The organism is Gluconobacter sp. P5E10, from assembly GCF_018812145.1.
Taxonomy (GTDB): domain Bacteria; phylum Pseudomonadota; class Alphaproteobacteria; order Acetobacterales; family Acetobacteraceae; genus Gluconobacter; species Gluconobacter cerinus.
On record NZ_JACRVZ010000001.1, the window covers coordinates 804,757 to 862,427 of the forward strand.

A 57,671-nucleotide genomic window follows, 5' to 3' on the forward strand; every position below is an offset into this window, starting at 1 on the left:
TTTGATGGGTTTTCCGTTCAGAAAGGCGCCTTTGCCTTTCTGAGCAGTGAAAACTTCATTGAGGGCCGGGGCCTCAATAACGCCAGCAACGGGCACATTGCCCTCAAGCAGACCCAGCGATACGCACCACCGGTCTCGCCCGCGTGCAAAATTGGAGGTTCCATCAATCGGGTCCACGACCCAACGGAACTGCCCCTCACGTGTCAGGCCGCCTTCTTCGCCCTGAAAACCATCTTCTGGGAAGAGTTCCTGAATCCGACGGCTGACGAGCGCTTCAACCGCTCCGTCTGCTTCCGTCAGATAGTCTTGGCGGCCTTTAAGGGTGCCAGTCGGGCCACCAGGCTGAGGGCGCATGGAAAGGGCGAGGGCCGCTGCGTCCCGGACCACACTGCGGGCGGCTTCAAGACGGACGGCAACAGGGTCAAAACTCATGGACATATCCTATTCTGTGCGGCGTGCTGCGCGCAGGGATGCAGTGATGGCCGGATCCTCAAGAGACATGAGGCGACTGGCGGCCGTGGTGGCAAACAGGTGCAGAATTGTCCGTCGACGTGCCGGTGCGATCCGATGTTCTGCGGGATCACGGATGATGGCGCACTCTGCCACCACACTGTGGAAGAGGCTATTGGGCACCATGCTGAGACTGACAGTGATAATACCAACGTCCGGAGGCAGAACCTCCAGTGGGAAGCCATCATCCACCGCAAAGTACAGCCTGTCCGACCAGTTCCTGTAATCCGGCCATTTCTGATCTGTCTGGAAATCGCGGAGTCCGGATTTGATCTCAATGCAGGACAGGCTGTGATCCGGCAGGAGGGCCATCACGTCTGCGCGACGCCCGGCCGAGGGAAGAGCAAATTCGTTGATTGCTGCCCAGCCCATGGCGCGACATAGCCCCAAAACAGCACGCCGGATGGCAAACTGTCGTTCAGGGAAACCAGGCTGGATCTCGGAAAGGACCGAACTCATGGTTCCATATTGCCCGGATCTGCGCTTTACGTCTGCCCCTGTTCGCGTTTTTCAAGGAGAGTCGGCATGCCGTTTCTACGCACGGACCACTGGCGTTGCGCCATTATCCACGCTCCTCTGGCGGACCTGATCCGAGCGGGTAGTCTCAACGGGTTTGAGGTGACAACCCTGCCGGATATCGGAGATCACCGTTTTCTGGCCGATCCTTTTGGTCTCTGGCGAGAGGGAAAGCTGCATGTTTTTGCGGAAGCCTTTGACTATCGGTCCCCCAAAGGCACCATTGATGTTCTGGTCTATGACCGGACAGGAAAGCTGATTCAGCAAAAGCCTGTCCTGTGTGAGGACTGGCATCTGTCCTACCCGTACGTTTTTGAGCATGGCGGGGAGACATATATGCTGCCCGAGGCCAGTGCTTCAGGCCGCCTGACCCTGTATCGGGCCAAAGCTTTTCCGTTGGAATGGGAAAAGGTCGAAACATTTGATTTCCGAGAGGCTGCAATTGACGCCACGCCGTTCCATTATGCCGAGCGCTGGTGGATGTTCTGGACGCCCGCAGGCACGCGAGACGAGCGACAAAGCGCTCTGCACATCTCCGTAGCAGATAGTCTTACGGGGCCCTGGAAACATCTTGGACTGTTTTTGAGTGACCGTGCGGGAGCGCGTCCGGGTGGTACTCCGGTTGTTGTCGATGGAGAGCTCTTTCTGCCTACGCAAGACTGCCGTGACACTTATGGCCGTGGCATGCGTCTGCTGAAGATTGAAGGGCTTGAGCGCGGGTTGCCGAAAGTGACACCAAGTGATGTGCTGGATGCGCCTGCCGTGCTGCGCCGCCGTTTTCCGGATGGTTTCCACACGCTTTCAGCCGCTGGGCAGGTGACGCTTGTTGACGTCAAGCGTGTTGGAATTGGTCCACGTCGGGATCTTATGAATGTGAAGCGTCGTCTGGGGCTGGGTTAAAGCCAGGAATTCGGTCCAGAACGGCATTTCCCTGACGTAGAAACGCCGTCGGGCCGAACCGCTCCAGAACGCGCTCTCGGGCGAGGCGCCCCATGGGTTTGAGCTTTCCCGGTGTCATGATGAGTTCAGCAATCGCACTGGCCAGAACCGGGGCATTGTTGAACGGGACCACAAGACCGGAATGTCCGTCTTCCATGGTGTGAGGGATTTCGCCGGCCGGCGTGGCAATTACGGGCAGCGCGCAGGCCATGGCCTCATGGGCGGCAACACACATGCCCTCCCACTGTGACGGCTGAACATATAGATGCAGCGTCGACAGAAATTCGAACGGCTTGTCGCAATGTCCGAGAAAATCGACCGGGAGTTTTTTCTCCCTGGCGATCTGCTCCAGTGCTTCTTTTTCTGGGCCGTCTCCGGCTAAAGACAGTCGATAGGGGGGAAGGTCCGGGTGGTCACGGAGCAGATCCAGTGCTTCGAAAAGCAGGTCATACCCTTTGACGGCATGCAGTCGGCCAAGACTCCCGATACGGACGGTTTGTCCTTTGCGCCAGGCCTTTGCTGTAGGGCTGTGAGGATTGGCCCGGAAAATTGGCCAGGAAAGAACGCGGTTCCGTAGTCCCAGACTTTTGCGGGCGAAATCTTCAACCGTAGGGGAGTCTGCAATCCATAGCTTCGCTTTCCGGCACAAAAGCCGGAGCAGGAGGCTGTTGGCAGATTTCAGGCGGGCAGAATGCTGCCAGTGGACTGCCGGGACACCAAGCCTGTTGGCTGCGCGCTGGCCGAGGAGCGTAGCTCTGGTCAGGGACGTCCAGATCAGATCCGGCTGGAATGCGTCCATTTCATCACGCAGCCAGCGCCAGGCCGCTAAATGGTCTTTGTTGCCGCCTGACCGCACACGAACCTCAATCCCATGGCTTTCCAGAACGGGAATGGCCAGTCCATCACGTTTTTCGAGGCTGAAAACTGTGACTTCGCCACCTCGCTGCTGGAGAACGGAGACAATGTCCGGAATGGGGAGCTGTGCGCCACCGCATTCGAGCGAGTTGATGACGTAGGCAATTTTCATGAAGACCGTTGTGCCAGAAGCTGTTCAGCGAGTGTCAGGTCAGAAGGCTTATCGACATCTACGGCGGCCTGACCGTCAGAAAGCGGCACGAGACGTATTTTCGCCCCCGTCAGAACTTCGATCCGACGACACAGAGCGGAGGAATCCAGGCGGCCTGTCAGGGCCCGAAAAAGTGTTCCGAACCCAAGTGTTCGCGCCATTTTCAGAGGCCGCTTGCGGTCTTTCTGGAGCCGCTTCCACAGTTCGACTACTTCCGCAGCCTGAGGCGTGCCCATCCAGAAAAGATTACATCCGGAAAAGCTCATATCTGCGAGGCGAATATAGGTACGCTTCGTGGTCGGGACGTCTCGCTCTACAGTCTCCCGAAGAGCGACGCCCACGGCAAGATCACATCCAGCCGTTTTACCAAGAAATTCTGAAATCCATTCTGGACGCAGCAGCGCGTGATCGGCCGTTGTCACCAGACAGGGCGTCCCGACCTTGCTGAGAGCTTCAGCAACGCTTTCGCTGGGAGACGGTGCCGATTGGAGAACATGGGCTTGGCCGGAAATGTCCCGGATACGGTCTGGTGTTTCAATGCTGATCGTGATGGGCCCAAGATCAGGCATGCTCTCCAGTGTTCGTAGCACGCGACCCAGCATGGGTTGGCCACCAACTGGAAGGAGCGCTTTGTGCGAGACCTTCCCGAGTTGTGCCAGAACATCACGCTCACCGTCACGAGAACCAGCGAGTACGAGAACAGGAAGGCTCACGCTGTGCGGCTGTTGTCGGAGGAAGAGCGTGCCCCATCAGGACGATCTTTGGGCGGAGCCCCTGTAAGGTTCATGACCCAGGGATAGCGTCTGGCTTCATCCAGATCGTAGCCGAGATTGAAGACGTGCTGGCTGCGTGCGCGGTCACGGGCTTCACGGTAGAAACTACCAAAAAAGCGGTCTGGCACGTAGTTTGTAATCCCGTAATTGCCATTTTCATCATGGAAATGATGGAGAACATGAAGTTGCTTGATCCGGGCAACCCACTTCCAGCGCGGCTTGTAGGCCAGATGCTGAATGCAGTGAAAAAACTCATAAATGCAGGTCATCACGAGGGCTGTGGACAGGGCGCAGAATGCCCCACTCCAGCCACAGATCAGATATCCGATCGGCATGGTGATGATGCCCATGGTCGGGACGGTGTTCAGGGGTGATCCAAACAACACATCCAGCAGATGGGGGTCCTGGTGATGATCGAAGTGGATGCGCTTCCAGAGCGAAGCGGTCCAGTGGTTCCGGTATAGCCAGCGTCCATGCAGGATGAAGCGATGGATCATGTACCAGGCCAGTGGATACACGACGATCACGACAGGAACGGGTATCAGCGTTGTCAGCAGGTTATGGGAGAAGTGGAGTGCTCCGAAAGCTGCTGCAACGATCAGTACGAAATACAGAAGGATGGTGGGGTAGGTGAGATAGGCAATCCACAACTGAGGCAGCGACATCTTTCCGAGATCGAAGCTGCGCCCCGTCCGGAGGGACGACATGTTCTGCCATGGTTTGGACTTGCTCATCTTTCCTCCATCCTCAGGACCCAGGTCAGCCCAAGAAGGGCGCCCAGAAGTGGGCCCGCACAGGCAGCCAGTGGCGCGGCAAGCGTTCCAGCATTGCCCAGTGCGGAAATCATTCCCTGCAGGATCACGAAGCCCATTCCCGCGGCCAGCACATAGACCGGAAGCGGGTTTCGAAGTCCTGCCCGAGGGGGGATATAGATCACTGGTAGCGCTAATAAAAGCATTACTGCGACCTGAAACGGAAGAATAATGCCACTGAAGAGTGCCATGCGGTATGTTGCACGGGGAAGACTGGCAGGTGCCCCTTTGTGGAGGATGGCTCCGATCTGACTTGGGGTCACGGCAGCGTTATCTTCCGATAACGTCATGATCATTGATGGCGTCGCCGGAATGGCAAAATTATTGTCACCACCAGTGATTTTTACAAAAGCGCCATTATCCGTCAGCGTGAGATCCTGCGCTCCGGTCGGGTGCCAGTCCTTGCCGTCATACGTCAGGGTCGCGGCGTGCTCGGTCCCTGTCAGAAGGCCACCCGGGTCCCGGTGATAAATAGTAACATCCCGCAGGAATGCTCCGCCGTGCGCAAACTGGCCGATACGGACAAGAGTCGGCCCAGCACGAAACCAGAGAATACGCTTTGAGGGCGTGTCGGGCTTCGCTGCATCAGGGTCCGTTTTGTTCCACCATGTTGCAAGCGCATTTTCGCACGGGGGGATGAGCCAGTATTGCATGGCTGTTCCGGTAAAACCCACAATCAGAATGGCCGGCAGAAATCGCTTGTAGAGATTGATCGTGGAAAGTCCGGCTGCACGAAGGGCTGACATTTCGGACGACAGCGTCATCTGCATCAGGAGGAACAGTGCCCCGACCATGAATGCCAGAGGCATGATCTCGACGCTGAGCGCAGGAAGATGCAGCAGTGCAAATGTCAGGATGCCCTTGAAGCCCAGATTTCGGTTGAGAATGGGCGTCGTTTTTTCAAGGAGCGCAAGGATCTCAAGCAGCGAGACCAGCACGCCACCACAGAGCATGAAGCGCCCCAGAAGTGCACGGTTCAGATAACGATACAGAACATAGTGTGGTGCGTGGGCGGTCATGACGGGCGAACCAGTTTGCGGCGTTTCCAGGAACCGCGCGACCGGCGCAGCAGAGTGGCGGGACAGCCAATGCAGAAGAGCGCTTCCGGCACCCAGATGGCAAGCCAGATGGGAAGGCGGCCCGTCGCAGCCAGGCTATGTCCAAACATGAGCATCTGGTCAAACCCGACAAGAATGCCCGAAACCGCAATCAACCCCCACACGGACTTTCTGCGCCGTGAGCCAATGGCCAGCGCCACGGCCAAGGGGGGGATAAACGGGATGGCAAGGGCATGCGCGATGCGGAAATCAATTTCCGCACGAAGCGTCCGATATTCGATACCGGGTACGCCATAACGAAGGTCATGTGCGAGCTCGAAAAGCGTCAGTTCCCGTTCGTCAATTCCACGAGAGCGAAAGGTCGTCTCTTTTGCAGGGTGATCAATGACGCGAACGACATGCGAGAAATGCGTGACCGTCGGTTTGTGATTAGCAGCTCCGGGGAAGGGATCGTCGACGATTTCACCGTCCCAGAGATCCATCTGGGTGCTGCGGGTTTTATCTGAAATTGTGAGCATACCGCGGCGGGCGGTGATGATGTGAGCAAGACCATTCTTGTTCACTTCCCGGATGAAGACACGCCTCATGTGGGTGCCACCATGACTGACGCTGTCTGCCGTCATCACTGCTGTATCAGACGTGGACGCGAACATTCCCGCCTGAAGATGCGGTGCCCAGCCGGTATGAGCCGCGAAATAGAAGCCCGCCCGGTAATCGTATCGCGCAACCGGCTGGATATAGCCGTAGAGCAGCACACTCACGGCCCCCAGCAGCAGGCCAACAATCATGAAGGGCCGACTGATCCGCAGCAGAGATACACGGCCAGCCTGAAGTGCATCAATCTCGTTATTGTCGCTCATTCCATGGATGGTGAGAAAGACCGAGATGCAGAGGGCGGCTGGAAGAGCGATCCCGAAATAATGCGGCAGAAGGTCTGTCAGGAGTGCGATGCAGGTCGCCAGAGAGCTTCCGGCTGAGGCCAGATAATCGAACAGGACGAGCAGGCGTTCCAGAAGGAGCGCCACGAGCATCGCAAAGAGGGCGATAACGAACGGTGGCATCATCTGCCACAGCAGATATCTGTCCAGAATGGAGGCGCGCTGCTTCATGCCTGCGTACCTTGCGGGCGGAACCAGGAGGCCTGCTCCGTAATGCTCCCATCCGGCCGATGTCGGGCAAGATCAATCGTCCAACCGCTTTTTCGGGGGCGAATAGTCAGATGATTCCAGCAGGCCTGTCGATGAGCACGTTTGTCTGTCAGGGATGCCGATGCGACCCCAAGAAGCGGTATTTCAGTCCCGGCGATGTGGGTCAGGGTCGCGTCATGGGAGTGCCCATGGAGAACGATTTCAGCGCCGGTTCTTTGAAGAAGCTTTGCCAGAGCGGGATGATCAAGCAGCGACTTCCGCCATGGCACCAGTCCTTTTCGGGGTGGATGATGGATCATGATAACACGACAGAGTCCTGCATCGCCCAGTTGCGTCAGCAGATCTTCAAGTCGGGCAAGCTGTTTGTGACCAACCCGGCCATAAGCCATGAACGGTGGGGTGGGGATGCCAGAGTTCACACCGATAATGGCAACGCCGTTGTGGATGCGGGCGTACGGGTAAGTCGCCGCAGACCATTTCTCCCATTGCAGGATCCCTTTTTCAGGGGACTGACGGATCATGCAGTCATGATTGCCCGGGATGACCAGTGCCTGCGCCGGGAGCTTTTCCAGCCATTCGGCAGCCAGAGTGAACTCTGCTGGCGTGCCAAAGTTCGTCAGGTCTCCGCTGACAAGAATGGCATCAACGTTGGCTCTGGCAATATCCTGTACAATTTCCGCGCATGTAGCCGCCAGGTGAACGTGCCGACGATGCTTTTTCCACGAAATGAGACTGAGAGCCCGCTTGTTTAGAGCTTCCCACCAGCGAACCGGAGGAGGTGGGAGGTGAGGGTCCGAGAGATGGGCCAGAACGACGGCGCACGTCTCCCGCTGAGAAGACGTTTCTGCGGGGAGATCATGGGGCATGGAGGAAATGAAGCCTTGTCAGTCTTTCTGCCGGAAGGGGAAGCTCGCATTCTGGCCGAAACATCATAGCCGTGCTAGACCCGCCCGCATAGCTCCGAACAAAAACGAAGAATTCCCCCTATAGTGCGATTTGCCCTTATTCATAATGCTCGCAGCCGTAAGAACCGGCGCGGCGGTTCCGTATTCGCTACGGAGGCCAAGGCGCTTCTCGGAGAGAATTTCGTTCCATCAGACAGTCGTGAAGGGATGACCGAACATGTTCATTACCTTTGCAGGCAGGGAGTCCGAACCATTGCCATTGATGGTGGGGACGGAACAATCAGCGCTGCGCTGACAGCCATTGCGCGTGCATATCCAGCAGATCGCCTTCCTGATATCGCCGTAATAGCATCAGGGAACACCAATCTCATTGCTGGGGATATCGGGTTCGGGCTGAGGGAGATGGAGGCTATCAATCGCTTGCAACAAGGGGCTGCAATGCGATCGAGTACGCGCACACCCATTTGTCTTTCTTGGCCAGACACAGACCGCAAGCCAGTGCTCGGATTGTTTGGAGGGTGTACGGGCTATGCGCGCGCTGTTCGTACGGCGCATTCCCCAGCAGTTGTCAGGTTTGCCCCCCATGATCTGGCTGTAGGCTTTACGCTCTTCAGCACCGTTGTCAGTCTCCTGTTTCGTAAAAGCCGCAAGAGCTGGTTGGAGGGGGAGCCTTTACGGGTTGAGACGTCCGGCCACGCTTATGACGGGAACAGCTTCATGTTCCTTTCAACGGGCCTGTCACGGCTTTCTCATGGAATCTGGCCGTTCTGGGATGCGGAACCGAATGTGGAAGGTCTGCGATATCTTGATGTCAGCGCCTACCCGGAAAACCTTGCCCGTGCGACGGCTGCGCTTCTGTGTGGACGTGCGCCCCGGTGGCTGCGGCGGCATCCTGACTATGTGAGTGGTCGAACGGACGACATGATGCTTGAAACAAGAAGTGACTTTGTCCTCGACGGAGAGGTTTTCTCACCATCCGAGAGCGGGCGTATTCGACTTGAACGTGGGCCAGCCTTCCGTTTCCTCCATGCCTGATGCACTTGAAAAACTCCTGATTGAAGAGCTTACAACGCCGGTTGATGAGGGCGCTGTAGCTTTCGCCGATGCTTTGGCTCGTGCTTTCCCACGTCCGCCTCTGGGTGTTCTGTTTTATGGTTCGGTGCTCCGCGCAGCGGACCCGGACGGTATTCTCGATTTTTATATTGTGACGGAAAGCTCAAAGGATTTTACGGGCAGTATGGTCGCTCGTACCGGCAACCTGCTTCTTCCTCCAAATGTCCGTTACGCCGAATTCAAAGACGGTCATCGCACGTTGCGCGCAAAGATTGCGGTGTTGTCGCGGGAGCAGTTCGAAGACCGTACGTCACTTGGCGCGCTCGATACAACACTATGGGCACGGTTCTGTCAGCCTGTACGTTTGGTGTGGGTTCGGGACGAGCATGCAGCGGATATGTTGCTGGGCTTGCTAGCGCGGTGTGTAACGACTGCGTCCTGCTGGGCTGCCCTCTTGGGTGCGCCGCATATGACGGCGCTTGAGTACTGGCGGACCCTTTTTGCTCACACGTACGCTTCAGAATTGCGTGTTGAGAAAAAGGGGCGAGGCAATAGTTTGCTTGCCGGCCAAGAGGCACGGTTCAGTAGCATGCTGACCCTGGGATGGGCGCGAGCGCATCTTGGTTATTCTGCAGTGGGCGAAATGCTTGAGCCGGCCGTGTCGCCCCCTTTGCGCGAACGCGCAGCACGGCGCTGGGCGCTTGTTGGGACGTCAGGCAAGCCCCGAAACGTTGCCCGGCTTGTGAAAGCGGCGTTTACTTTTGAAAACGGTGCGTCTTATCTGGCGTGGAAAATCCAGCGTCATACAGGGCTTGATCTGGACCTCTCTGAGTTTGAGCGGCGCCATCCCTTGCTCACTTTGCCTGCGTTGCTTTTACGTATGAAACGTTTGCGCAAAGCCGCCTGACGTTATTTCTCAGGATAAAGCCCATAAAAAAGGGGACTGTCTGGAACAGTCCCCTTTTTGCGTTTTAAGCGACGCCGTACTCAGCCTCGGAAATGCTTGGCAACCTGCTTGAAGACGGCGGTTGCCTGATCAATTTCTTCAGGGCTGTGAGCAGCCATAACCGAGCAGCGCAACAGCGGACGGTTGTCAGGCGTTGCGGGCGGAAGAGACAGATTAACGTAAACGCCGTTTTCAAGAAGGGCATTCCAGAACCCGACAGCCTGAGGTACCGTTTCCAGCGTTACGGCAACTACCGGCGAAACATGTTCGCCGGTCTGTAGGCCTGCGGCCTTCAACCCGGCATGAAGACGTGCAGCATTGTCCTGGAGGCGGGTGCGAAGTTCTGGATGTGCAACCATATCATCAAGAGCAGCCAGCGTTGCCGCGATGATCTCCGGGGGGAGGGAAGCTGTGAACATATACGGGCGAGAGCAGAGGCGCATCAGATCAACGCCATCATGATCCGTGACGCAGTAGCCGCCCACTGTTCCGAGCGACTTTGAGAAGGTTCCGACTACGAAGTCGATGCCGTCTTCACAGCCCTGGAGTTCTGCAACGCCGCGACCGTTTTCACCCAGCACACCAAAGGAATGTGCTTCATCAGCCATCAGGTAGGCGCCGTGGCGCTTCTTGATTTCGACAAACTTGTCCAGCGGGGCAACGTTCCCCGTCATGGAATAGATGCCTTCTGCGATAATCAGCTTGGCGCCAGGATGATCGCTCAGGCGTGCAAGGCGCTTCTCAAGATCGACCGGGTCATTATGGCGGAAGCGGATGACCTGCGCACCAGACAGTTTTGCACCGTCATAAATGCTGGCATGGCTGTCTGCATCCAGAAGCAGCACATCGTCCTTGTTAACCAGCGCGGAAATTGTGCCGAGGTTGGCCTGATATCCCGTAGAGAATACCATGCAGTGCTTGCGGCCGAAGAAAGAGGCGAGACGCTCTTCCAGCTTGCGATGCAGGCCGAAGGTGCCGTTGGCAATCCGGGAGCCCGTTGTGCCGACGCCCATTGTGCGGGCTGTCTCAATCGCGGCTTCCGCTGCGTGCCCTGACTGGCTGAGGCCCAGATAATTGTTGGTTCCGAACAGAAGCGTCTCGCGCCCCTCGATCAGACCAACCGTGGCTGAGAGTGGGCGTTCAATCACGACCTCGAACGGGTTGCGTGGCGAAACCGCCGTCAATCCGTCATAGGCTGCCCGCAGGGCAGCGTGTTTTGCAAAGATGTCAATCACGCGTGGCTTGCCTTCAGTGTATGAAGGCAGGCAGCCAGATCGTTGATGGTGCGGATATCTGCCAGCTTGTCGAGCGGGACAGACACGTCCAGCTCATCTTCAATTTCCATGACGAAGTTCATGACGGCGAGGCTGTCAAAAGCCAGATCTTCGACGATCTTGCTGTTGCCATTGATGTCCCGTGGCACTTTCGGGTTGGCAAGCAGCTTTTCTATGATCATTCCGGAGATGCCGGCGACGCTGTCAGTCATGGAATTGAACTCTCGGTCTTACTATGCAGTTTGTGAGCGCTTTATGCGTCAAAGCACGTCTGTTCGCCACCCCCTCCCTGAGCAGGGAGAGGAAAAGCGGTCAGGTGTGTCCGTCAGGCTGCGGAGTTGGTTGGCTCGGTCTGCAGATCGAACTGACCTGACAGAAGCATTGTCTTGGCACGGGCACGCGTCAGCTTGCCGGAAGACGTCTGTGGAAGGGTGCGGGGCGGAACCAGAATAACCTGCACGTCCACACCATGCTGACGGCGGAACAGGCTCGTGACTTCATCACGGAGCGTGTTGCGGTTTTCTTCTTCGGTTGCACGACACTGAACAAGTGCGACGATATTCTCGCCTGTTTCCGTTTCCAGGGAGAAGACTGCGACATCGCGGGACCGGAGGGTACTGATCTCGCTCTCGGCAGACCATTCCAGATCCTGCGGCCAGATATTCCGGCCGTTGATGATGATAAGGTCCTTGGCGCGGCCCGTTACGACAATCTGGCCGTTCAGGTGGTAGCCAAGATCGCCAGTGTTCAGCCAGCCATCAGCATCGAGAACGGCTTCGGTCTCTTCAGGGCGGCGGAAATAGCCGCACATGAGGCTCGGTCCACGGACGAAAACACAGCCAACATGGCGCTCAGGCTGAATGTTACCGAGCGGGTCACGGACTTCAATCTCGTGCTCAGGAAGGGCTTCACCGCAAAGCACAAAAGTGCGGAGCGCGTGAGAAGGATCATTAGAAGGCTGTGCGAGGCCGTCTTTTTCCAGCGTGCGCAGATCGATCGTGTCGGTCTGAATGCCGGTGTTGAGCGGGGCAAAGCTGATAGCCAGGGTTGCTTCGGCCATACCGTAGCTGGCAACGAACGCGCGGGCATCAAATCCATTGGATTCAAAACGCTCGGCAAAGCCTTCGAGGATATGGTGGCGGATCATGTCGCCGCCGATCCCCGCAATGCGCCAGCAAGAAAGGTCCAAATCGGCCTGGCCACTGCGACGCGAACACAGTTCGTAGCCAAAAGAGGGGCTGTAGGCGATTGTGCCGCGATTGCGCGAAATCAGGTCCAGCCACACATGGGGGCGACGTGCGAATTCGCGGGTCGGCAGCAGATCAACCGTCAACTGGCATGTCAGGGGAGTCAGGAAAAACCCGACCAGGCCCATGTCATGGTAGAGTGGCAGCCAGGACACGCAGCGATCATCGCGTGGATCTTCTGCGGGATAAACCTTGAGACCGTCACGGGCAATCGCGCGTGCATTGGCCATTCCAGCAGCCTGAGTGACAGAAACGCCCATTGGGAAACGCGTGCTGCCGGATGAAAACTGGAGATAGGACAGATTTTCGGATTTGATTTCCGGAAGCTCTACATTGGCTTCAGCATGACGGTAGAGGTCAGCGGGGGAGCCGCCGAAAACCAGATCCAGCCCTTCAACGATCTCCGATGTCCAGCTTCCGATCACGTCCGGAACCACAACAGCGCGTGCTGTAGCGCTCTGAATCATGCCACGGAGGGTGGAAACATATCCTTCACGTCCGCCAAAAGCGACAGGAAGCGGCAGCGGAGCTGGAACAAGCCCTGCATACTGGCAACCGAAGAAGATACGGGCAAAGTCACCATCGCTTTCTGCGACGATGGCCACCCGGTCCCCTGCTGCCAGTCCAAGGCCAAGCAGACGCTGGGCCATGGAAATTGCCTGTTCGCGGAGCGTTCGATACGGCAAGGCTTCCAGCAGTTGTCCGCGGCCAGAGTAGATATTGAATCCACTCTCGCCCTGGGCTGCATAGTCCAGGGCTGCGGCAAAGCTCGTGAAGTCCCCGTACCGTCTGGTCAGGCCAGAGCGGCTCGGCGTCGGAGCGGAGGGAAGAGTTGGGTTCTGGGTGTCCTCGGTCAAACCTAGACTAGCTCCATTAGGATCGCCGGACATCAGGCGGCCTTGTGTAGAAAGTTAACTATGGCGTCCGCTGCGGCGGGTGCCGTGGGCTGTTCGCCCAAAGTTTCGAATGTCTCTAGTACATATTGGCGCTGGGTCTCAAGAAAACGTGAGTGTGTGTCGAACGCCTTCATGATTTCCTGTTCAGGATCGGCAATATTATCCGTCACCGGGCCAAGCGTCCAAGACTGATAATTGGGGTTATCCTGCCAGGCTGCTTCGTGAGCGTTGAGAAACAGGCATGGGCGCGGTCGTATCATGAATTCCGCCACCTGACTGCTGACATCCCCGAGATAGAGGTCTGCGCCCATGGTATAGGTCATGTCGATACTTCGTTCGCTCCCTGGGTCGATTAGCATATGGGACAGACCCGCATATTCTCGTCTGAGGGCTTCTCCTTCCGGGCGATGGTTATCAAACAGCCGGAAATGAGGAGCAAAGATCAGATTGTACTGATCCTGTGCTGCAAAAAAATCAAGCAGCTTCTTGCCCATCATGCGCCATGACGAGAAACGCTGCACGAAATGCGGATTATACAGGATTGTCGGGCGACCGTTATTAAAAAGCGGTGGTCGACGTGCATGCATCCGGCGAACCAGATCAAACTTTGCATATGTGCCACGGTGATAGAAGCCGGGACGGATGATGCCTTTTTCCAGCATCCGCTCTTCGACTTTACGGCCGGGAACCAGAAGATAATCAAATTTTTTGAGATGCTTGGCAAAGCCGATGGCACGATCTCCGGCCCCATGGCCTGTCCAGATCATACGGGGGGTACGAACGCCCATGTGTCGAAGCTGAAGAGAGGTCGCTTCGGGAACGATGATGGCATCGAAGCCCTTGAAATACTTCCGGGAGAAAAACAGCCCCATGAGGCGGTCAAGGACTCGTAGCCCCTGTGCTTCAATCCGATGCCGAAGTGCATCTGAAATCGGAAGCAGGTCAAACTGAACGCGAGACTCCGGATAAAGCGTAGCCAACGAACGCGCGAGTTCGAGATGACTTGCTGTCAGGCACGCAATATGGACCGCGACTTCTGGATGTCGGGCTGACATTTCCAGTGCGATTGGTAGAGCGTGTAGCGTCTGGTGTCGCTGGGCGATTAAGGGAAAGACGACTTTCATGGCTGGGAAATCGTGCGCAGAGAGGGCTTACGAAGAACCAGAAGAAGCTGAAGTCCGATCAGGAGCATGACCCCGCAGAGTGTAATGGGGCCAACGCCATCGAGACCGTATCTGCGGACAACGAGAACAAGCCCCGGAAAAAATACAAGAAAGTCCAGGAAACGCGCAGATGTCGCAGCGCCGGAACGGTCTGTTGTGAACAGGAGGGGTTCGAGCGGAAGGCCCCAGACAGCAACAACTTCCGCCGCGAGAAGCCAGAGTGTAACTGGCATCGTCTGCGTTGCACCTGTTGGGCCGATATAAAGCTGTAAAAGGGGGCGCCCTGCCAGAAGGGTCACGGCCAGCAGAACTGTCCCGATCCCACCTGCGGCAAGAGCCACCTGAATGGTCAGGCGGTAAAGCTTTGTTGTCGCGCGATCACGCCAAAGGCGTGCCATTTCCGGGTATACAGTTGTTTGAATCAGGGCGGCTGGCTTGGCGATCCCTGCGGCAATCTGGCTGGCTACCCGATAATACCCGGCACCTGCGGGGCCAACGAACGCTCCCACTACAAGCGTTCCAATATGCCCGAAAGTCAGAGCTAGGGCAGAATTGAGGTTTGTGGAGAGCGCAAAGCGCCTGATACCGAGATGGGTTCGAAAGAAATGCCCATTCAGCAGGTCAGGGATCAGATCGCGTAGTTCTTTTGTAAGGCCACGCATAAGATCTCGGCGGATCAACTCCCGGACGGCCATAAACCCGAGTGTTGCCCAGGCTGCAAATTCGGCGAACATCCACACGAACGCCAATGCTGGTACGGACGCGCCTTTTAGGGCGAGGAAAAAAGTACCCACGACGCGAACGAAAGTGGCGACGACGCCCTGAATGGAAATCAGATCATATCTGTTGAAGATGCGCAGAAGACCTGTGGGGGTGGCGGATGCCATGAATAGGATCGACAGGCAGAATATTGTTCCTGTCTGGTGAATTTCTGGCGGCCAGCCCAGCATTTTCATAGCAAAGATACTGATGAACAGGCCGCCAGAAAACCCAAGAAACCCTCCAAGACCATCCAGCAGAAAACTGAACGCTATGACGCGCTGGAACCCTTTCCGGTCTCCGTCCGTCAGCGGGCGAAGGCCATATTTCAGCACTGTCTGCCAGGACTGGAAATCGACCAGATCGCCCATGGTACGCGCGAAGGCGTACATCATGGCGATGAGACCAAAGCCATAACTTCCAAGGAAATGTGTTGCCATCCAGATATGGAGGAGGCTCAGGGGCGCATTCACGACACGTCCTCCAAGCAGCACGCCGACATTGCTCATGACGCGTCGGACACCGGCCACTTTCGGGAGTTGTAAAGGCGGTTCTTCGGCCGACATCAGGCGCAGGAAACTTTCATGGCTGTCAAATCGTTGTCACAAATCTGCTTCACACATAGGGTCTCAAGAGAAAATCTAAACTCACATTTTATGACCAAACGTTGCATTCACCTCCACGGAGAGATGAACATGAACCGTTTTGGGGCGAGACCCCCACGCGAGAACTTTGCAGATTTGCAAGGATCTCAACTGTTTGAACGAAAGCTCGCGTTCTGTGTCAGTGTGTCATCTAACTTTCGCGCACATCTTTGGACGGCAGTGCCAAGAAGCCGTGATGAGCGATTTTAGAGCGATTTCCGAAGGGACAACCCGATAGTCCGCCCCATGGGATCCATGAAGGCAGGCTGGTATCCAGCCGGTGTAGCGCCGGTTCCGTTATGAACGTGAATGCGGTTGTTTGAGACATTATCCAGCGACAACATGACTCTAAAATTCTGAGCCCAGTCGCTGTGTTTCCAGCGGGGGACGTCTCCCAAAGTGACGAAAACCGAAAAATCCAGGGTTGCGAGGCTACTGAAATACAGGCTGCCTGCGGACGTGCTGCCCAGAGTTGATGTGCCTGATTGCCACTTGCCGTCCAGCCTGATGCCAATACCGTTTCGATAAGCTCCTGCCTGAAGTTCCACTTCATGACGGGGTTTGCCGCCAAGGCCACCTATCGTTCCGCCGTTTAGGAGGTCTATAGCGGAGAGGCCGGATCGTAATCGTACGGTATCGTTTAACCGCCAGACCTGGGTCAGGACAACGTAATACCGACCCTGCGTGGTATTGCCTGGCCGTCCTTTATGGTGCGCTTTGTCAGGCTCATTTCCGAAGGGACGTGACAGCGAGAAAGTGGTGTTCCATTCTGTCCGCTTCTCATAGTCGGCGTTGACTGGCCTTAAATCCACACGTTCCAGAACGCCGTCAGCATCTCGTTGGTAGTTATCCGGGAAAGCATCCTGAATGGCTGCGGTGGCAGTGGGTAGAGACAGAACCGGGTTATGTGTGTTGTCGTGCACGTAATTGATGTGCAGTCGTGATCCGTCCAGAAACGGAGGGGACAGGATGGCACCAAGACTGATTTCATGTCGATCGGCTGACCGCAGGTTCCGGTTGCCGCCAGATACAGTCGTGACCTGAACGGACTCTCCACGCACATAGTCGTATGTTGTGACGTTCGGAGTTTCGATTGTGGGCGCCACAAGGGAGGAGGCTGCGGGTGCTTCTGTCTGTTCAGTGATGGAGAGCGGCAGCTGGATCCATGTGACAGGTGCCCATGTGACGCCCCCACCGACGGTTCCCAATGTTCCGAAGTGAGAGACCTGGCTGACCGCACCGTTCACATTGGCATCCAGCTTTTCAAGAAAAGACAGAAAGTGGTTCTTTCGGCTTGCGATCGGAAGGTCGCCGTTGATCCGAATTGTACCAATATCTCGGCTTATGGCCGCGCGAGATGTCACGGTATTGACGGTGGATATAGCGTTTTGCTGGCTGAGTGTTCCCGTTGCTGCAATGCTGGTGGAAGCATCTCCAGCAGGAAGCGTGAAAACCGGACCGGAGAGCAGTCCGCTGATCTGACCCTGATTACTTGTGGTGCGACCGTGATTGACGAGGCGCGTGCCTAACCAGGCTGGAGAAATTGTTGCCCATGGATCGAAAGAAAGGTCGTTGGAATTCAGGGCTGCTTGGGCCGTTGTGAGCGACAGCCCAGTCTGGCTGTTTGTGACTGTTTGAGTGTAATCGTAGCTGCCCTTGGCATTCCACTTCCAGTCCCCGAGATCGCCATTAAAATTAAGGCCGGCGTGTCCTGTTTCGGTGTGTGCGGTCTGTTGAAGCGGGCCGATGTTTCCAAAGCTGCGGAAAAGCTGAACAGACTGGGTAAATGGTGAATAGAAACTTCCGCCAGGCAGCGTGAGTACCGCATGAGGTAGCCCCTGCAGACTGATTTGATCCTGATGATCAAAGCTCACATTGAGAGACGAGCTGATATTTTCAGTGATACGATCAGCGTAAACCCCGTTCAAATTCAATTCGTGTTTGCGTGGCTGAAGCGTATACGCTGAGGCATTCGTGCTGGTATTGGGATTGTTTGCGTAGGGAAGAAGATCGTCCAGCGTTGCGGCCTGCCCGAAAGGCAAGGATGGGCTTCCTGCCGTAGTGACGGTCTGTCCGGACAGAGCATCAAGGGCAGGGTCCAGGCTGGTACCATCTGACGTACTGAGGTTGCCCTGTGTGGCGTAGAGTGAGTTTGCCGCCGGGGGAGCCACGTTGCGCTGGCTGTCTCTCAGCCATGAACTGGCCGTATAACGAGCGCTGAGGTTGATGCGCCGTTCGTCTTGCAAGCGCGTGAAGCTGAGGGAAAGAGCGCCATTTTCTCCACCCCCATCCGTAGATGTTTCGCCATATACGCGCGCACGAACGGACCGGAAGTGCTTAACGGTGATGATGTTGACGACACGCTGATCTGCCGCATAGCCATAACGGAGAGCTTCTTCCTCCGTGAAAATTTCCACCCGTGCAATTGCTTCAAAGGGAAGGTCATTAACCTCCTGAAGGCCGGAAATTCGTTTGCCGTTTAAGAGAACAACGGGAGCATTTCCTGTTGCTCCCCGTCCGGAGCGTGTCTCAGGCGAAATGGTGCTCAACAGATCCGTTACGGTATCAACGCCATAGGATTTAATCTCATCTGCGCTGATCTGCATGAGTGGTTTTGGCGCACCAATGACGGCTCCTTCCGGTTTATGGCCGGTAACGACGATATGCTCCGTTGTGGATGTCGTGCTGCCGGATACGTTGGATGGGGTTGTGCCCGCCGTATTGGTACTTTGTGCCCAGGCTGAGCCGCAGGAGAGGGCGGCGCTGAAACCGCAGTACGTCAGTTTTCTAAGATTTAATCGGGAGCGGGTAGCGGCTGGAGTGCCAGAATGGTGGCTGGTCATGCTGTGGCCTGCCGATCTCCCGGAATTGCAAGTTTATGAGCTCCGTTTGTGTCTGGAGCAACGAAGGATCGTCAAGTCATTCCCTGACGCGCAAACCATAGTGGGGTATTTTTGGGGAAACTGTTTCTTTTTGTCGAGAAACAAAATTCTCCGAAACAATCAGCGTGTGTTCAGACTTTCTCAGCGTTTCGCATGGTTTCACTATCAATGACGTCCCGGATCGCACGGGTTAATGCTGAGTGATCGGTATAGCGGCGCCCATAAGTCAGATTGAATTCATGGTCGAAGTCTGGCGGGTTGATGCCAGTATTATGCTGGGAAATGGTTTCGAGTTTGTCGAAAGCCTTTGCCATCCTGGCCTCAGGGCTGGAGGCATTTTCGTACTCATCCCAAAGCTCAAGAAACTCTTCTTTTAAATGCTCGGGAAGAGGGGCCATCACGGTCAGGAGATCTTCACGTTCCTGCTGGGATTTGTTGCTGGAAGCTTCAACGGAAATGGCCGGAATATCGCCATGGATGGCTTCGCCCAGGTCATGGAGAATACAGATCTTAAGGAGGCGCAGCAGATCGATGCCTTCAAGCTGGTCAGCGAAGGTCATGACAAGAAGGCATAGACCCCAGGTGTGTTCTGCGGTGCTTTCAGCTTGGCCACCCAGAGTAAAAGCACGGCGGAGCACATCTTTGAGCTTGGAGGCTTCGCGGAGAAAATCGAGACGCTTCTTGATCTCGTGTGTGGTCATCAAAATAGGTCCTGACGATTGGGAATTTGAGGCCAAAGTCAGGCCTGATCCTGAGAGATGGCGTCCTGTCACATCACCAGCGCGTAAAGCACCAGATATCCGGCGATCACGAGTAGAACCAGGATTCCAAGAAGGATTGGAAAACCCATACCGTTCTGAATCGATTTGATCGCCTTGACGATAAATTCAGCCATCATGTCGCGCTCCTGGGGCGAGTGCAGGCGAACGGTTGTCCTACAGTCGTGCGAAATTATATGCGAAAATGGTTAAAATGGTAACTCCCCGTCCGTGCAGGACAGAAATGCAAGCGGTTCTTCAAGGGCTTGCCGCGTCACATCAGGGAAACTGTCGCCGGAAAGCAGCCATATTTCCTGAATAGAAATCTTATCGGTTCAGTCTTTCAAAAGGATTTTCCCATGAAGCGTCTTGCAATGATGGTGCTGGGTTTTGCCATCATGGCCCCCCTGATGGCGTGCTACGGTCCATACGATCATGGACGGGGACATCATCATCACGAAGGCCGAGGCGGACCTTACGTTGGTGGTGGCGGAGGGTACGGGCACCGCTGACCCTTACCGTTTACAGAGAAGCCTGAACTCAAGGCAGTTTGGGTTTTTCTGAGGGCATCCTGTCTTTGCCTGTTCGGGGTGGCCGTGTAGGGAAGAGAAACAGCGTTCCGTTCTGGAACTGTTATTCTGAACGCACATGGATATAGAGATGCCCGCATCCGGGGTTGAGACAGGCTGGTTTCCCATTTCCCTTCGTCTGGAGGGCGCACGTGTATTGCTGGTTGGCGGCGGCGAAGTTGCTGTCAACAAAGGCAGGCTTTTGCTCGATCATGGTGCGCAGATCGAGATTGTTGCGGAAACCCTGAATGCCGTTGTTCAGGAGTGGGTGGATGCGGGATTGGCGCGGCATGTAGGCGGTCGCGTTGACGCTGATATTTTACAGACTGTCATGCCGGGGTGTCGTCTGGTCTATGCGGCAACAGACGATCGGAGCGTCAATCGCGTAGTGGCGGCTCTTGCTGACACGTTAAATATTCCAGTCTGTGCTGTTGATGATCCGGAGCCGTCCACCTTCATTACGCCTGCTCAGGTTCGGCGTGGGGCTGTACGTGTTGCAATTTCAACCGCTGGCGGAGCACCGGTTCTGGCGCGTCGCCTGAGAGAACAAATTGAAAGCTGGATGCCGCATGGGACGGGGCAACTCGCCGCGTATATGCAGTCGCGCCGGGCGCGGGTGTCCGCACAATATCCGGAAGTTCAGGATCGGAAACGGATCTGGGAAGATTTTCTGGACGGAGCAGGCGCAGAAGCTGCACTGGCAGGCGATGAGGTCCGGGCTGACAGTGTGCTTGATGTGCTCCTGTCAGCACAGCGGGCTGCTGGCGAGGTCTGGCTTGTGGGGGCCGGCCCCGGCGACCCCGATCTTCTGACATTGAAGGCCCTCCACTTCATGCAGAATGCTGACGTGGTGCTTTACGATAATCTGTTGCCCAAAGTGTTGCTCGAACGTGTTCGACGTGACGCGGAGCTGATTTTTGTGGGCAAGCAGCGTAATCGCCATGCGATGCCACAGTCCGAAATCAACAGCGAGATGGTCCGTCACGCGAAAGCCGGTCAACGAGTTCTGCGTCTGAAGGGGGGCGATCCGTTCATCTTCGGGCGCGGTGGCGAGGAAATTGAATCCCTGGTGGACGCGGGAGTGTCTTTTCGTGTTGTGCCGGGCATTACCGCTGCCAGCGGATGTGCGTCTTACGCAGGTATTCCCCTGACACACAGGGATTGTGCTCAGGCGTGTCTGTTTGTGACAGGGCACGCGCGGGCGGATGGCGTGCTGGATCTGCCTTGGGATGACATGGCGGATCGCCGTCAGACTGTCGTTATCTATATGGGAATTTCGACGTTGCCAGCTCTGATGGCTGGTCTAGTAAAAAATGGCCTGCCGTCAGACTGGCCGGCAGCCATCGTGGAACGGGGAACCCAGCCCGGACAGCGCGTGTTGACAGGAACACTCGGAACAATGGCGGCTCAGGCCGCAGAAGCACAGGTTTCTTCACCCGCGCTTGTGATTGTGGGTGAGGTCGTTCGTCACCGCGTTGTTTCACCCTGAATAAAGAGCTGCGCGTAAGATGCATGGCTCCTGTTCTTAAAAAAGGCCTTTTTTCAATAGGCTACTCTGTGAAAGGTCTTACAAGCGCCTGAACTGGAGATGACCCCTTATGCCGTCACTGACCGCTATTATCACGGAAATCGCAGAGGAAATGCGTGCCGAGACAGATCGGGGGCAGGTGGCAAACTATATTCCGCCGTTGGCAAACGTCGATCTCGGTCGGTTTGGAATGGCCATTATCGATGCAGAAGGCGGCAGCCATATTGTTGGGGACGCTGAAGAAGCCTTTTCCATTCAGAGCGTTTCAAAAGTCTTCGGCCTGACGCTCGCGCTTAATGCGGTGGATGCCGGGCTGTGGAGCCGCCTGCGGCAGGAACCGTCGGGCAGTGCGTTCAATTCGATCATCCAGCTTGAAAGTGAAAACGGCATTCCGAGAAACCCGTTCATCAATGCGGGGGCGATTGTCGTATCGGATATTCTGACGTCCCAGTATGGCTTGGACGGCGCGCAGAATGAGCTTTTGGGCTTCCTGAAGCCCATGAGCTCAGATCCGGATACCATCCTGATTGATCGGGATGTGGCGCGGCAGGAAGAAGAAACGGGATTTCGCAACAAGGCTCTAGCCAATTACATGCGGACCTTCGGGAATATTCATAATCCCGTTGATGAAACGCTGGATCTGTATTTTCATCAGTGCGCGCTGACCATGAGTTGCAGGCAGCTTGCGGAAATGGGCACCTACCTGATGACGGGCGGAATTAATCCCCGAACGGGCGAGCGCGTCATTTCCACGCGAAATGCCCAGACCGTACTCGCTCTCATGATGATGTGTGGACATTATGACGGGTCCGGCTCTTTTGCGATCAGGGTTGGGTTGCCAGGAAAGTCAGGCGTTGGGGGTGGTATTCTAGCCGTTGTTCCCGGTGTGGCGTCGGTTGCGGTATGGTCACCGGGTTTGAATGCACAGGGCAATTCACTGCTGGGAACACGTGCCCTTGAGCGTCTTGTTCAGCATACGGGATGGAACGTTTTTCGCGCTAGTCACTGAACCGGCGATAGCATGTTCTCCTTTTATGTAATTGAAAAACAAGAATATTTATTAAGACGGATCTGACCGTGCCGGGGTTAGGCATTCTTTGATGCAATTCCCGTCATAACATCTAATTGACAATAATTATCAATTGCAAATATGAGGACTCCAGTTCCGATCCTCTCTCGGTGGGCCAGCATGTCTTCTTCTGTCGTCAAATATACTGTCTTTCCCGCTCTTGTGCTGGCAGGACTGACTTCCGCCGCTGCAGGTGCAGATACGTCTGTTGTTACGGATGAAGCTCAGTCCAGGGGCCAGAAACAACTTCAGAAGACCGGACAGCCGCAGGCGCCAAAGTCCAAAGCCGAAGTTATTGTTGTGACGGCGACTGGCATGTCCCACGCGTCTTCTGCGACAAAGACACGCACACCGATTATTGAATCGCCTCAGTCCATTTCCATCGTCAGCCGTGAAGAAATCGAACTGCGAGCATCTCCGTCAATTGCGGATGCGCTGGCCTATACTGCGGGTGTACAGGCTGAGCCATCCGGCATCGACAGTCGAGTGGATGAAGTGTCTGTCCGGGGGTTTGGTGCGGGTGGATTTTCATCCAATAATAACTTTGTCGATGGGTTGCGTCTGCCATCAGGCGGCCAGTGGACCAGAACGTCCTTTGATCCGTTCGCACTTCAGCAGATTGAGGTTCTGAAAGGGCCTTCCGGCGCCCTTTATGGTCAGACCGCACCAGGAGGCGTGGTTAATCTTGTGACGAAGCGTCCGACGGAAAAGAGCGAAGGCGAGTTCTTTCTACAGAGCAGCGGATTTACCAACCTGTCCAACTGGCAGGGGCAGGCCTCCGGGGATGTGTCTGGCCGACTGACGCATGATGGGGCTTTGACAGGCCGGATTGTCGGGCTTGCTCGATATGGTGACACTCAGGTCAATGAAGTACGGACTGGCCGCTACTACATCTCTCCAAGCCTGACCTGGAAAATTACACCCAAGACTGTCTGGACTTTACTTGCGCAGTATCAGCGGGATCAGGGTGGCTCCACATTCCAGTTCCTGCCAGCAACGGGCACGCTGTATGCATCCAAGGGTCGCCATATCGCGAATGATGCGAATATTGGTGAGCCGAACTGGGATACGTTTGACCGAAACCAGGCTTTGGCAGGCTCATTTTTGGAGCATAAATTCAACCGTTTCCTGACGGTCCGAAACAATACTCGCTACACGTATCTGAACACGCTTTACAGAGCGACAGTGCTTTCTGGCGATACGCTAGCCAAATATGCGGCGACAGTGGCTGGATGTATTGCAGGCGAAACGGTTAATCGGCGTGCTGTAGAAGGCCGGGGACAGTCTCAGGGTGTTACGACGGATACGCAACTTGAAGGTCATGTCCGTACAGGTCCCGTGCGGCATCTGCTCCTGGTTGGCACTGATTATTTCTATACGAACTGGCGCCATAGTCGCGATCTGGTGGCGTCTTCTTATGTTCTGCCGATCCTGAATATCTTTAATCCGAAAGCACGTGGGAGTGCTGGGTATTCAGATAATCTTAGCCCGCAGGTCTATACGGCAACCATCAGCAGCCAGAACGGAATTTATTTTCAGGATCAGTTGAAGTTCAACCGCCTTCGGGTCACGATTGGTGGACGTCAAGACTGGGCGCGCGATAACACGCTCAATGTCGTGACGAAATCTCGGTACATCACGAATTCCAATGCATTCACCTGGCGAGCAGGTGCCGTTTACATGTTTGATAACGGTCTCGTGCCCTATTTTAGTTATGCTCAGTCGTTTCAGCCACAAGTTTCTGATCCATCCACGTCATTGGGAGGGAAGGCTTTCAAGCCAACAACTGGCGATCAGTATGAAGGCGGTATTCGGTATCAGTACAGGAAGAGTATCTACGTCACTTTTGGTGGATACCAGATTACCCAGAATAACATGACGACTTATGATCCGAACGGCACACTCTGTGGCACATCAACGTGCCTGGTTCAGACAGGGCAGGGCCGGGTTCGTGGACTGGAACTTGAAGGCAAGGCAAACCTGCCGTGGGACATGTCGGTAATCTTTACCGGCACTCGCAGTGAAGCGAAGATTACTCGCTCCAATACGGCATCTCAGGTCGGCAATTATCTTGGACAGGCCCCAAAGTGGATGGCGTCTCTCTTCGTAGACCAGCGCATCCAGCATGGAACTTTTGCGGGTGTCGGTCTCGGCGGTGGTGTCCGTTATACAGGCACAAGCTACGGGGATACGGCAAATACACTACATATTCCGGATTATACGCTGTTCGATTTGTTCCTTCGGTATGATTTCGCAACGGCGCATCCGCGCTACAAAGGATTGTCCTTTTCGTTTAATGCCCGAAACATCGCCAATAAGCGTTTTGTCGCGACCTGCACAGCCGTGTCCGCCTGCTATTATGGGCAGGGTCGTAATCTGACTGCTCGTCTGGAATATCGTTGGTAATTTGAGTAAAACGTTATGATAACGATATGGACCGCGGGAATTCTAGGGGCAGGTGGTACGCTTATGCTCTATATGGCATCGCCCGCTCAACAATTGCGTAAGAAGCGTCCAGCATTTCGGCTCTGTATGATTTCCGGAAGCACGCTGCTCTGTGTGTCCTTGCTCATGCTGCTCGCAAGCGAAGGTAGTGGTACCGCAGTTTCCGAGTTTCTGACGCTTATCATGATTGTCTGGTCTCTGGTTCCTCTGGCTGCCGCGGTTTGGCGAAGGAGGATGTCATGACATCCACTCCCGTGATGCTAAGCAGTCGGAACTGGTTTCCCAAAGCGAGCGCCGGTCTTGTCCTTGGACTTACGCTTTCCTTTGCCCTGATGGGCATTCTGGGTCTGCTCGTGCATGTTGACGGGCAACCCAGGGCAGTTGGTTCACAGTTCCTGATGTGGCTCGTAGTTCCGGTCTGGACGGGGATTCTCGGGACCTGCTTTCTGTTTCGATCAGGCTGGCGTGCGTGGGCAATCCTTGGAGGAGCGAATGCTGTCTTCTGGGTTATTTATATGGGTGTGCGGAGTATGATGTCGTGAAAATCCGCGCTGATATTGTCCGCATGTATCGGGAAATCCATAGCTGGGTTGGAATTGTCTGTGGCCTCTTCCTGTTTGTAGCATTTTATGCCGGATCAGTAACGATGTTCGAGCGGCCTTTGCAGGATTGGGCCTCGGCACCAGTGGCTTTGCCGCCGCCAGTAACACTGGAGAAAATGCCAGCATTGCTGGAAAAGACATTTTCTGAGCATCCGGAAGCGCAACGTAATTATACGATTGTTTTGCATCCAACGCCTTCTCAGCCCGCGTCCTTGATTTGGGGAATGCCAGAGCGGATGCACGGCCCGTCTTTCGCCAATTTTTCAGCGTTGGCACCCGATGGCTCTTTGGTGACGGTGCGTCAGGAGCCTTCACAGGCCGCACATTTCATCAATATGCTTCATCAGCAGGTCGGGCTTTCCATGCCTCATGAGGCCGGGCGGCTCCTTATGGGCGTGGTCGCGTTGCTTTATGCGGTGGCCCTGATTTCAGGGACACTCATCGTTATTCCAGGGATTGTGAAAAACCTGTTTGCAATTCGCCTGGGTCAAAACGTCAAAAGAATGTGGCTCGACATGCATAGTATGCTGGGCCTGTTTTCTCTGCCTTTTCATATCATCATGGCGCTCACCTCAGTGGTGTTTGCATTTCATGATGAGATCTACATGGCGGAGCAGGCGCTCCTGATACAACACCCTCAGGCTCAGCATGGTGCAGCAGGTTCTGGGCATGGGCCACGCCCTCATGCAGCAACCACAGAGCTACGGAAGCCTCTCGACCCAGATCAGATTATTAAAACTGTTGCGACACAAGCGCCGGGGTTCATTCCCGATACTCTGGTTTATAGCAGCGCTCATGGTGGCCATTTGGCTCTCAGAATAACGGGACGAGACCCACGCTATGGCGCGCGTGGTGCGGGGGGAGGATTTGCAGGCGTCGATCCATATAGCGGCAGGCTCGTGTCGACGGAGTATATGCCCGGTCATCAGAGCTGGTCGCAGTCCGTGCTGACATCATTCTTCGTTCTGCATTTTGGCAGTTTTGGCGGAGAGAGTGTGCGGTGGGGATATGTGCTTCTCGGGCTCGGTGGCGCATTTATGTTCTATGCGGGGAACCAGCTCTGGGTGGTGTCGCGCAGGCGTCGTGAGCGCGGAACAGGACGTGTAGAGGATACAAAATCAACACGAATACTCTGTGCGTTGACGATCGGATGTTCGCTTGGGTGTGTAGCCGGTATATCAGCTGTGTTATGCGCGGCGCCTCTGCTGCCCGCGAGCAGTCAAACGGTCACTGTGCAGCTTGTTTATTTTGGGGTTTTTCTGCTGTGCAATGGGGTGGCGTTCTGGCTTAAGGAGCGGGAAGCTATTCGCATTTTACTGATATTTTCCGCAATCCTGACATGGATGATGCCGATTTCCGCACTTGTGGTTACACCATTATCACACATGCAGGATTCAGCTTGGGCAGTAGATGCATTTGCAATTCTTTATGGGGCCTTTTTGATGCTCTGGGCGGTGCGGCCCGAGGCCGGTCAGCCTGTGCTGCGTCGTAAAGGATTTCCCTCAGACCCTGAGCGGGCCTGAGGCTAGGGTGTTTTCAGAAATCGGACACGAGTGAGAAATAAGTGCCTCGTCGTTGTCCGTATTGCGCCTGATAAATGCCGACGCCGCTACCGTCTCGAAGTTGGTAGCGTTTGTCGAACAGATTTACGATGTCAGCGCGAACTTTCAGATCATGCCCCAGCGGGACGCGGGTGAAGGTGTACTGGTATCCGACGTTAAAAATGTCGTACTGGGGCTGTTTCTCAAGATTGGCAAAGCCACTCCGCAGGCCGTATCCATATAGGAAATCTATATAAGCCAGGTGATGCTTGCTGGAATAGGATGCGCCAGCGCTGGCGGTATACTGTCCCTGATGGTCTAACTGGATGGCATGTGCGCGAATGTAGCTCAATTCTTCCGGATCGAACTGGTATTCGGCGGAATTTATTTCCCGAGCTGCCGTTTTCACAAACGAGAAATTTCCAAATAGAGACCAGGGGCCGCGCCTCCAGGAACTTCCAAACTCTGCACCATAGACGTGACCTCGGCGATAGCTGAATGGCGCAAGGATAACAGCACGGCCAAATTGTCCAAGATCTGTAAGATTGTGTGCCCACTTGCTGTAGGCGTCGATTGTAATCTGTAATTCGGGGGTAATATGTTGGAGAATGCCAGCGTCCACGTAATTGGAAGTTTCAACTTTCGTGGGCGTATCTGTCAAATTGGCTGCGGCATTTGTGGTTCCTGCAAAACGCGCCAGTGTTGAGGGATAAACGTACTGCGGAGAAGGCGGTGCGAAGAACCTGGAGTAGCCGATGTGCAAGGTCGTGCTTCGGAACGGCTTCCACACCAGGTTGGCGCGCGGGCTGAGTTGTCCTTCATTTCCAAAAGACGATGCAAACCGATCGTAGCGAATACCATAATTGAAAGTGAGCTTGTGGGTAATGCGATATTCATCCTGAAGGTAAGCACCAGCTTCAACGGACCAGTTGCCCGTGTTGTCTATCAGCCGAAGAGGGGTAGACGACGTCTGTTGGCCATCGTCACCCACGGGGAATGCAAGAGAGTCAGTATCGAGGCGCTCGGAGGTGTATTGACCCAGAAGACCGGCCCGAAGGGTATGGTGCGGAGCGATATCATAAGACAAATCGAATTGTGCGCCGCCAGTTGTAAAGTCATTGACCTCGTGTTCAGCCACACCCTGAAAAATAAGGTCCCGAGCCGGGTCTGGCGTATAATCGATGCGCCCGTAACGAAAATAAGGTGAAAGCTGAAGGTTCAGTTTGTCAGCGCTGTGCTGGTATGAAACGACGGCGTAATAGTTTTGCTCGGTCTGGCTGTCATCCAGAAAGCGTGATTGTACAGAGGGGTGTGACCAGTCTGTTCCAGCAAGTTGATAAACCGGTTGCAGGCCGGTCGTGTTGGGAAGTTCAAAATCTGCGTAAGATGCACTTGTCAGGAGTGAGATACGGTCGGTGTCGTTCAGCTTCCATGAAAAATAACCAAACGCCTTTTCCTGCTGCGTTGTGTCATGCGTTGCGCGGAAAGAGGCGGTTGGGTTCTCGATACCAATATTATTTCGGTTCATGGACAGCGTCGTAAAATATTCAAAGCGCCCTTTCGAACCGCCCAATTGTAAAGATGGTGCAAAAGTGTTGTAGCTGCCGCCATAGAGTGAAAGCTGGTTATTTTTCAGGGTGGACCCGCTTTTTGTATGCACGTCCACAATGCCGGCCGTACGGAACCCGAATTGAGCGGGGAGGGTTCCCGTCAGCAGGTCAACCGATTGGATAATGCGTGTATCCAGTTCCTGACCAAAACCATTCAGGCCCTCGGGAAGCAGGACACCGTTGACCCGGTAAGTCAGGCCGCCATGTTCGCCTCGGACATGCACTTCTCCGTAGCTGTCCTGCACGACGCCAGGCATTCTGAGCATAATCTGGCTGAAAGAAGCATTCTGCCCCTGAGGCGTAGCCTGGATCTGTCGTTGATCGATGCCGTAGGAAACTGCGCCCAGGCCGGGGAAGATACGTCCGCGGGCCTGATCGAGGTGCCCCATGACAGTGACGTGTTCAGCAGGTTTGTCTTTGGTTTGAATAGCTCTCTTTTCAGATTTTTTGGAAATCTTCTTTTGGGGCTCGCTAGATGGCGCATTATCGGCAGCAAACACATCAGTTGCCAGGAGCCCTGTGAGGAGCGTGGTTCCTGCAATTACTATCCGAAAAGGTACAGTTGAAATTCTCGAGTTTTCAGAATGCTTTTTAATATAGCATTTGCTATATTTAGGGGTGAGTTTTGAGCGCAAAAATGCTGTTGCCATAGCTGGTTCTCAATTTTTCTAGGGTGTCGTTCAGCCGACCAGAGTGTCGTACAGAAGTTTAAAGTTCAGGATGAGAATAAGACCCGCGACGATCCATGATAGTGCGGTCATGAAGCGGTTGATTGTGAATTCGCCCATCTTGCGACGGTCAGACACAAACATCACAAGGGGAATGACTGCGAAAGGAAGCTGAAGGGACAGGATGACCTGACTGGCCATCAGCAGAGCGCCTACGCCATGGCTTCCGTAGAGCACAGTTACCACCGCGACGGGAATGATCGCCAGGCCGCGGGTCAGCAGTCGTCTTGCCCAATGCGGGATATGGAGGCGCAAGAAGCCTTCCATAATGATCTGGCCGGCCAGTGTTCCGGTGACGGTTGAGTTTGTGCCCGCAGCCAGCAGTGCCAGGGCGAAAAGCGTAGAGGCTATTCCGAGCCCAAGAATGGGGGAGAGAAGATGATAGGCATCTTCGATCTCGGCCACATTCTGGTGGCCTGTCTCATGAAAAGCTGCGGCTGCCACAATGAGGATCGCCGCGTTGATGAATAGCGCGAGCATGAGGGCAATTGTGCTGTCCCATGTTGCCCACCGAATGGCATCACGACGTCCAACGGGCGTTCGCTCATAGGCCCGCGTCTGTACAATAGACGAATGCAGATACAGGTTATGCGGCATGACCGTGGCACCGATAATGCCAATCGCAATGTAGAGCATTCCTGGCGTGGTCACGATTTCCGGCGTCGGAATAAGGCCCTTCAGGATTGCTGCAACGGGTGGTGTGGCCGCAACGAGCTGTACCCCAAAGCAAAGCGCAATGATTGAGAGAAGGCCGATGACAAAAGCTTCCAGATACCGGAAGCCGCGGCCCATCAGCAGAAGAACTATGAAGGCGTCCAGAATGGAGAGGAGCGCGCCACCCAAAAGAGGGAGGCCGAAGAGCAGTTGCAATGCAACGGCCGTTCCAATCACTTCAGCCAGATCACACGCGATAATCGCTAACTCGCATGCCAGCCAAAGCACTACGTTCAGTGCAGGGGGAAAATGGTCACGGCAGGCTTGTGCCAAATCCCGACCGGTGGCGATGCCAAGGCGTGCAGAGAGAGCTTGGAGAAGGATCGCCATCAGGTTGGAAAGCATGATGACGTAGAGCAGCGTGTAGCCGTACTGCGCGCCTCCTTGCAGATCCGTCGCCCAGTTTCCTGGGTCCATATATCCAACTGAGACCATGTATCCGGGCCCAACGAACGCGAGGAATCGCTTCAGCCACGTTGTTGACCCTTCAGGAACCCGAACGCTTGAAAACACCTCAGGCAGGCTTGGTCGTTCCGCATCGTCATGACGCGAAAAGCGCCAGGCTTTGCTGGGGGCGGACTTATGAGTGGGGGCATCGGAGCGTTGGTCGGACATCAGAATGTCATTCAAGCTTGGAACCGTAAAATATGCAATATGCTATATTCATGAACATTGTCTTATTTTTCTTCTGAAGAAGATCGCTCAGAGGCCTCTGGAATTAACAGGAAGAATGTTTTATTCGGTCGGGAATAATTGATTGAGCGGTTTTCTTGAGAATGGAACAGAAGAAGAAAAAGCAGAAATCCCTCGTGGACATGCAACTTCACTCAGAAGGGTTCAGGGCCAATCGAGCTGCCAGGCAGAAGGTGCTGGTAGAAGATTATGTCGAGCTGATTTCTGATCTTCTGGCTGAGGGGCAGGAAGCTCGCCAAGTCGATATTGCCGGTCGTCTTGGTGTGTCTCAGCCAACGGTGGCTAAGATGCTGGCTCGCCTGTCAACGGAAGGGCTGGTGACACAAAAGCCGTACCGGGGCGTTTTCCTGACGGATGCTGGCCAGCAGATGGCGCACAAGGCCCGTCATCGGCACGGAATTGTGGAGGCGTTTCTGTTGGCGTTGGGAATTAGCGAAGAAAATGCCCGGATCGATGCGGAGGGCATTGAACATTACGTTGGCCCGGAAACTCTCGCCGCTTTCGAAACTGCGCTTAAAAAAGGGCTAGCGCAGTTTTCGTCGACCAATACTGTCGATGCAAAATTACGCTGAGGCCGACATTACGTGAGATGACATTTTCCTTTGAAGCGACAAATAGAGCAAACCACAGTCGCAGAGGGATCATCGTTAAACAGACATCCTTTGGACCGTTCCATGGCATAGCCTTTGGGAGGGGGATTATTCTGGAAAGTGTCCACGATCTTACTCATCCAGAGCTTTAGTCGCTCAGGGACGTGGTCATGATTATCGAGCCACCATTCGACATCGCTTTCAGGGCGATCAATCTGGATGGCCAGATCTGCAGGTGTCCATCTCGTGACACTCAGGAAATCGTTTAACGTAATGCCGCACATTTCAGCATCTCCTGTGTCTCAAAGAAGCTCTCACGCCGTGATACGCGAAGCCTGCTTTTTTCGTCAATATATCGTTAATTTCGTTTTTTCAGAATGTGTTATTTTTTGAAACATCGTGCCAGAAATGGTTCTGATTGGCGGTAAAGCGCCATTCTATCCCAGATACCCATGGGTGGTAAGCTGTGTCGAGGGTTTCTGTCAGATAGTGCCTGCATCCGGGGTGCGTGACCGTCAGGTGCAGTGGAAACTTTATATTTCTGGCTTGAATTTATGTTCGCGGATTTGTGAAGATTAAGTCGGCGCCAGAGAACTTCCATTTTCTGAATGGAGGTAGAGGCGATGCAATACTCACTCCGATTCTCGTTGATTTCCGAGCATATGCGGTGCTTCACCGGGACGACACTGTCACAAGCTTTCGGCGGTGACGGTGTTAGCGATAGCGCGTCAGGGTGCAGTGTCTTATTAGAAGACTAGCGGAGCGCTAATGGGCCTGAGGCAGTGCGAGAAGCTCATAATGCACTGCCATCGTTTCAGTACCTTACTGAGCTACGGCATCTTTGCCGGAATTTTGTCTGCGCAGCTGCCTTGCTATTCTGGGCTCTGTACTGGCGCCGTTATGTTCCTAGCCACATGTTTCGACGTGAATTCCGTCTTGAATAAGTGCTTTGCGAATAGCGGGCTTCAATTGGGAGTCTGTCAGAACAACGTCGAAATCGCTGAGTGAGGCGAGGCGGTGCAGGCCGCCTTTTCTAAATTTTGTGCTGTCGACCAGTAGTACGGTCTGATCCGCAATTTGCATGAGTGCCTGTTTGACTTTCACAACGTCCTGATCGTTCTGAAACGCTGTTTCGTTGTGAATGATCGACGTGGAAAGAAACATCGTATTGGCGCGCAGCGACTTTGCTGCTTGCTCACAGACCAAACCAAAAAATGCGTTCCGAGGCTGGTTATAGTCGCCCCCCAGGCAAATCAGTTTCAGGTTGGGATAGGGGGCAAGCGCCTGAATGACGCCGACGGCATTCGTAATGATAGTCAGGGGAGCGAGAGCCGGAAGGAGCGGCAGCATCGCTGCGACCGTTGTAGAGTCGTCCAGAACAAGAATTTGCTCCGGCGTAATCATCGAAATGGCCCGCTGAATAATTGATTCCTTCAGGTCGGGCGCGCGTGATTTTCGGAAATTGACTGTTTTTTGAGTGACGACACGATTCTTGAGAACAATGCTGCCGTGCAGTTTGTCGATCAGACCCTGCGCTGCCAGTGCGTGAGCATCACGGTGAATTGTCATCCTGCTGACGTCAAAACGCTCAGACAGATTCTCAATTGTGGCACTTCCTGTTTCCAGAAGGACGTCGAGGATCTGTTGCTGACGGGCACTGTTATCCCGGCGTTTGCTGAGAAGGACGGCGGGAGAGGTAGCTGGAACGCCCGAACCATCAGTCATCTGTCAAAAAGATCCTTGTCACCGGGTAAGGCCAATTATGGCATCGCGACATCTACATACCAGCGCTGACCAAATTTGTAATGTTCTGATCGGCTCTGCGGTGTGCTTTTCACGGGATTAATCACACAAAGATTCTTGACGCTACGAAAGTGATATTTATCACATTGACGAAGGCATGATAACACTTATATCACCTAATAATAACATTTATGGTGTTATCAGTTGGGCGATTTGCTAAAGCTGATGGCGAGAATGTCCGGAGGGCGAAATGCGCCAGGATTTCACGATCGGGATCGATTGCGGTTCTACTACGACGAAGGCTGTCATCTTCTCGAAGACAGGTGGAATTGTGGGGACTGGCCGTCGTCGTGTTCCCCAGCATACGGATGAACCCCGCCACGTTGAGCGGGATATGCATGAGGCGTGGCAGGCTGTTGTAGAGGCAGTCCGGGAAGCTTTGGACGTTTCTGGACTGAGCGGTGAGGATATTGCTGGCGTTGGGGTCACTGCGCACGGCGATGGACTTTTCGTTCTTGACCGCTCAAGTCAACCATTGGGCCGTGGGATTATGTCGCTCGACAGTCGGGCTACAGAAATTCATGATGAGTGGAAGCGAGAAGGGCGACTGGAAAAGATCGTCCCTATCGCCGGGCAGCGTCCGTACCCTTACTCCGCAACAACTCTGCTGGCCTGGATGAAGCGCCATCAACCTGATCGTTATCAGGCCATTGGCACCGTCTTTTTTGCCAAAGACTGGATCCGGCTTTGTCTGACCGGGGAAATTGCGACAGATCTGACAGAGGCCAGCACATCTTTCACAGATCTCTACACGCAGGACTACAGCGACAGCATCCTTGAGGCGTTGGATCTGCGCGAAATCCGCGGTGCGCTTCCTAAAATGCTACTGTCCTGCGACCAGGGTGGAACGATCACGGCAGAAGCTGCTCGTGCGACCGGCCTACGCGAAGGAACGCCGGTTTCCGTCGGGCTGCATGATGTAACAGCCGCCGCCGTGGGGTCAGGCTACACGCGGCCGGGCGATCTTTCGATCACGGCGGGCACTTTTTCTATCAATGAAATTTTCCGCAGTCGCCCTGTCATAGGCGATGGCTGGTCCTGCCGGGCGGGTTATCGCCGTGGATTGTGGAATTGCATGGCCATCTCGCCTGCATCGTCCAGTAATCTGGAATGGCTCGCGCGCATGCTTCTTCCAGAGGAAAAAGAGGCAGCTCAGGTTCTCACTAAGGAAGTTGAGGCAAAGCTTGGGCGTTCTCGCGGCGAACGACCGATACCGCTGTATCATCCGTTTCTTTTTGGCTCGCCTTACGAAGCGCCAGCAAGTGCCTCTCTGTTCGGCGTGCAGTCCTGGCATGATCGAGCTGATCTGTTTCAGGCGATGATTGAGGGAACAATCTTCAACCATCGCGAGCATGTTGAGACCTTGCGTCAAACAGGGGATGTGCATCGCCTTGGTGTTTCGGGCGGCGGTAGCAGTCAGGCATCTATTGCGCAGATGTTTGCGGATATTCTCAACATGCCAGTCGAAATTTCCAGCGTTCGGGAGGCTGGAGCCCTGGGCGCGGCTCTGACGGCAAGTGTTGCTGTTGGGCTTTATGGAAATCTTGAGGAAGCTGTGGCTGCTCAGGAAATTCCTATGAATATCTATCAGCCGGGCCCCGCTCGCGCACGGATTTATGAAGGCATTTATCGCCGATACGTTGCATTGACGCTGGCGATGAAACCTTTTTGGTCCGGTCTGTACGAGGCCGGTAGCGAAGTCAGTAGCGCCCCGGAAACCCCGGTGGGGCCCGTCTTGAATTATGCGCTCTCAGCCGAAATCGCGAAGGAAATGCATTCGTGAAGACACTTTCAGCCGTGCCGGATAATGCCGAATTTGATGTCGTCATTATCGGGGCTGGCATTAATGGCGCTGGTCTGTTTCGTGAACTGGCTCTTCAGGGCGTGAAGACGCTTATTCTGGATCGCAGCGACATTTGTACAGGGGCATCCTGCGCACCATCCCGCTTGATCCATGGTGGTATCAAGTATCTGGAAACGGGCGAGTTCAAGCTTGTGGCGCAGTCGACGTTGGAGCGAAATCTGCTCCTGCGGAATGCCCCGCATTTCGTTCGGCCATTGCCGACTGTTCTGCCGATCCGCACATGGCTTGGAGGGATCGTCACATCATTTCGTCGCTTCCTGAACCTTGGCGGCAAAATGACGGATCGTGGCGCGCTGGTTTTGGAAGTCGGGCTTCAGATTTACGATTTCCTGGGGCGCCGCGCTCGCGTCATGCCAAGACATTCCCTTTCCCTCAGCCAGAAAACGCGCCGTGAATGGCCACATATGGCGAAGGATGTTGTGGCAACAGCACAGTATTACGATGCTGCGATCACGCAGCCTGAACGCCTCGGATATGAATGCGTGCAGGATGCGCTGGAAACGGCTCCCAACTGTGAGGCGGTAACCTATGTTGTCCCAGAGACTTTCCAAAGCGGACAACTCGTCCTGCGAGACGTGCTCACCGATGACGTGAGAACGGTAAAGGCGCGTGTTCTGGTTAATGCGGGCGGCGCGTGGATTGATCAGATCAATACGATCCTGGGTCATCCAACGAAATATATTGGCGGCACAAAAGGGTCTCATCTGCTGTTAAAGCATGATGACCTGCTCCGGGAACTGAAGGGCCGGATGGTCTATTTCGGGACACCGGATGGACGGATCTGTCTTGCATATCCGTTTTTTGGTCATGTCCTGGTTGGCTCTACCGATATCCGGATCGACGATCCAGACAAGGCTGTCTGTACGGACGAGGAGCAGGATTACATGCTGCGGATGCTGGCCGATCTGTTTCCCGGTTTCCATATCGGAAGCGAGCAGGTCACCTACCGTTATAGCGGCGTTCGTCCGCTACCAGCGACCAATGCTGCCGATCCTTCTGCGATCAGTCGTGATCACATCGTTCATGAAGACAAACTGGGTGCAACGCCTGTTTTGTCTCTCGTGGGTGGGAAATGGACGACTTTCCGTGGGTTGGGCGAAGAAGTCGCGGATCGTGTACTGGCGCTGCTGGGGCACCCACGAAGCACATCAACGCAGGAGTTAGCCATCGGCGGCGGCCGTGGCTTCCCGGATGCAGATCAGCACACAGCCTATCTGGACAGGTTTGCGAGTTCTTTTGGGCTGCCGCGCCCGCGTGCGTCCGTGCTGCTGGATCGGTACGGAACGCTGGCCAGAAAGATCGCGGGATTTTGTCAGGAGGCGGCAGATGCTCCTCTTCGGACACTCCCCTCCTACACACGTCGCGAACTTATGTTCATTGCTGAAAATGAACTGGTTCGCCGTCTGTCGGACGTTCTTTACCGCCGTACGACCATTGCACTCAGTGGCGCCATGACGCCAGCAGTCGTGCTGGAAGTTGCAAATATCATTGGAGGAACGCTGGGCTGGGATGAGCGGGAAGCCGCACGTCAGGCTCAGGACGCCTGGAGGGAAGGGCAGCAGCGCCACAACCTTCAGGGTGAGTTCCTTCTATCGGCTGAAACCCCGGAAATTCTGAAAGCTTGAGCCATGAACCGTTACGAAGAAAAAATTGCACGCATGCGCGCTGGCAAAGACACGCGTTATGATTTCATCCTTGCTGACGCCAAGGACTCAGATATGGCAGCCGGGATCAGCGCGATGGGTAATCGCCGCAATCCTAGGGCCGGACAGTCTCTGTTCCGGACGCGGCCGCAATATCTGTCAGAGATCCAGTCCATTATCCGTCAGGATATTGTGGACATCATGCTGACCTCGGTCTCCATTTTGGAAGATCTGCTGGAGCGTGATGCGTTTGACGGGACCAAAGTTCAGACGGCAATTCGTGCCAACGATACGACAGACCTCTGGCGTGGACGGGGTGGGCATTATCGCTCCCAGAAGTCTGTTCCGTTTCGCTCCGCGTCACTGGAGCGGGCGCAGACAAACCTTGGCCTCTATTCGATGACGTTTAACGGCGATGTTGACCAGGATACGCTGGCTCTGGAAGAGTTCGCTCGGTTCCGCGAAGAGGCTAAGATCAACGGGTTTTCTTATTTCCTCGAAGTCTTCAACCCAAATGAAGGGCATATCGCTCCTGAAGATTTCGGAGTGTTCCTGAACGATATGGTTACCCGTGCGCTTGCGGGTCTTCGCAAGGAAGAGAAGCCTGTCTTCCTGAAGGTGCCGTTTAATGGCAGCGAGGCGTTTGCGGAACTGTGCGAGTACGACCCAAGCGTTATCGTGGGAATTATGGGCGGTGGAAGCGGCACGACGCGTGACTGTCTGGAACTGATTCATCAAGCCCAGAACAGTGGTGCCAGAGCTGCACTGTTTGGCCGCAAGATTGTGGATGCAGCGGACCCGCTCTTGCTGATTGAAGCGATGCGTCGCGTCACGGATGGAGACCTCTCTCCTAACGAAGCTACGCATTTCTATCATGATGGGCTTGCCCGCAAGGGCATTGCCACCCTGCGCCCAGCGGATGCTGATAGTCAGGTGACGGAAAGCGTTCTGCTGGAGCGGGCAGCTTAAAAAAACTCGCAGAGGCAATAAAGTTCCTGTTTTCAGCATCTTCGTACCTGCCTTCAGATCTTTGCTGGAGAGCAGGTACGGAGAGTTGAATTGAAAATATCACTCCCTTCGGAACTTCATGTCTTTGGAGTGTTATGATTTAACGCTAAACATGGCTTGGGTTTAGCGATCAAGATTCGATGGTCGCTGCCTTCTTGTCGGGAGATGAATGGTGACTCGCAAAACGGTCTGGATCGGTACGAACTGGAAGATGAACAAGGGACCTGCCGAGGCCTTGGCTGCTGCAGAAGCGCTTAAGGCATATCGAGCGCCGGATGGCGTGAAGCCGTTCATCATCACACCATTTACGTCCTTGCAGGCTGTTGCGAACGTTCTGAAAGGTGCGGACGTGCTTGTCGGCGCACAGAATATGCACTGGGAAGAGAGCGGCTCCTGGACGGGTGAAATTTCCCCCGGCATGGTGAAAGAGTGCGGTGCGGATATCGTACTGATCGGCCATTCGGAGCGTCGGCAGCATTTTGCGGAAACAGACTGGACTGTCAGTCGCAAGATGTCCGCCGCCCTTCGTCATGGCTTGCGTCCTTTGCTTTGCATTGGCGAGAGCCTCGAAGAGTATGATTTTGGCGTTACGGCAGAGACACTCTCCCGTCAGCTCAAAATCGCGCTGCATGACGTGGCGCATGCAGACCTTCCAAATATTCTGATTGCTTACGAACCGGTCTGGGCCATCGGTGCAGGCGGGCGCGCCGCCGACACCGACTGTGTTGCAAAAGTCCATGCTGGATTGCGGGCTGTTCTGTGTGAGATAGCCGGCAAGGATATCGGCGATCGCGTACCGCTGCTCTATGGCGGAAGTGTTACGCAGGATAATGCCCGCAGCTACGTGAGCCAGCCAAATGTGGATGGCGTATTTGTAGGGCGCGCAGGCTGGTCCGTTCCAGACTTCGAGAAGCTGATTGATCGTGTGATCGAGGAAAGAGCACCTGCATGATGCCCGATATCCTTCATGGAAGCCGTGCTTTGTCCGCACGGCGTCAAGCTGTTCTGGATTACGTTACGGCGCATGGCTGTGTTCTGATCCAGGATCTGCTTGTTCAGTTCACCATGACCCGTGCAGCCATGAACCGTGACCTGCACGCGCTTGCGACACAGGGCCTGATCCGTAAAGTTGGTGAAAGCGTTACGACGCTTTCGAATGCTGTAGCAGCAAGCAGCATCATGCTTCGTGCTCGACAGGCTGTGCAGGAAAAGCTTGGTATTACAGCGATTGCTGCTGGCTTAATCGAAGAAGGCGATACGATTGCCTTGGATGACTCCACAACATCGCGCTTTCTATCCGAACGCCTGACAGCAATCGGTCAGCTTACAGTTGTGACGAACAGTCTGGGAATCAGTACGAAAATCGGACGGTCTCGTGACATCAGCCTGATTGCACTGGGTGGGCGTTACAATCCAACATTCGATGCATTCCTCGGCGTTTTATGTGAACGCAGCGTTACGTCGCTTCGGATCAACACATTATTCATGTCTACCTCCGCTATTCACGGTCTTTCTGCCTATCATCAGGACGAAGATCTGATCAAAGCCAAGAGTGCGCTCATGAACATGGCTGATCGCCGCGTTTTAATGGTGGATAGCCGTAAATTTGGAATTAGCGCGCTAAATCATCTGGCAAACCTGACGGATTTTGATGCCGTTATTACGGACTCAGGCCTCTCTGGAGAGATCGCTGACAGAATGATGGGGGCAGGTGTCAAATTGCATATCGCAGACATTCCGTCTGCTGAAATCCCCATGGCAATGATGGCATAAGACTTTTTTCTGCGTTCAGAAGAATTATCGGCTGTGAGTTATTTCTGACGCGTTTTTTACAAAACACTTGGTCTGGGCTTTTATTAGGGCTGGCATTTTTGTGACAGCATCCTGACCAGACCATTCAAAACTAAATACCTCTTATATTGTTTTATATCGGGAGTAACCTGACACAAATAAGAGCAAGGACAGTCCTATGACCCTTAGTCATTGCAGCGGGCTAATTGTTGTGGACAAGAAGGGGGCACAGCTTCTTTTCCTGCATCCAACAACGCTTGAAGTGCTGGATCATATTGGGGGGATGCCAAGTCTCCCGCATGAGCTGGCTATAGATGAGACGCGCGGGATTGCATTTGTTCCAGCGTATGGGAATGGTTTTCACGGCAACAATCCCATACCAAACCATTTTGTTTCCGTTATAGATCTGTATGCCAGAACAAAAATTTCAGACATTGATCTGACACCCCTTGAGTCACCGCATACATTACGGTTTGGGCCGGACGGGTTGCTGTATGTTTGCTGTGAGAACAGTTCTGCTGTGGCAGTGATTGATCCGGAGACGAAAAGAGTTATCCATATCCTGCAGGCATTTTCTCGCAATGCACACAGGCTTACCATCCTTCCGCAGCGTAAGCTGATTGTTACCGAAAACGAAGAAGATGCGACGCTGACCGTTCTTCGTATTGGTGATGACAGCGTCAGGCGCACGATCGTTCTGCCCGCGCCCTCTGCTGGCATCGATCATCTGCCGGATGAAAAATTCCTGGTGGTCAGTAATGCGCTCAAACCAACTTTATTTCTTATGGATGTGGATGCGGGAGAGCTGCGTCAGGAAGTTGAACTGAAGCATCATCATAAAAGTGCGCAGGTTGTGCGCCTTAGTCCCGATGGAAAATGGCTTCTGGTTATCGGAGATTTTGAGCCGACTGTGACATTGATCAGTCTGCCACAGTGGGACCAGTACCCCGTTCCGGTTGGGCAGAAGCCAATGGACGCTGCTTTCCGTCCAGATGGAACAACTGTGCTTGTGGCAAATGAAGATGATGGAACGTTAACTGAGATCCAGCTTTCCAGTCGTAAGGTACTGCGAACAGTGAAAGCTGGGGTTGGGTGCGAGACCCTTGGTTTTTTTTGAAGCACCGTGACGTGTTCTGGCGTGGGTCACGGTGCTTCAGAACTGGTTACTGACGTTTAGAAATTGATAAGCGTCGTGACTTTGAAGCTACGGCCAGGCTGTGTGTAATAGGACTTGGGGACACTGATGCTGTCAGGCACATCCAGTGCATTATAATAACGCTTGTTGAACATATTATACATGCCTGCCTGAACACGGAGGTTCGGGAAGAATTTCGGCGAGTACCAACCCGTCAAATCGAAGAGTGCATAGCCCGGTGTCTTATTTACATTAGACGCCATGTTCTGCACCTTGTTGCGCGCCGCCGCGAATGTTGTGGAGAAATTCGCGCCCCAGTGCTCTCGGTTATAGGCAACCCCAACAATTCCCCGGAATGGTGCAACGGAGTTCAGGTGCACATGTTCATCGGTATCCTGACCATCAGAATAGGCAAGGGACGTCCATACCTGCCAGTAATTGGCGAAAGTCCAATTAGCGCGTGCTTCTACACCGTAGATACGAACATGCTGGCGATTAACGTATTCGAAAACACCAAACGGGTAATATCCGCCGATGCCGGCTGCTGCCGCTGTTGTTGTGATCGTATCGATGAAATTATGATAGTAATTATCGAAGAACGAAACTGTGGCACCGCGTTTAGAATCCCCATATCGCGCGCCAACCTCCCAGCCACGACTGGTTTCCGGTTTGAGGTTCTGGTTTCCGATTGAGACGTAGCTGCCTGTACCACCATAGGTCAGATACATTTCTGTCGCAGACGGAGCACGGAAGGCCTGGGAGTATTGTCCGTAAAGTGTCAGGTTTTTCAGGATCCGAGCTTCGACCAGAACCTTCGGGGAATAATGCGAGCCACTGGCTCCGTTTGGTGTGCCTTCATACGCTGCATTTTTGGTGTAGCTGGGCGTATCCTGCGGGCTACGTCTGTAGTGATCGAAGCGGAAGCCTGGTGTGACGTGCAGCCATTCCATTTTCCCGAAACCAATACGATCCTGAACAATTGCCCCGAGGTCAGTTCCGTGAACGTCGGGCATATCAGACTGGTTTACATGCAAGAAGCTGCACGCATAGACCTGTGCCGTACAATTATCGAGACCAGCAGCATACTGGCTTGTGTCTGTGATGTAGGCTTCTCCGCCAAGGGTAATCACATGATGAAATGGGCCGGTGAAAACATTGGACGTGATTGAGCCCGTCGTTCCATAGGACTGGACAGCGAGATTACTGTCCCGATCATATTCGCCAATGGGCGATGTCAGACGATTGGCGGCTGTATCTGTGATTGAGTTGACCTTCTGCCAATAAGCAATGAGATGCGCTTCGCTGATAAAGGCTGTCGGTTTTTCCGATTTATAATCGTAGCTTCCGGAAACGCGCGTGCGCTTGCTTTCTTCGAGTGTGTGATAGCGGCTGTATGTTGAGCTAATACTGCTCAGGGTATTTTCGTTATAATTTCGATCAAATACTTCACCGGTCAAGCCAAAGCGATGCCCGCCTTCCACGTATTGGTGAATTTTACCCAGGAAGTTTCCTTGCGTGTAGGAAGCGGGATCTTTGTCTGATCGCGTGGACCCAACGCCGCCTGTGCCGCCCATATTTCCGGTTTGGCTGCCAGTCTGGTAGCCGCCCTGAACTAAAATCATTGTATTATGGTAACGTCCAGCAAGGGCCTGATTGAGATATCCACTCTCGCTAGACCCATCATATGTCAGTTTGGTCAGGCCGCCGTAGGCTTTGTTGCCTGTCAGAAGGTCTTCCGGGTCCAGTGTCTTGAGTGAAACAACACCGCCGAGCGCACCTGTTCCGAAAAAGCCAGAGTTCGCGTTTTTGACGATGTCGATCGAGCCAAGAGAATTGAAATCATAGGACGAAACACCTCCACTGACACCACGTGCGCCGTCATTCGCCCAGATTGTTCGAATGCCGTCTATGGTGGTGAGAATGCGGTTTTGATCCAGCCCACGCATATTAATGCTGAGATTGTTATTGTTGTAATTCACTCCCGCGTCCACGCGACGAGCATAGTCCGAAATGCTGTCAATCATGCGGGATTGAAGGGTTTTCAGCGTGGTCGTTGTAGTCATGACACGCGGCTTTCCGACGGCACTATAGTCCGCATCCGGATCAACCTTCATGGAATCAATGATGTCTGCAGCAGCCTGCCCTCGAACATGGAGGGGTTTGAGCTGAACTGTAGGGGCTGCCCCAGTATGTGCTGGAATACCATCTGTTTTTGCATCAGTGACTTTCTCAGAGTCTTTGCTCGTTTGGGCTTGAGCAGATGATAAAGCTGCAAAAATGCAGACGAGCGCAGACGTTGCCAGCATGGACTGTCGCAGAAAACGTGTTGGACGAGCGCTTTGCCTGCTCATGGAAACTTACACCTTTAAATGAGAATTGTTCGCATCTAATGGCGGTGGAATTTCATGGCGTCAATCTAAATGATAGTGATTCTCATTTTCATTGAAGCGGGGGGATGAATATGCCACACAGAGCCCGCGTCGACTCTTTCCTGTGGGGAAGGGAGCCAACGGTTCAGGTATTCATCTAAGCTGAGATTAAAAGGAGAAATGGCGGATATGAGCGCGTTTTTCACCGACAATACGCTTTCCTTGGCGCTACGGGAAAAGACAAAATCCATTCATGACCGGACCGATCACAAGATCATGTCCATGGGAATTTTTTCCAGTCTGGACGGGTATCGGATCTTTCTTCTGTCTCAGTATATCTTCCTGAGAGATATGACAAATATTTACGAAAACGAAATGTTACGAAATCTTCTTCCCGATCTTGAGACACGCAACCGGTTTCCCTGGGTGGAAGCTGACATGCGTGATCTGGGTCTGGCAGCCCCAATGGCGCATCGTGGGAACGTGATTCCGTTCAACCCTTCGGTTGCCGTAGGTTGGCTATACGTTGCTGAAGGATCGAAGCTGGGCGCGAATATCCTGTCCAAGATGGCAATGTCTCTTGGGCTGACAGAAAGTTTCGGGGCGCGGCACCTGGCTCCTGCACCGGAAGGTCGGGGCCTGTCGTGGAAAACGTTTAAGGCGGCGATTGATAGCGCTGATCTGGATCGGGCAATTTGTGTTTCGGCTGCTGAGGAGGCTTTCGCCCGCTTCTCCAGCTGTCTGGATCAGATGGCCGCTTTGAACTCGGAGGAGATTTTCTCCGCCAGTCAGAATGAAAGAGTTAGTCTTTAAATGAGAATGACTTTTGATTGCATGATATCGTATTTTTTCGGCGGCGAATGTCTGCCGATACGAGAAGGGCAGGGGCGATGAATAAATCAGGATTGGAACGCCGCAATTTTCTTGCATTGGTTTGTGCCAGTGCTTTGACGCCATCCTGCCTGCATGCAGCAACCCGGACGGTGACGGACAGTCGCGGTCGTCAGGTTGTTCTGGGAGCCGCTTCCAGAATTGCCTGCATTGGGGGAACAATCACCGAGACGCTTTATCGTCTTGGTGCAGCCGATCAAATTGTCGCCGTTGATACGACTTCGACCTGGCCGGAAGCCGCACTGAAAGATAAAAAATCTCTGGGCTATATGCGGGCCATCTCCTCGGAAGGGGTTTTATCCGTCAAGCCGGATCTCATTCTTGCGATGGACGCAGCAGGCCCAGCCGATGCCATGTCTCAGTTGGTGGCGTCAGATATTCCCATTGTGTTCGTAGATTCAACGCCTTCGCCCGACGCTATTATTGGCCGGACGCAGTTTCTGGCAAAAGTTGTGAACCGTGAGCAGGCAGGCACGCAGCTTGCTCAGGATATTCAGCAGAAGTTTTCTGCTCTTAAAAACTGGCGCGACACACATGCTGCGTCACCGCGCGTCCTGTTTGTTATGCGCATGACGAATAACCGTCCGCTAGCGGCGGGGCGGGGCACGGCTGCCGATGCCGTTATCCGGCTTGCAGGAGGCGTCAATGTTGGGGCGGATCTGCAGGGCTACAAGCTTCTGAACACGGAATCCCTTGTAACCCTGAAGCCCGATATCATTCTCACTATGAACCAAGGGGGCGAGGATATCCGCAAAGCTCTCTTGAGCGATCCCGGATTTAGTTTGACGCCAGCGGGGCAAAAAAAAGCCATTGTAGAAATGGAAGGGGAGCGCCTTCTGGGATTTGGTCCGAGAACGCCCGAAGCTGCGCTGGATCTGGCACGACTGATGGCGAAAGCGGAGCATCCTGCGTGAGGGCAATGCGCGTGCATGCGGGCTGGATCTTACTATCGCTTCTGCCGCTGCTAAATCTTGTCATGCTGGTCGCAGTCGAGGTTGGTGCAAGCGGGGCAGGCATTGGTACGCTCCTGCATGCACCTGACGTTGCGACCAGAAATCTGGCCTGGATGGTGATCGCGCATATTCGTGCGCCACGTGTCGTGCTCGCCGCGATGGCAGGTGCAGCTTTGGGGGCTGCGGGTGCAACGATGCAGGGGCTTTTTCGAAATCCATTGGCTGATCCGGGGTTGATTGGTGTATCTTCCGGGGCCGCTCTGGCTGCTTCGTGCGTCATCGTACTGGGCGTCGATATGGCTCAGTCAGGGTTTCTAAACGGTTGGGCCGTGCCTTTGGCTGGAATGCTGGGCAGCTTTCTCGTCACACTCCTTCTTTACGTCTTTGCGACCCGCGCTGGCATCACCTCTGTCACGACTGTTCTGTTGGCTGGTGTCGCATTCGGAGCCTTTTCTGGTGCATTGACTGGCATTCTCATTTTTCGGGCCAATGATACGGCTCTGCGGGATCTGACGTTCTGGACTCTCGGGAGTTTTTCTGGAGCAAATTGGGAACGTATTGGCCTGCTCTCGCCATTTCTTGTCCTTGCAGGCGTGATTGCGACACGTCTCGCTGTTCCTCTGAACGCCATGCTTCTTGGTGAAGCGGATGCTGCTTTGATGGGGTATCCTGTCGAGCGGACAAAACGGCTGGCAATGCTGGGGGTGGCTGCGTCCGTTGGGCCGGTAGTCGCGTTTGTGGGCGCCATTGGGTTTGTTGGCGTTGTGGTTCCTCACCTTGTGAGGTTGGTAACCGGTCCAGACCACCGTCTGGTTCTGCCTGGGAGCGCTCTTCTTGGGGCTATTCTTCTCACTGCGGCTGATACGATTGCCAGACTGGTTGCGGCTCCCGCGGAACTGCCTGTTGGCATAATTACCGCAGCACTCGGGACCCCGGTTTTTGTCTGGCTCTTGAGTCGCATTCATGGAGCGGACATTCCATCATGACACTGGAAATTCAGAACGCCTCAGCCAGAGCGGGTGGTCGTGAGATTGTTCACAATCTTGATCTGGCGCTCGCGGCCGGAGAAATCGTTGCTGTTGTAGGGCCTAACGGCGCGGGCAAAAGTACGCTCCTGAAGCTTGCATGCGGCTTGATGCCGCTGCATGGCGGTGAGATCCGCTTTGATGGCTCAAAAATTGGATCGCTTTCTGCGGGCGAACTTTCTCGCCGCCGGGCACTCTTGCCCCAGGAGTGTCCGATGCGCGCGCGCTTCACGGCGCTGGAACTGGTTCTTATGGGGACAGCTATTTCGGGGCAGGGCCGCCCGATGGCTGAGCGTGTCGCGATTGCACAGGACACGCTGGATCGCGTCGGGCTGTCATCGTTCATGGAACGCGACATTATGACGCTATCCGGCGGAGAAAGGCAGCGCGTTCACCTTGCGCGAGTGCTGGCACAGCTTGAGGCCGCAGCGCGGAACGGCGCGCCCGGCTGTCTGTTGCTGGATGAACCTTTGTCCGCACAGGATATGGCACGGCAGCGCCTCATTCTTCAGATTGCAAAGATGCATGCGGCGCATGGTGGAAGCGTGTTGCTGGTTCTTCATGATCTGAACTGGGCTGCAGCCTGTGCCGATCGTATCGTCGTTATGCATCAGGGGCGGATACAGTCACACGGTCTCCCCCGTGACATCCTGACTTCTGAACTCCTCCACGACGTTTTTGGGATTCCTGATGGCTGCATTCATCAACATTGCAGCACGGGGCGTCCGTTCGTTGTTCCGCATGATCTCGTCATGCCGGAAGATATCAACAAGAGAGAGACACCATGTATATTGCAATGAACCGTTTCAAAGTACGACCTGATAGCGAAGATGCTTTTCGGCAGCGCTGGCTGGAGCGGGAAGTCCTGCTAAAGACCGTTCCAGGATTTGTCAGTTTTCAATTCCTGCAGGGGCCCGCCAAAGAAGATCATGTTCTTTATGCGTCTCATACGGTCTGGGAATCTTATGAGGCCTTTGTTGGTTGGACACAGTCTGAGCAGTTCCGTGCTGCTCATGCTGGCGCCGGACAAGGCAAAGTGCTGACCGTGGGACCGCCAGTCTTTGAAGGCTTCAAGGTTCTTCAGAATATCGAAATCTGAAATGTCTTTAATGGTGGGGTGATTAAAAAGCGTCACGGGTTCTGTCGCTGACAAAGTTCGTGATTGCGCGTTTTTGTTCGTGTTGTCACACTGTCCTGGAAATCATTTCAGGTCAGTGTGCATGAGCAACCCCACTATCAGGATCAACCCTCGGCAGGAACAGATCATCCGACTGGTTCGCAGTCAGGGCTATGTGTCGAACGAAGACATGGCACAGCAGTTCGATGTGGCGGTTCAAACCATTCGGCGGGACATTGGGTTTCTGGCAGAGCAGGGGCTTCTGACCCGACATCACGGTGGAGCGACACCGAACTCCACCATTGAAAATATCGCCTACAATGAAAGGCAGATTCTGAACCTGAAGGCCAAGGATGCGATCGGCCATTGCGCGGCGTCTCTTATTCCTGACCGTTCGTCCCTGTTTATTAATATTGGTACGACAACCGAGGCTTTTGCCCGGTCTCTGGGTGGACATCGTGACCTGCGGGTCGTGACTAACAACCTCCATGTCGCGTCTCTTATTTCCGGAAGACCTGATTTTAGAACCGTGATCGCGGCGGGAGAGCTTCGGCCCAAAGATGGTGCAATTCTGGGTGCTGCTGCGATTGAGACCCTGGATTCTTTTCGGACAGAGTTCGGCGTCATCGGTATCAGCGGTATCGCAGATGACGGGACATTGCTGGATTTCGACCTGAATGAAATTCAGTGTGCCCGTACGATTATCCGAAATTCTCGCCGTGTTCTGCTGCTGGCAGATCATACAAAATTCAGTCGGCAGCCCATGGGGCGCGTGGGTGGACTGGCAGATATTGACGATCTGATTACCGATCGCCCCGTCTCGGACGCATTTCAGGCGCTGCTGGAAGCGGCAAATGTGACGCTACATATCGCTCAAACATCACAGTAGTGCGCGAAAAAAAGAACACTAATCTGTTATAAATCGAAGATCCCTCTTTACTTTATCGTTCAATATGCGCGAAAACGAACATCAGATGCTCGTTTTGGAGCGTGGTGGCAGGAGATTGTTATGTCATCGATTCGTGAAGTTTCGCCTTCAAGTCCGCACAGCGCGCCTTATGACGTGCTTGTGGTCGGTGGGGGCATTAACGGCTGCGGCATTGCCCGTGATGCCGCAGGCCGTGGTGCGAAGGTCATCCTTGTCGAGCAGGATGATCTTGCAAGCCATACGTCTTCTGCCAGCACCAAGCTGATCCACGGTGGTCTGCGGTATCTGGAATATTACGAGTTCCGGCTGGTGCGCGAGGCCCTGATTGAGCGTGAGCGTCTGTTGAAGATTGCGCCGCATATCATCTGGCCGATGCGTTTTGTTCTGCCGCACTCTAAGATGCTGCGTCCTGCGTGGCTGCTACGGACAGGCCTGTTCCTGTACGATCACCTCTGCACGACCATGACGTTGCCGAAAACGCGCGCGGTGAACCTCCGTACGGATGTGACAGGGCGCCCGCTCAAGAGCGAATACGTGCGTGGGTTCGAATATTCCGATGGTTGGGTGCAGGACAGTCGTCTGGTTGTGCTCAATGCCATGGATGCCACCCGTCTGGGGGCCTCCATCAACACGCGCACCAAACTTGTGAAAGCTGAACGCGGGCCACAGCTCTGGACCGCAACGCTTCTTGACCGCGACAGTGGTGAAGAACGGACGGTTCAGGCCAAGACCATTGTGAATGCAGCTGGACCATGGGTCGCAGAGCTTCTTCAGGATCGTGTTGGCGTGCAAAGCCGTAACAAGGTGCGTCTCGTTAAAGGAAGCCACATTGTGGTGCCGCGCCTGTTCGAGAGCAAGCAGGCTTATATCCTGCAAAATCCGGACAAGCGGATTGTGTTTGCTATCCCCTATGAGCAGGATTTCACGCTCATCGGCACGACGGACGTTCCTTGGGAGCAGGACCCTGGGAAGGTTGAAATCTCGGCAGATGAAATCAAGTATCTTTGCGAGAGCGTCAGCCGCTATTTCCAGAAGTCAGTCAGCCCGGATGATGTGGTCTGGACGTATGCCGGTGTTCGTCCGCTTTATGACGACAACTCTGGTAATGCCTCCGCTGTAACGCGTGACTACGTGCTGGATGTTGATGCGTCTGGTGCACCGATCCTGTCTGTTTTTGGCGGCAAGATCACAACGTTCCGCAAGCTGGCCGAGCATGCACTTGAGAAACTGGTTCCACATCTTCCCGTGCTCGGCGGTCCATCCTGGACTGCAGAGACGCCACTGCCTGGCGGGGATTTTGCACCGGCTGATTTTGACCGCCAGGTGGCGAAGCTGCAGGCGTATGCGCCTCATCTGGCCCCTTACACAGCGTGGCGGCTCATGCGGAATTACGGTTTGCGGGCGTTTGATATCGCTACGCAGGCAGAAGCCGATATGGGGCAGTGGTTCGGCAAGACACTGAGTGCGCGCGAAGTCGATTATCTGATCGACAACGAATGGGCACGGTCTGCGCAGGACGTGCTGTGGCGCCGCTCGAAGCTGGGTCTGTTCATGACCGATGCCGAGAAAGCCGCACTCCAGACCTATATCGAGGAGCGTGCCGGGACAGAACGTTCGGCTGGCTCCGAGACCTCCGGAACATGGCGGCAGGACGTCGCCTGATCTTTCCTTCAATTCTCATGTCGGACATCCGGTCATGTCAGAGAATAAACGCTACCTTGGTGAACTCCTTGCTGAGTTCTTTGCTGTCGCCATCATCATTCTCTTCGGAGATGGCGTCGCTGCCATGTATTCGCTTTACGATCCCAGCCCGTACAAGACGGCCTACTGGGGCGTCTGTATCGTCTGGGGGCTGTCCGTTACAGTTGCGATTTACGCGACCGGGGCAGTCAGCGGCACGCACGCCAACCCGGCTGTGACGCTCTCACTTGCGCTCTTCCGTGGGTTCTCATGGAAGAAGGTCGTACCCTACATTGGTGCTCAGGTTCTGGGTGGCCTGGCGGGTGCGGCACTCGTGTACTCGCTCTATGTGCCGGTCATTGACCACTACAATGCGGCTCATGGCCTGACGCGTGCACTGGATGGCGGCTCTGCTGGTGTGTTCTTCACGCATCCGGGCGATTTCATCAGTGTCGCTCATGCGTTCTGGGACGAGGCTGTTCTGACCGGTATTCTGGTGTTCGGTATTTTCGCCGTGACCTGCCAGTACAATACGCAGGCTCCGCAGGCGAATTCCGGTGCGCTGATCATTGGTCTTCTCGTTGCTATTATTGGTGCGTCTGCCGGGTATCTGGAAGCCTGGGCCATCAATCCGGCTCGTGACTTTGGTCCACGCCTGTTCTGCTTCTTTGCAGGGTGGGGGCAGGCTGCCATTCCGGCTCCGTCCAACTACTGGTGGGTGCCCATTGCAGCGCCAATGGTCGGTGGTCCGATTGGCGCCGCGATCTACCAGTATGGTCTTCGCCCCTTCATGCCTCGGATTTCTGTGGTAGCATCTGCGCCATCATCTGAAGCGCTAAACCTAGCCGAGCCTGTGCTCGTTGTTTCGAACCCTTCCGTACCTGCCTCAACAGGTCCCGTCATCGACAAGGTCTCTTGATCTGTCCGTTTCCGGAGTAAGTAGCATGGCAAAGAAAGACTACATTCTCGCGATCGATCAGGGCACGACATCGACCCGCAGTATTGTTTTCGACAGCAATGCCCGCGCCGTGTCCATTTCACGTAGCGAATTCCCCCAGCACTATCCTGAGCTGGGTTGGGTCGAGCATGACGTGGAAGATATTTGGGAAGATGTTCTCGAGACGGCGCGTGAAGCGATTTCCACGGCTGGTGGTGTTGGGCGGATTGCTGCGATCGGCATTACCAACCAGCGCGAAACAGTCGTGGTCTGGGACCGCAAGACCGGCAAGCCCATTCATAATGCGCTTGTCTGGCAGGATCGCCGGACGGCTCAGGAATGCAATCGCCTGCGTGAGCAGGGGGCTGAAGAAATTGTGCGTGATAAGACGGGCCTTCTGCTGGACCCCTATTTCTCAGCAAGCAAGATTGCCTGGCTTCTTGATAACGTTTCAGGTGCCCGCAAGCGTGCTGAAGCAGGGGAGCTGGCTGCGGGCACGATCGACAGCTTCCTTCTGTGGCGTCTGACGGGTGGCAAACGCCATGCAACCGACATCACGAATGCCTGCCGTACTTCACTGTTCAACATTCACACCCTTCAGTGGGATGATGAACTGCTGAACCTGTTCAATGTGCCTCGTGCGCTTCTGCCTGAAGTCCAGGACAATAGCGGCTTGTTCGGCAAAACAGAGCCTGACCTGTTTGGTGAATCCATCGTGATCGGTGGTATGGCGGGTGACCAGCATGCTGCTCTGATCGGGCAGGCATGTTTTGAAGAAGGCATGGCGAAAGCGACCTATGGTACGGGCTGCTTCATGCTCCTGAACACAGGCGAGAAGCCAATTCAGTCCAATAACCGTCTGCTGACGACCATTGGTTACCGGATTGGCAACAAGACGACGTATGCTCTCGAAGGATCCATCTTCGTGGCAGGCGCCGGCATCAAGTGGCTGCGTGACGGTCTGCAACTGATCACGCATGCCTCACAGACCGACGATATGGCAACCCGTATTCCGGACAGCCATGGCGTTTACATGGTGCCAGCTTTTGTTGGGCTTGGCGCGCCACATTGGGATCCTGAAGCACGCGGCATGATCTGTGGTCTCACGCTGGGCTCGACGCAGGCACACATTGCCCGCGCGATGCTGGAATCTGTTGCGTACCAGACCTATGACCTCGTTTACGCCATGCGTCAGGACGGTGCGATGCGGGCCAAGACGTTGCGTATTGACGGTGGCATGGCCGCTAACGACTGGTTTGCCCAGTTCCTCGCCAGCATGCTCAAGGCCGATGTGGAGCGCCCTGTAAACGTTGAGACCACGGCCGTTGGCGCTGCTTTCCTTGCCGGGTTGTATGTTGGTGTTTGGGGTAGCCTGGAAGAAGTTGCGGCAACCTGGGCGCAGGAGCGTCTGTTCTCTCCGCGTATGGATCCTGCACAGCGCCGCATCATGCTGGACGGCTGGCAGAATGCAGTTCAGCGCACCCTGACGCCACATGCAGCGAGTGCTGCCCCAGTGCGCGCCAGCAAGCCAAAGGTTGATACAGTTCAGGCAGCCTGACCGCTCTTCAGGTCTGCTTGATATGGCCGGTCTATTCGTCGGGGGACGAAGGCCGGCCTTTTTTATATTTTGGGCTTGCCAGGAAAAATTGGAATTTCAGGCGGCATCCGGTGATGATGGCTGATCGCGTTCCAGCCAGGCGAGTGTGCCAATTTGTGCTGCCGACGCGAGGGTCACAAGATAATTCAGGCAGAGGAAAGCTTGAGTAATGAGGCTGATTGTTTTCAGTTGGCTCAGCTGAAACTGGTCATGAATGAGCGTAAAAGCCAGTAACAGAGGCATAATGACAGCTCCTGCACTCATCACGATGAGGGCAGAGTTTCGGCATATCAGGATGGTTTGCTGCTCTCGTTCATCCCTGTCCCAAGCACTCAGTCTGTATAAAGGATGCTGCAGTTTTATCCGGGCGCAAATATTCAAAAGAAACGTTCCGCTGACGAAGAATACTGACATCATCCAGCCGGGGCTCAGCAGAAATATTGCGCTTGGAAAAAGTATGGTCGCGCAGACTGCAATCGTGACAGGTTTCCAGAGGGGAATTGTGCTTGTCGGTGACACGGGTGTCCCGTCTGGAAACAGTCCCCCAAGCCAGAAAACAGGACGGCCAATGATATTGGCTACATTGTCCATGACGCTGAAAAATTTGTCAGTGGGGCGAGGAGAGAATGTCACTGCTTTCCAGCCTCCATACGCTTGCGCATCTGTGCGACCAGTGAATCAAATGGCGTCAGAGAGAAAACCATTTCGACCTCTGCTTTCAGAACCGCACAGATCTTCATCGCGAGTTCCAGACTGGGTTTGTAATCGCCGCGTTCCAGATAGCCGATCGTCTGGGGGTTAACCTGTACGGCTTCAGCGAGGTCTTTACGCGACAGACCTCGTTCAGCCCGGAAAAGAGCAATACGGTTATGCATCAATATTGTGTATACACAACGGATGAATGCTTTTCTACAATTTTAGACGCACTCAGGCATCAATATTCAAGGTCGCAGCGGTGCTCGTACGTAATTCACGGCAAAGGGCAGCGTTCTGTTTCAGATCCACCCCATAGGCGGGGAAAATCTGTTTAAGACGTGGCAGCCACTCATTTGAAGAAATCTTCTGAGGAAAGCACTTTTCCACGACTTGCAGCGCTACTGAGGCTGCGATGGATGCGCCCGGCGATGCACCGAGAATTGCAACAAGCGACTGATCGGAACTGCGGACCAGCTCTGTGCCGAAGCGCAGAACACCATGAAGACCTTTGTCCGGCTTAATGATCTGAACACGCTGCCCGGCCACAATTTTCGTCCACTGGCTTTCATCAGCCTGAGGATAGAAGTTCAGAAGCGACTGGAAGCGCTTGTGGTCGCTCTGTGTTACTTCGCGCACCAGATAGTTCAGGAGCGAAAGATTATCTTTGCCTGCGGTCATGGCGGGAATGATGTTGCTGCTGTTCAAGGAGTGGAAATAGTCCCTCCAGGAGCCGCTCTTGAGAAACTTGGTGGAAAAACCCGCATACGGGCCAAAAAGAAGGCAGGATTTCCCGTCAATCACCCGCGTATCCAGATGTGGGACAGACATCGGGGGAGATCCGACGGGCGCTTTTCCATAAACTTTCGCATGATGGCGCTGCGTGATGGCAGGGTTGGTGCATTGCAGCCACAAGCCGCTCACTGGGAAGCCTGCGTATCGGCGTGCTTCAGGAATACCGGATTTCTGAAGGAGCGGTAGTGCTGCACCGCCTGCGCCGATAAAGACAAATCGCGTCAGGACAGTCCTGTGTACCCCGGTTTGCATATTGACCGCAGTGACACGCCAACGACCATCGGTTGTTTTGGTCAGGTCCGTAACGCGATGACGATAAAAGCTGTGGAAGCCGGGGGCGGTCTGCAAGCCAGAGAGAAGGCTTCTGGTCAGGGCCCCAAAATCGACATCCGTTCCGCTTTTAATGCGGGTGGCCGCCACAGGAATAGACAGATCCCGACCTTCCATCGCAAGAGGAGCCCAGCTCGCAATAACAGCAGGGTCTTCGCTATATTCCATCCCGTCAAAGCAGTGGTGGTTAGCCATGGCGGTGTAGCGCGCTTTGAGAAAAGCAACGTCAGCTTCGCCCCAGACAAGACTGACATGAGGGCAGGCGTGAATGAATGTGCCCGGATCTGCAATGCGGCCCGTCCGCACCCAGTGCGCCCAGAGCTGGCGGGAGATATCGAACTCGGTATTGACCGCCAGAGCCTTGGAAATATCCACGCTGCCATCTGCACGCTGCGGCGTGTAATTCAGTTCACAGTTTCCTGCGTGCCCGGTCCCGGCATTGTTCCAGGCCTTTGAACTTTCCTGCCCACACTGTTCAAGCGTCTCGAACAGCGTAATGGAGAGTTCGGGGGACAGTTCTTTGAGGAGGGCGGCGAACGTTGCGCTCATGATGCCGCCTCCAATCAGAACGACATCCGGGAACGCGGCAGAAGCTGAAGACATTGCAGGCAGGGTCCGTAAAAGCAGAATATCAGAAGGGTTGTGTTATCCCCGATAAACGGGCCCGTTGGGAAGCAGCTTTCCCGGATTGAGAATATGGTGAGGGTCCATCGTATTCTTCAGCGCACGCATGACGCCGAGTGAGCCTTCACCGTGCTCCTGAGCCAAAAACTCCAGTTTCCCCAGTCCAACCCCGTGCTCGCCACTACAGGAACCTCCGAGAGCCAGCGCCCGACCGACAATTTTCCGGTCCAGATCCAGGGCTTGAGCATAGCCGTCCGGGGAATGTTCGGTGATGATGAGCGTATGGAAATTTCCGTCTCCGACGTGGCCCAGAAGAGGGGCCTTAAGACCGGATGCGGCAATGTCGCTTGAGACACCGGCAATCAGCTCCCCCAGTCGTGAGATTGGAACAATGCAGTCTGTTGAGATGACCCGGGCGGTTGGATCGATGGCCTTTGCGGCCCAGTACGCATCATGGCGCGCTTTCCACAGACGAGCCCGGTCTTCCGCGCTTTCGGCCCAGGCAAAACCAAGTCCATTGTTGGCGAGAGCAATCTCCTGGGTCGCTGTCACCTGTTCCTGTACGGCAGCAGGGGCGCCAGCAAATTCAAAAAATAGCGTTGTCAGGGGGCGATAGCCGGTCAGCTTGGAGTATCGGATGGATGCATCCATCTGAACACTATCCATTAATTCCACACGGTTAATCGGAATGCCGCATTGGATGATTTCCATTGCAGTCTGAACGGCATCGTTCAAGGATTCAAATTGGCAAACTGCAGCGGAGAGGGTGTCAGGGCGGCCATGCAGCTTGAGCTGGATTTCCGTAATAATCCCGAGCGTGCCTTCAGAGCCGATGAAGAGGGACGTCAGATCATAACCAGTGGAAGACTTGCGGACGCGACCGCCGGTTCGGATCACTTCACCTGTCGCAAGCACGACAGTCAGACCCAGCACGTTTTCCTTCATGGTGCCGTAGCGCACGGCTGCCGTTCCGGAAGCGCGGGTCGCGCACATGCCGCCCAGAGTAGCTTCACCGCCCGGATCGACGGGGAAGAAAAGTCCGGTATCGCGGATCTGTGTGTTGAGAGCCTGTCGGGTGAGACCAGCCTGTACGCGGCAATCCAGATCCTCCGGGTTTATCTCCACAATGCCGGTCATGCGGGAGAGATCGAGGCTGATGGCGTGTTCTGGCGGCGTGACATGCCCTTCAACAGAAGTGCCAGCACCAAACGCGACTAAAGGAACGCGGGAGGCATGACATTCCTTCAGAACGGTTGAAACATCGTCCGTGCTCTCAGCGAAGATGACGGCTCCAGGCAGGCGAGCTGCTTCCATGGCTTCACCGTGACTATGTTCTTCCAGCACAGAAGGGGACCTGCTGATCCGGCTGCCCAACCGTCTTTCAAGCCGGGAGAGAACAGTGTGCAGGCGTTCTTCTGCGGAGGGGGAAAGAACCGTCATGGAATATCCGAAATGAAAAATCTTCAATTTTGTAAAATTATTATAAATCCGACAGCTGAAAAGACAATCTATATGCGGCACTCTCACGGAGTGCAGATAAGAAAAACGCCCCATATTGGGGCGTCTTTTTGGAAGTGTAGGATGACGGAACGTTAGTTGGTGGTGCGTCTGTCAATGATGAGCAGCAGGAGATAGGGAAGAAAGAAATACAGGGCCATGACCACCATGAGTGGTTTAAGCAGCCATCCCATATCTGCGTGCAGGACAGAGCGGCTGAACATGTTGGCCAATCCCAAAAGACAGGCCACGCAGAAGAGGCCAAAAAAGTTGGCGAAGAAGCCACGTTCACCGTTGATGAGTCGAAGCTGGGCAAGAAGCCCGCCGATTTGCTGTGATGCCATGACCGTGGTTCTCCGTTGAGTCAGACAGTGAAGTATTTGGCGCGCGGATTCAGCACCACGAGAGCAGACGTTGACTGCTCAGGATGAAGCTGGAACCCGTCAGACAGGGAAATCCCGACGCGCTCGGCATCCAGAAGGCGCAGGATTGGCTCCTGATCTTCAAGGCGGGGGCAGGCAGGATAGCCGAAGGAATAGCGTGACCCACGATAGGACTGGGAGAGCATTTTCTCCATGTCACGATCATCTTCCGCTGCAAAACCAAGCTCTGCCCGGATCCGTTTGTGGGTGTATTCAGCCATGGCTTCCGCCATCTCGACCGAAAGGCCATGCAGATAGAGGTAATCCTGATAGCGATTGGCCTCGAACCATTCCCGGGCAAGGTCTGATGCTTTCTGCCCAACGGTAACAACCTGAAGCCCAACAACGTCGCGGTGCTCATCATTGATGTCACGCACGAAGTCCGCGATGCACTCGCCGTCGTCCTTTGGCTGGCGGGGCAGAGTGAAGCGTGCGGCTTCTGTCTTGCCGTCTTCTTCAAACAGGATCAGGTCGTTTCCGTCACCAGCAGCTTTCCAGTATCCATAGATGGCCTGCGGGCGCAGGATTTCCTGCTCCGCACTGAGCGCCAGCATGCGCTTCAGGACGGGGCGAAGTTCCATTTTCGCATACTCCATGAACTCCTCAAGGGAGCGTCCCTGTTTCCGAAAGCCCCACTGGAACTGATAGAGTGAGCGCTCATTCAGGAACGGCAGCACGGCGTTAGGCGCAGCTTCCACAACCCGTGCGCCCCAGAAAGGTGGCGTGAGAGGAGGCAGTTCGCCTGAGATCCGATTGCGACGCTCCCGTGCGGCGGCAGGATCAACTGTGCCGAAGCCACGCGTTTCAGCGCTTTCCGGAGCACGTGCATTCTTGCGGCTTGCCTTGCCCGCACGGCGGCTCTGGATCGCCCCCAGATAGCCGTCAAACTCTTTTTGCGCGATCTTGTCCATCAGGGACAATCCATCAAACGCATCTCTGGCGTATGCGACGCGGCCTGGCTCGCCGTCTCCGTAAGACAGGGCGCATTCTTCTTCGACGTAGTTTCGGGTCAGAGCCGCGCCACCAAGAATAACGGGAACATCGAAGCCCTGCCGTTTCATCTCCGCGAGGTTCTCACGCATGATGACGGTGGATTTTACGAGAAGCCCTGACATGCCGATAGCGTCAGCA

The 57,671-nt window shown here is 54.6% G+C and carries 52 protein-coding genes (2 of these 52 only partly in view); 25 read left to right on the plus strand and 27 right to left on the minus strand.

Annotated elements, in window-relative coordinates; all coding sequences use genetic code 11:
- Both KP707_RS03625 and KP707_RS03630 read right to left on the minus strand, forming a co-directional pair.
- Nucleotides 1-432 carry the 5' portion of an inositol monophosphatase family protein gene (locus tag KP707_RS03625; protein WP_086634127.1) on the minus strand. 357 nt of this gene lie to the left of the window's left edge, so 432 of the gene's 789 nt are visible here — the first part of the coding sequence; it begins with the start codon at nucleotides 430-432; its stop codon lies off the left edge, out of view.
- 9 nt (nucleotides 433-441) lie between these two features.
- Nucleotides 442-969: an MmcB family DNA repair protein gene (locus KP707_RS03630; RefSeq protein ID WP_211502154.1), complete on the minus strand. Its 528-nt coding sequence runs from the start codon at nucleotides 967-969 to the stop codon at nucleotides 442-444.
- 66 nt (nucleotides 970-1,035) lie between these two features.
- Between KP707_RS03630 and KP707_RS03635 the strand changes: the two genes are divergently transcribed.
- A complete protein-coding gene (locus KP707_RS03635) occupies nucleotides 1,036-1,926 on the plus strand; it encodes a hypothetical protein (RefSeq protein WP_211502155.1) in 891 nt (296 codons plus the stop codon).
- Here the strand turns inward: KP707_RS03635 and KP707_RS03640 are convergent.
- From KP707_RS03640 to KP707_RS03665, 6 genes are read right to left on the minus strand one after another with little or no spacing between them, the layout of a single operon-like run.
- A complete protein-coding gene (locus KP707_RS03640) occupies nucleotides 1,892-2,992 on the minus strand; it encodes a glycosyltransferase (protein WP_211506675.1) in 1,101 nt (366 codons plus the stop codon). The genes KP707_RS03635 and KP707_RS03640 overlap by 35 nt on opposite strands.
- Nucleotides 2,989-3,744 (minus strand): nucleotidyltransferase family protein, encoded by a 756-nt coding sequence (locus KP707_RS03645; protein WP_211502157.1) that lies wholly within the window; start codon nucleotides 3,742-3,744, stop codon nucleotides 2,989-2,991. Before KP707_RS03645 ends, KP707_RS03640 begins: the two co-directional genes overlap by 4 nt.
- Entirely contained in the window at nucleotides 3,741-4,538 is a 798-nt protein-coding gene (locus KP707_RS03650) for a sterol desaturase family protein (protein WP_211502158.1), read from the minus strand. Before KP707_RS03650 ends, KP707_RS03645 begins: the two co-directional genes overlap by 4 nt.
- Nucleotides 4,535-5,635 carry an LptF/LptG family permease gene (locus KP707_RS03655; RefSeq protein WP_086634109.1) on the minus strand — a complete coding sequence of 367 codons (1,101 nt, stop codon included), beginning with the start codon at nucleotides 5,633-5,635 and terminating at the stop codon, nucleotides 4,535-4,537. The genes KP707_RS03650 and KP707_RS03655 overlap by 4 nt, the downstream gene beginning before the upstream one ends.
- Nucleotides 5,632-6,783, minus strand: coding sequence for an LptF/LptG family permease (locus KP707_RS03660; RefSeq protein ID WP_046899531.1), 1,152 nt, complete (start codon nucleotides 6,781-6,783; stop codon nucleotides 5,632-5,634). The genes KP707_RS03655 and KP707_RS03660 overlap by 4 nt, the downstream gene beginning before the upstream one ends.
- Nucleotides 6,780-7,688, minus strand: a complete 909-nt coding sequence (locus tag KP707_RS03665; RefSeq protein ID WP_211502159.1) for a metallophosphoesterase — start codon at nucleotides 7,686-7,688, stop codon at nucleotides 6,780-6,782. Before KP707_RS03665 ends, KP707_RS03660 begins: the two co-directional genes overlap by 4 nt.
- 123 nt (nucleotides 7,689-7,811) lie before the next feature.
- Here KP707_RS03665 and KP707_RS03670 point away from each other — a divergent pair, with 123 nt between their 5' ends.
- Together KP707_RS03670 and KP707_RS03675 are read left to right on the plus strand one after the other, a co-directional pair.
- On the plus strand, nucleotides 7,812-8,762 hold the full coding sequence (locus KP707_RS03670) for a diacylglycerol kinase family protein (protein WP_086634111.1): 951 nt from the start codon (nucleotides 7,812-7,814) through the stop codon (nucleotides 8,760-8,762).
- Complete coding sequence (locus KP707_RS03675) at nucleotides 8,755-9,687, plus strand: hypothetical protein (RefSeq protein ID WP_211502160.1); 933 nt, start codon at nucleotides 8,755-8,757, stop codon at nucleotides 9,685-9,687. The genes KP707_RS03670 and KP707_RS03675 overlap by 8 nt, the downstream gene beginning before the upstream one ends.
- Nucleotides 9,688-9,767: 80 nt before the next feature.
- Here the strand turns inward: KP707_RS03675 and spt are convergent, their stop codons facing one another.
- The 8 genes from spt to KP707_RS16965 all read right to left on the minus strand — a co-directional run bounded on the left by spt (nucleotide 9,768) and on the right by KP707_RS16965 (nucleotide 19,489).
- On the minus strand, nucleotides 9,768-10,961 hold the full coding sequence (gene spt / locus KP707_RS03680) for a serine palmitoyltransferase (protein WP_211502161.1): 1,194 nt from the start codon (nucleotides 10,959-10,961) through the stop codon (nucleotides 9,768-9,770).
- Nucleotides 10,958-11,212: an acyl carrier protein gene (locus tag KP707_RS03685; protein WP_046899528.1), complete on the minus strand. Its 255-nt coding sequence runs from the start codon at nucleotides 11,210-11,212 to the stop codon at nucleotides 10,958-10,960. Before KP707_RS03685 ends, spt begins: the two co-directional genes overlap by 4 nt.
- A 113-nt stretch (nucleotides 11,213-11,325) precedes the next feature.
- Nucleotides 11,326-13,137: a fatty acyl-AMP ligase gene (locus tag KP707_RS03690; protein ID WP_211502162.1), complete on the minus strand. Its 1,812-nt coding sequence runs from the start codon at nucleotides 13,135-13,137 to the stop codon at nucleotides 11,326-11,328.
- Nucleotides 13,137-14,267 (minus strand): sensor domain-containing protein, encoded by a 1,131-nt coding sequence (locus tag KP707_RS03695; RefSeq protein WP_211502163.1) that lies wholly within the window; start codon nucleotides 14,265-14,267, stop codon nucleotides 13,137-13,139. Before KP707_RS03695 ends, KP707_RS03690 begins: the two co-directional genes overlap by 1 nt.
- Nucleotides 14,264-15,631 (minus strand): lipopolysaccharide biosynthesis protein, encoded by a 1,368-nt coding sequence (locus tag KP707_RS03700; protein ID WP_211506674.1) that lies wholly within the window; start codon nucleotides 15,629-15,631, stop codon nucleotides 14,264-14,266. The genes KP707_RS03695 and KP707_RS03700 overlap by 4 nt, the downstream gene beginning before the upstream one ends.
- 284 nt (nucleotides 15,632-15,915) lie before the next feature.
- Nucleotides 15,916-18,552: a TonB-dependent receptor plug domain-containing protein gene (locus KP707_RS03705; protein WP_211502165.1), complete on the minus strand. Its 2,637-nt coding sequence runs from the start codon at nucleotides 18,550-18,552 to the stop codon at nucleotides 15,916-15,918.
- Nucleotides 18,553-18,722: 170 nt separating this feature from the next.
- Nucleotides 18,723-19,292: an HD family hydrolase gene (locus KP707_RS03710; protein ID WP_046899522.1), complete on the minus strand. Its 570-nt coding sequence runs from the start codon at nucleotides 19,290-19,292 to the stop codon at nucleotides 18,723-18,725.
- Nucleotides 19,293-19,360: 68 nt separating this feature from the next.
- The gene (locus tag KP707_RS16965; protein WP_256445572.1) at nucleotides 19,361-19,489 is read right to left on the minus strand and encodes a hypothetical protein; all 129 of its coding nucleotides are present in this window, start codon (nucleotides 19,487-19,489) and stop codon (nucleotides 19,361-19,363) included.
- A 219-nt stretch (nucleotides 19,490-19,708) separates the two neighbouring features.
- Between KP707_RS16965 and KP707_RS03715 the strand changes: the two genes are divergently transcribed.
- From KP707_RS03715 to KP707_RS03740, 6 genes are all read left to right on the plus strand, one after another.
- On the plus strand, nucleotides 19,709-19,861 hold the full coding sequence (locus tag KP707_RS03715; protein ID WP_211502166.1) for a hypothetical protein: 153 nt from the start codon (nucleotides 19,709-19,711) through the stop codon (nucleotides 19,859-19,861).
- Nucleotides 19,862-20,009: 148 nt separating this feature from the next.
- Nucleotides 20,010-21,407 (plus strand): siroheme synthase CysG, encoded by a 1,398-nt coding sequence (cysG, locus tag KP707_RS03720; protein WP_249202733.1) that lies wholly within the window; start codon nucleotides 20,010-20,012, stop codon nucleotides 21,405-21,407.
- A gap of 109 nt (nucleotides 21,408-21,516) precedes the next feature.
- Entirely contained in the window at nucleotides 21,517-22,455 is a 939-nt protein-coding gene (locus tag KP707_RS03725; RefSeq protein ID WP_211500173.1) for a glutaminase, read from the plus strand.
- Between the two features lie 180 nt (nucleotides 22,456-22,635).
- A complete protein-coding gene (locus KP707_RS03730; protein WP_215751542.1) occupies nucleotides 22,636-24,921 on the plus strand; it encodes a TonB-dependent siderophore receptor in 2,286 nt (761 codons plus the stop codon).
- 278 nt (nucleotides 24,922-25,199) lie between these two features.
- Entirely contained in the window at nucleotides 25,200-25,502 is a 303-nt protein-coding gene (locus tag KP707_RS03735) for a hypothetical protein (RefSeq protein WP_211502169.1), read from the plus strand.
- Nucleotides 25,499-27,085, plus strand: a complete 1,587-nt coding sequence (locus tag KP707_RS03740) for a PepSY-associated TM helix domain-containing protein (protein WP_211502170.1) — start codon at nucleotides 25,499-25,501, stop codon at nucleotides 27,083-27,085. Before KP707_RS03735 ends, KP707_RS03740 begins: the two co-directional genes overlap by 4 nt.
- A gap of 13 nt (nucleotides 27,086-27,098) precedes the next feature.
- Here the strand turns inward: KP707_RS03740 and KP707_RS03745 are convergent, their stop codons facing one another.
- Together KP707_RS03745 and KP707_RS03750 are read right to left on the minus strand one after the other, a co-directional pair.
- Complete coding sequence (locus KP707_RS03745) at nucleotides 27,099-29,363, minus strand: TonB-dependent receptor (protein WP_252348823.1); 2,265 nt, start codon at nucleotides 29,361-29,363, stop codon at nucleotides 27,099-27,101.
- Between the two features lie 30 nt (nucleotides 29,364-29,393).
- Complete coding sequence (locus KP707_RS03750) at nucleotides 29,394-30,770, minus strand: Nramp family divalent metal transporter (protein ID WP_211502171.1); 1,377 nt, start codon at nucleotides 30,768-30,770, stop codon at nucleotides 29,394-29,396.
- A 161-nt stretch (nucleotides 30,771-30,931) separates the two neighbouring features.
- On the opposite strand from KP707_RS03750, the gene mntR reads away from it, so the two are divergent.
- A complete protein-coding gene (gene mntR / locus KP707_RS03755) occupies nucleotides 30,932-31,420 on the plus strand; it encodes a manganese-binding transcriptional regulator MntR (protein WP_086633942.1) in 489 nt (162 codons plus the stop codon).
- An 8-nt stretch (nucleotides 31,421-31,428) separates the two neighbouring features.
- Here the strand turns inward: mntR and KP707_RS03760 are convergent, their stop codons facing one another.
- Together KP707_RS03760 and KP707_RS03765 are read right to left on the minus strand one after the other, a co-directional pair.
- A complete protein-coding gene (locus KP707_RS03760) occupies nucleotides 31,429-31,722 on the minus strand; it encodes a hypothetical protein (RefSeq protein WP_046899513.1) in 294 nt (97 codons plus the stop codon).
- Nucleotides 31,723-32,344: 622 nt separating this feature from the next.
- The gene (locus KP707_RS03765) at nucleotides 32,345-33,163 is read right to left on the minus strand and encodes a DeoR/GlpR family DNA-binding transcription regulator (protein ID WP_211502172.1); all 819 of its coding nucleotides are present in this window, start codon (nucleotides 33,161-33,163) and stop codon (nucleotides 32,345-32,347) included.
- Between the two features lie 268 nt (nucleotides 33,164-33,431).
- Between KP707_RS03765 and KP707_RS03770 the strand changes: the two genes are divergently transcribed.
- From KP707_RS03770 to KP707_RS03795, 6 genes are all read left to right on the plus strand, one after another.
- Nucleotides 33,432-35,024 (plus strand): FGGY-family carbohydrate kinase, encoded by a 1,593-nt coding sequence (locus KP707_RS03770; RefSeq protein ID WP_211506673.1) that lies wholly within the window; start codon nucleotides 33,432-33,434, stop codon nucleotides 35,022-35,024.
- Complete coding sequence (locus KP707_RS17125; protein ID WP_211502174.1) at nucleotides 35,021-36,730, plus strand: glycerol-3-phosphate dehydrogenase/oxidase; 1,710 nt, start codon at nucleotides 35,021-35,023, stop codon at nucleotides 36,728-36,730. The genes KP707_RS03770 and KP707_RS17125 overlap by 4 nt, the downstream gene beginning before the upstream one ends.
- A 3-nt stretch (nucleotides 36,731-36,733) precedes the next feature.
- Nucleotides 36,734-37,717 carry a hypothetical protein gene (locus tag KP707_RS03780; RefSeq protein ID WP_086633938.1) on the plus strand — a complete coding sequence of 328 codons (984 nt, stop codon included), beginning with the start codon at nucleotides 36,734-36,736 and terminating at the stop codon, nucleotides 37,715-37,717.
- Nucleotides 37,718-37,925: 208 nt separating this feature from the next.
- Entirely contained in the window at nucleotides 37,926-38,708 is a 783-nt protein-coding gene (locus tag KP707_RS03785; protein WP_211502175.1) for a triose-phosphate isomerase, read from the plus strand.
- The gene (locus KP707_RS03790) at nucleotides 38,705-39,529 is read left to right on the plus strand and encodes a DeoR/GlpR family DNA-binding transcription regulator (protein WP_211502176.1); all 825 of its coding nucleotides are present in this window, start codon (nucleotides 38,705-38,707) and stop codon (nucleotides 39,527-39,529) included. The genes KP707_RS03785 and KP707_RS03790 overlap by 4 nt, the downstream gene beginning before the upstream one ends.
- Nucleotides 39,530-39,725: 196 nt before the next feature.
- On the plus strand, nucleotides 39,726-40,664 hold the full coding sequence (locus KP707_RS03795) for a beta-propeller fold lactonase family protein (RefSeq protein ID WP_211502177.1): 939 nt from the start codon (nucleotides 39,726-39,728) through the stop codon (nucleotides 40,662-40,664).
- Nucleotides 40,665-40,720: 56 nt separating this feature from the next.
- On the opposite strand, the gene KP707_RS03800 is transcribed toward KP707_RS03795, so the two are convergent.
- The gene (locus KP707_RS03800; protein WP_211502245.1) at nucleotides 40,721-42,988 is read right to left on the minus strand and encodes a TonB-dependent hemoglobin/transferrin/lactoferrin family receptor; all 2,268 of its coding nucleotides are present in this window, start codon (nucleotides 42,986-42,988) and stop codon (nucleotides 40,721-40,723) included.
- A gap of 252 nt (nucleotides 42,989-43,240) precedes the next feature.
- Here KP707_RS03800 and KP707_RS03805 point away from each other — a divergent pair, with 252 nt between their 5' ends.
- The 9 genes from KP707_RS03805 to glpK all read left to right on the plus strand — a co-directional run bounded on the left by KP707_RS03805 (nucleotide 43,241) and on the right by glpK (nucleotide 52,140).
- Nucleotides 43,241-43,864: a biliverdin-producing heme oxygenase gene (locus KP707_RS03805; protein ID WP_211500182.1), complete on the plus strand. Its 624-nt coding sequence runs from the start codon at nucleotides 43,241-43,243 to the stop codon at nucleotides 43,862-43,864.
- Between the two features lie 77 nt (nucleotides 43,865-43,941).
- A complete protein-coding gene (locus tag KP707_RS03810) occupies nucleotides 43,942-44,856 on the plus strand; it encodes a hemin ABC transporter substrate-binding protein (RefSeq protein ID WP_086633934.1) in 915 nt (304 codons plus the stop codon).
- Between the two features lie 5 nt (nucleotides 44,857-44,861).
- Nucleotides 44,862-45,881: an iron ABC transporter permease gene (locus KP707_RS03815; RefSeq protein ID WP_215751572.1), complete on the plus strand. Its 1,020-nt coding sequence runs from the start codon at nucleotides 44,862-44,864 to the stop codon at nucleotides 45,879-45,881.
- Nucleotides 45,878-46,720: a heme ABC transporter ATP-binding protein gene (locus tag KP707_RS03820; RefSeq protein ID WP_099210134.1), complete on the plus strand. Its 843-nt coding sequence runs from the start codon at nucleotides 45,878-45,880 to the stop codon at nucleotides 46,718-46,720. The genes KP707_RS03815 and KP707_RS03820 overlap by 4 nt, the downstream gene beginning before the upstream one ends.
- Nucleotides 46,705-47,019: an antibiotic biosynthesis monooxygenase gene (locus KP707_RS03825; RefSeq protein ID WP_046899501.1), complete on the plus strand. Its 315-nt coding sequence runs from the start codon at nucleotides 46,705-46,707 to the stop codon at nucleotides 47,017-47,019. Before KP707_RS03820 ends, KP707_RS03825 begins: the two co-directional genes overlap by 16 nt.
- A gap of 121 nt (nucleotides 47,020-47,140) precedes the next feature.
- A complete protein-coding gene (locus KP707_RS03830) occupies nucleotides 47,141-47,926 on the plus strand; it encodes a DeoR/GlpR family DNA-binding transcription regulator (RefSeq protein WP_086633930.1) in 786 nt (261 codons plus the stop codon).
- A gap of 120 nt (nucleotides 47,927-48,046) precedes the next feature.
- A complete protein-coding gene (glpD, locus tag KP707_RS03835; RefSeq protein WP_211502178.1) occupies nucleotides 48,047-49,627 on the plus strand; it encodes a glycerol-3-phosphate dehydrogenase in 1,581 nt (526 codons plus the stop codon).
- 34 nt (nucleotides 49,628-49,661) lie between these two features.
- Nucleotides 49,662-50,564 (plus strand): MIP/aquaporin family protein, encoded by a 903-nt coding sequence (locus KP707_RS03840; protein ID WP_046899839.1) that lies wholly within the window; start codon nucleotides 49,662-49,664, stop codon nucleotides 50,562-50,564.
- 25 nt (nucleotides 50,565-50,589) lie between these two features.
- Nucleotides 50,590-52,140, plus strand: coding sequence for a glycerol kinase GlpK (glpK, locus tag KP707_RS03845; protein ID WP_211502179.1), 1,551 nt, complete (start codon nucleotides 50,590-50,592; stop codon nucleotides 52,138-52,140).
- Nucleotides 52,141-52,236: 96 nt separating this feature from the next.
- Here glpK and KP707_RS03850 read toward each other — a convergent pair whose 3' ends face one another.
- The 6 genes from KP707_RS03850 to metH all read right to left on the minus strand — a co-directional run.
- Entirely contained in the window at nucleotides 52,237-52,596 is a 360-nt protein-coding gene (locus KP707_RS03850) for a hypothetical protein (RefSeq protein WP_211502180.1), read from the minus strand.
- Nucleotides 52,597-52,808: 212 nt separating this feature from the next.
- Nucleotides 52,809-53,054, minus strand: a complete 246-nt coding sequence (locus tag KP707_RS03855) for a helix-turn-helix transcriptional regulator (protein WP_211502181.1) — start codon at nucleotides 53,052-53,054, stop codon at nucleotides 52,809-52,811.
- A 52-nt stretch (nucleotides 53,055-53,106) separates the two neighbouring features.
- Nucleotides 53,107-54,600, minus strand: coding sequence for a malate dehydrogenase (quinone) (gene mqo / locus KP707_RS03860; protein WP_211502182.1), 1,494 nt, complete (start codon nucleotides 54,598-54,600; stop codon nucleotides 53,107-53,109).
- A gap of 42 nt (nucleotides 54,601-54,642) precedes the next feature.
- Nucleotides 54,643-56,061 (minus strand): FAD-binding oxidoreductase, encoded by a 1,419-nt coding sequence (locus KP707_RS03865; protein ID WP_211502183.1) that lies wholly within the window; start codon nucleotides 56,059-56,061, stop codon nucleotides 54,643-54,645.
- 152 nt (nucleotides 56,062-56,213) lie between these two features.
- Complete coding sequence (locus KP707_RS03870) at nucleotides 56,214-56,462, minus strand: hypothetical protein (RefSeq protein ID WP_211502184.1); 249 nt, start codon at nucleotides 56,460-56,462, stop codon at nucleotides 56,214-56,216.
- Between the two features lie 20 nt (nucleotides 56,463-56,482).
- Nucleotides 56,483-57,671, minus strand: partial view of a methionine synthase gene (metH, locus tag KP707_RS03875; protein ID WP_211502185.1) — the 3' end only. Its footprint extends 2,318 nt past the window's final position; 1,189 of the gene's 3,507 nt are visible here — the last part of the coding sequence; its start codon lies beyond the right edge, outside the window; its stop codon occupies nucleotides 56,483-56,485.

Excerpts from the sequence above, each read along its gene's own strand:
- KP707_RS03760 (WP_046899513.1), bottom strand. The coding sequence starts at position 31,722 with ATGTGCGGCATTACGTTAAACGATTTCCTGAGTGTCACGAGATGGACA.
- glpD (WP_211502178.1), top strand. The coding sequence starts at position 48,047 with ATGTCATCGATTCGTGAAGTTTCGCCTTCAAGTCCGCACAGCGCGCCT.
- KP707_RS03715 (WP_211502166.1), top strand. The coding sequence starts at position 19,709 with ATGAAGCGTCTTGCAATGATGGTGCTGGGTTTTGCCATCATGGCCCCC.
- KP707_RS03820 (WP_099210134.1), top strand. The coding sequence starts at position 45,878 with ATGACACTGGAAATTCAGAACGCCTCAGCCAGAGCGGGTGGTCGTGAG.
- KP707_RS03705 (WP_211502165.1), bottom strand. The coding sequence starts at position 18,552 with ATGACCAGCCACCATTCTGGCACTCCAGCCGCTACCCGCTCCCGATTA.
- KP707_RS03685 (WP_046899528.1), bottom strand. The coding sequence starts at position 11,212 with ATGACTGACAGCGTCGCCGGCATCTCCGGAATGATCATAGAAAAGCTG.
- KP707_RS16965 (WP_256445572.1), bottom strand. The coding sequence starts at position 19,489 with ATGATGGCTGAATTTATCGTCAAGGCGATCAAATCGATTCAGAACGGT.
- KP707_RS03660 (WP_046899531.1), bottom strand. The coding sequence starts at position 6,783 with ATGAAGCAGCGCGCCTCCATTCTGGACAGATATCTGCTGTGGCAGATG.
- KP707_RS03655 (WP_086634109.1), bottom strand. The coding sequence starts at position 5,635 with ATGACCGCCCACGCACCACACTATGTTCTGTATCGTTATCTGAACCGT.
- mqo (WP_211502182.1), bottom strand. The coding sequence starts at position 54,600 with ATGTCTTCAGCTTCTGCCGCGTTCCCGGATGTCGTTCTGATTGGAGGC.
- mntR (WP_086633942.1), top strand. The coding sequence starts at position 30,932 with ATGGAACAGAAGAAGAAAAAGCAGAAATCCCTCGTGGACATGCAACTT.
- KP707_RS03865 (WP_211502183.1), bottom strand. The coding sequence starts at position 56,061 with ATGACGGTTCTTTCCCCCTCCGCAGAAGAACGCCTGCACACTGTTCTC.
- KP707_RS03770 (WP_211506673.1), top strand. The coding sequence starts at position 33,432 with ATGCGCCAGGATTTCACGATCGGGATCGATTGCGGTTCTACTACGACG.
- KP707_RS03780 (WP_086633938.1), top strand. The coding sequence starts at position 36,734 with ATGAACCGTTACGAAGAAAAAATTGCACGCATGCGCGCTGGCAAAGAC.
- KP707_RS03855 (WP_211502181.1), bottom strand. The coding sequence starts at position 53,054 with ATGCATAACCGTATTGCTCTTTTCCGGGCTGAACGAGGTCTGTCGCGT.
- KP707_RS03850 (WP_211502180.1), bottom strand. The coding sequence starts at position 52,596 with ATGATGTCAGTATTCTTCGTCAGCGGAACGTTTCTTTTGAATATTTGC.
- KP707_RS03810 (WP_086633934.1), top strand. The coding sequence starts at position 43,942 with ATGAATAAATCAGGATTGGAACGCCGCAATTTTCTTGCATTGGTTTGT.
- KP707_RS03800 (WP_211502245.1), bottom strand. The coding sequence starts at position 42,988 with ATGCTGGCAACGTCTGCGCTCGTCTGCATTTTTGCAGCTTTATCATCT.
- KP707_RS03735 (WP_211502169.1), top strand. The coding sequence starts at position 25,200 with ATGACATCCACTCCCGTGATGCTAAGCAGTCGGAACTGGTTTCCCAAA.
- KP707_RS03815 (WP_215751572.1), top strand. The coding sequence starts at position 44,862 with ATGCGCGTGCATGCGGGCTGGATCTTACTATCGCTTCTGCCGCTGCTA.
- KP707_RS03750 (WP_211502171.1), bottom strand. The coding sequence starts at position 30,770 with ATGTCCGACCAACGCTCCGATGCCCCCACTCATAAGTCCGCCCCCAGC.
- KP707_RS03830 (WP_086633930.1), top strand. The coding sequence starts at position 47,141 with ATGAGCAACCCCACTATCAGGATCAACCCTCGGCAGGAACAGATCATC.
- KP707_RS03675 (WP_211502160.1), top strand. The coding sequence starts at position 8,755 with ATGCCTGATGCACTTGAAAAACTCCTGATTGAAGAGCTTACAACGCCG.
- KP707_RS03710 (WP_046899522.1), bottom strand. The coding sequence starts at position 19,292 with ATGACCACACACGAGATCAAGAAGCGTCTCGATTTTCTCCGCGAAGCC.
- KP707_RS03870 (WP_211502184.1), bottom strand. The coding sequence starts at position 56,462 with ATGGCATCACAGCAAATCGGCGGGCTTCTTGCCCAGCTTCGACTCATC.
- glpK (WP_211502179.1), top strand. The coding sequence starts at position 50,590 with ATGGCAAAGAAAGACTACATTCTCGCGATCGATCAGGGCACGACATCG.
- KP707_RS03785 (WP_211502175.1), top strand. The coding sequence starts at position 37,926 with ATGGTGACTCGCAAAACGGTCTGGATCGGTACGAACTGGAAGATGAAC.
- KP707_RS03650 (WP_211502158.1), bottom strand. The coding sequence starts at position 4,538 with ATGAGCAAGTCCAAACCATGGCAGAACATGTCGTCCCTCCGGACGGGG.
- KP707_RS03725 (WP_211500173.1), top strand. The coding sequence starts at position 21,517 with ATGCCGTCACTGACCGCTATTATCACGGAAATCGCAGAGGAAATGCGT.
- KP707_RS03765 (WP_211502172.1), bottom strand. The coding sequence starts at position 33,163 with ATGACTGATGGTTCGGGCGTTCCAGCTACCTCTCCCGCCGTCCTTCTC.
- KP707_RS03730 (WP_215751542.1), top strand. The coding sequence starts at position 22,636 with ATGTCTTCTTCTGTCGTCAAATATACTGTCTTTCCCGCTCTTGTGCTG.
- KP707_RS03700 (WP_211506674.1), bottom strand. The coding sequence starts at position 15,631 with ATGTCGGCCGAAGAACCGCCTTTACAACTCCCGAAAGTGGCCGGTGTC.
- KP707_RS03795 (WP_211502177.1), top strand. The coding sequence starts at position 39,726 with ATGACCCTTAGTCATTGCAGCGGGCTAATTGTTGTGGACAAGAAGGGG.
- KP707_RS03635 (WP_211502155.1), top strand. The coding sequence starts at position 1,036 with ATGCCGTTTCTACGCACGGACCACTGGCGTTGCGCCATTATCCACGCT.
- KP707_RS03640 (WP_211506675.1), bottom strand. The coding sequence starts at position 2,992 with ATGAAAATTGCCTACGTCATCAACTCGCTCGAATGCGGTGGCGCACAG.
- KP707_RS03790 (WP_211502176.1), top strand. The coding sequence starts at position 38,705 with ATGATGCCCGATATCCTTCATGGAAGCCGTGCTTTGTCCGCACGGCGT.
- cysG (WP_249202733.1), top strand. The coding sequence starts at position 20,010 with ATGCCCGCATCCGGGGTTGAGACAGGCTGGTTTCCCATTTCCCTTCGT.
- KP707_RS03825 (WP_046899501.1), top strand. The coding sequence starts at position 46,705 with ATGTATATTGCAATGAACCGTTTCAAAGTACGACCTGATAGCGAAGAT.
- KP707_RS03695 (WP_211502163.1), bottom strand. The coding sequence starts at position 14,267 with ATGAAAGTCGTCTTTCCCTTAATCGCCCAGCGACACCAGACGCTACAC.
- KP707_RS03690 (WP_211502162.1), bottom strand. The coding sequence starts at position 13,137 with ATGTCCGGCGATCCTAATGGAGCTAGTCTAGGTTTGACCGAGGACACC.
- KP707_RS03840 (WP_046899839.1), top strand. The coding sequence starts at position 49,662 with ATGTCAGAGAATAAACGCTACCTTGGTGAACTCCTTGCTGAGTTCTTT.
- KP707_RS03630 (WP_211502154.1), bottom strand. The coding sequence starts at position 969 with ATGAGTTCGGTCCTTTCCGAGATCCAGCCTGGTTTCCCTGAACGACAG.
- KP707_RS03665 (WP_211502159.1), bottom strand. The coding sequence starts at position 7,688 with ATGCCCCATGATCTCCCCGCAGAAACGTCTTCTCAGCGGGAGACGTGC.
- KP707_RS03805 (WP_211500182.1), top strand. The coding sequence starts at position 43,241 with ATGAGCGCGTTTTTCACCGACAATACGCTTTCCTTGGCGCTACGGGAA.
- KP707_RS03745 (WP_252348823.1), bottom strand. The coding sequence starts at position 29,363 with ATGGCAACAGCATTTTTGCGCTCAAAACTCACCCCTAAATATAGCAAA.